Consider the following 54,113-nt stretch of genomic DNA (forward strand, 5'->3'; position numbering starts at 1 on the left):
TCGCCATCGTCACGCCCAACCATATGCATTACGGTCCGGCCAAGGCGTTCCTCGAAGCCGGCATCCACGTCATTTGTGACAAGCCAATCACCAGCACTTTGGAAGATGCTCGCAAGCTTGCTGCCATTATTCCCAAGAATGGCGCCCGGTTTCTTCTTACCCATAACTACACCGGCTTCCCGCTTATCCGGCAGGCTCGCGAACTGGTCGAGTCCGGTGCGCTGGGCAATATCCGCGTCATCCAGGTCGAATACCCGCAGGATTGGCTGACCGAACCGGCCGCCGACGACAACAAACAGGCCTCCTGGCGCACCGATCCGGCCCGTTCCGGCGCCGGCGGCGCCATCGGCGATATCGGCACCCATGCCTATAACCTCGCCCGCTTCGTCACCGGCCTGACGACCGACTCGGTGTCGGCCGATCTGACCAGCTTTGTCGAAGGCCGGCAGCTTGATGACAACGTCCACATCATGCTGCGCTTCGAAGGCGGGGCCAAGGGCATGCTTTGGGCCAGCCAGGTGGCGGTCGGCTGCGAAAACGGCTTGCAACTGCGCGTCTACGGCGACAAGGGCAGCATCGAGTGGCGGCAGGATAACCCGAACTACATGTGGTTCGCCGAATTCGGCAAGCCGCGTCAGCAGCTTACGCGTGGCGGCGCCATTTCCGGCACTGCCGCCTCCACGATGAATGTCCGCATCCCCTCCGGCCACCCCGAGGGGTATCTGGAAGCCTTCGCGACGCTCTACAGCCAGTTTGCTGCGGTCATCCGTGGCGACGGCGCAGCCTATGAAAGCCTGCTGCCCACGCTGGCCGATGGCGTCGAAGGCATGCAGTTCATCATCGCCTCGGTGCAGTCCAGCCAGAACGACGGCAAATGGACCAAGCTCAGCGACGTCTGACAGTCACAAAAAATCCCCGCGAAAGCGGGGATTTTTACTGCACCCGCTGCACCTGATACCCAGCGTGCTCCAGCAGGTCGAGCACGCTGCCATCGCCGATCAGATGCGCCGCGCCGACAATGACCAGGTTTTCCCGATTCTCCGCCAGCATGGCCTCGATCGGCCCGAGCCAGTTCTGGTTGCGCGCATAGAGCAAGCGATCGAGAAACGCCGTCTCAAAGCCCCCCAGCTCCATCAGGAACAGGTCGGCCAACTGCTCGGGTGTGCCGGCCACCCAGCGCGTCTTCATCTTGTCCATCAGCTTGGGTAGCGCGTCGAGCTGGTCGAGCGTCGCCTGCAGCATGGCCAGTTGCTCATCGTCCGGCGCTCCCGCCAGCACCTCCAGCTGCTCTGCGCCGGTTTCGAGAGACCCAAGCCGCTCTTCACTGATTTCTGGCTGCAGGATGAATTCGACGCCTTGGTCCTGATAGCCATGCGCGGCCAGCATCTGCACCGTGATGGTATTGGTCGCCATCCAGGGGCGCATAGCCAGCACCATCCCCATCGGCATATCCATCGCCGCCGCCTGCTGGCGCAATTGCGCTTCCAGCGCCTCGTCCATCACATCGGTCAGTAGTGTGCCATCGACATAGATGCCGCGCGCAAAAGCGTTAGCGCCCATCTGGGCAATGGCCGCCGGGCGCACATCGGTTTCGAACACCACACTGTCGGCTTCAGCCAGCACCCCGTCAAACAGCTCGGTCCGCCATTCCGTGCCCTCGGGCAGGATGTGGAACGAGCCAAACAGCCAGATGGAACTGTCGTCGTCCCGCACTTCCCACAGGGCCGGGTCGGCCAATGCGGGACTGACCAGAGCAAAAACCATGAGGACCGGGAGCAGGCAGCGAGCGGACAGCGTCATCGGATACCTCTTAAACCCAGAGTACGACACTACCCCAGACCAGCGTCAAACCCGACACCAAGAGCAACATCAGAATCAGGCGGCGGAATGTCTGCGTCGCCAGCCGGCGGAACAGCAGCACGCCCAGCACCGCCGGAACCGACAAGACCGGGGTGATCCAGACAAACATCACCAGCGCCTCATTGGTAATGCCGCCGGACAGCGCATAGGCGGTGAGGGTGGTGATGTGCATGGCGATATTGAACGCCTGCAGCACGCCACGCTGGGTATCCTTGTCCCAGCCGCGCAGCGTGGTCCACAGCGCCGGCACCGGTCCAGAGATCCCGGCCAGCCCGCCCAGCACGCCACCGGCAAAGCCGGCCGCGCCATCGGCAATTTTGCCGCCATGATGCCAGGCATAGTCAGCCGGCATCAGCAGCATCACCGGGCAATACAGCAGCAGGAACACGCCCAGCGCGAATTTGAACAGTGTCGGGTCGACCCATTGCAGCAGCACCACGCCGAGCGGCACGCCGATCAACCCGCCAAGCACCAGTGGCACCAGCTTGCGGATATCAAAGCCGCGCCACACCCAGGGCAGGGCGACCAATTGTCCGATGAGCGAACCAAACACCGCCATCGGGGCCGCCAACTGCGGATCGATGGCCCAGGCCCAGATCGACAGCGCCACCATGGAAAAGGCAAAGCCGGAGACACCTTGGGCAAACCCGGCGGCGGCGGCCCCGAGCAGCACGATCACCATGACGCTATCCATGCGATCTCCCAAAAAACAAAAGCGCCACAATCACTTGCGGCGCGTTGCAGATTCTATGTCTGAGAAAACCCTAATGGGTCCAGGGCGTCTTGCGGTCGGAACGGAAATTGTCCGGGTAGCTCTGGCGCTTGGGGATGTCGTCATGCGCCGACAGCACCGAATAGGCGAGGCCATTCTTCTGTGCGTAGGCCTCGGCTTCGTCCTGGGTGTCGAAGCTCAGCTTGACCTGCTGGCGCGTATCGCCGGAGCTCGTATAGCCCATCAGCGGATCAATTTCCCGTGGTGAGGCTGGTTCGAAGACCAGTACCCATTGCTTGGAATTGCCGCGTCCCGACTGCATGGCATTGCGGGCCGGGCGGTAGATACGGGCGATCATGCAAAGTCCTCAACACGATGCAAATATGATGGTCGGAGTACAAAGATTCGAACTTTGGACCCCCGGTTCCCAAAACCGGTGCTCTACCAGGCTGAGCTACACTCCGAAATCGATCGACTGGTTAGCCTGTTCGTTTCCAAAGGGCAAGCGTGTGTTGGCATTGAGCTGCACTATTGACGGGAAAGATCGCTCCCCGCAAAACCATGGCATGACCGATCTTACCAAACGCTGGCCGCTGGGCCTCGATAGTCGCCGCTGGCCGTGGTTCTGCTTTGCCGTTGTCATCGGCGTCGCCCTGCTGTCGCAGATCGATATCTGGGCTTCGCGCGGCACCATCGCCTGGCCCGAGCAATGGCGCGCGCCATTCTTCTTCATCACCGATTATGGCCTGTCCGACTGGGTGCTGATTCCCACGCTGGTGCTGGTGCTTCTCGCCCTGCCGGCCGCGCCGCTGCTCAGGCATTTGTCGCGTCTGGTCGCCGTCGAAATTGCCATGCTGTCCGGCTTCATCTTTTTGGGCGTCGGCATCCCCGGGCTCATTGTCACCATTCTCAAGCGGATCATCGGTCGCAGCCGCCCGGTCGAATTCGACAATGTCGGCGCCTTTGCCTTCCATCCCGTCGCCAATGCCTGGGATTTCCAAAGCTTTCCCTCGGGCCACACCACCACGGCCATCGCCACGGCCTTTGTCATCGGTTTCCTGTGGCCCCGGCTGTTCCCGCTGTTCTTCGCCATTGGCATCGCGGTCGGCTTCTCGCGGGTGCCGGTGGGCATGCATTATCCCACCGACGTGTTTGCCGGGCTGATCGTCGGCATGCTGGGTGCCTATCTGGTGCGCAATCTATTTGCCCGCCGCCGCTGGCTGTTCACGATCCGGCCCGATGGCCGGATCGTGCGGCGTCGCTTCATCGCCCTGCGGCGCGCGGCCCAACGCGTTGGTCAGCGCGCCCGGGCATAGCGGGTGATAGCGGCCTTGAGGTCAGCCTTGAGGTCGTCGACGCCTTCCAGCCCGATATGCAGGCGGAACAGATTGCCCTCTTCGGTCCATGGCCGGGCCGTGCGGTTCTTGCCGAGCCTGACCGGCAGGCACAGGCTTTCATAGCCGCCCCAGGAATAGCCCATGGTGAACAGCTCCATCTCGTCCACAAAGGCGGCGACCGAGGCGCGCGGGGCAGGGGCCAGCACCACCCCGAACAGGCTCCCCGAGCCGGTGAAGTCGCGCTTCCACAATTCATGGTCAGGATGGCTGGGCAAAGCCGGGTGCAGCACTCGCACCACCTCGTCTTGCTGCTCCAGCCAGCGGGCAATCTCCAGCGCCCGCTCCTGATGCTCCTTCATGCGGATGGCCAGTGTGCGCAACCCGCGCGCCACGAGGAAGGCGTCGTCGCCCGAGGTAAAGAACCCCAGCTCCCGCCGCGTCCGCTCGACATTGGCCCAGGCTGCCTCGGTGGTCGAAATCGTGCCGGCAAACGTATCGGAGTGGCCGACGAACATTTTGGTGCCGGCATGCACCACGATATCGGCGCCCAGCGCCAGCGGCTTCATATAAAGCGGGCTGGCCCAGCTATTGTCGACGATCAGGCTGGCATTGCCCGCATGGGCCACCTTGGCCAGTGCCGGAATATCCTGCACTTCAAAGGTCAGCGACCCCGGGCTTTCGGCCAGCACCGCTTTGGTGTTGGGCTGCATCAGTTCCGCCAGCCCGGCGCCGATTCGCGGGTCGTAATAGCGGGTTGTCACCCCCATGCGCGCCAGAAAACCATCACTGAAGATGCGGCCGGGCTCATAGGCGCTGTCGCTGATCAGCAGGTCGTCGCCCGCCTTGACGCAGCTCAGCAGGGCAACGGTGATTGCCGCCAATCCGGAGGGCACCAGCTGGGTCCGGTGAGCGCCCTCTAGCGCGGTGATGATCGCTTCGACCCCTTCAGTGGTGGGGTTGCCTGCTCGCCCATAAAGAAAGCGCTGCTGTTGAGATTCCAGTTCTGCCAGTGATTTAAACAGTACCGTCGAGCCGCGATACACCGGCGTATTGACGAAACCGAACTGGTCATCTGGGTATCGACCGTGATGGGTCAATACCGTCTCAACCGACTGATCTAGTATAGTATTATTTTTATGGACGCTCATGCTTTGGCTCTGTGCTCAAAATCAGATCAATGTGAGAATAATGGCTATAAAAGAGACAGCTTTACTGTCTTAACTCCCCATCAGCTCTTGACGCAACGGTCAATAGACGCTTGCATGCTTAGCAGCATCAGACCGCCATACAAAGGCGGCGGTGCCACTGGAGACGCTGGTGCAAGCTGCTGCGCTCCGGGACACAGGGTCAGGAAACAAAAGGCAAAATCAATGCAAAAAACGCTCGTAACGTTCGCGGTCGCGGCCTCGCTCGGCCTCGTCGCGACGGCAGCGCAAGCGGCCATTCTCGATGACGTAAAGGCAAAGGGCTATATTCAGTGCGGCGTGACCGGCGGCGTGGCTGGCTTCTCGGCACCCGATTCGAACAACGTCTGGACCGGTATCGAAGTCGACTATTGCCGTGCGCTTGCCGCTGCGGTCTTCAACGACGCCGACGCAGTCCGCTTCACCTCGCTGACCAGCCAGGAACGCTTTACCGCGCTGTCCGCCGGTGAAATCGACGTGCTGTCGCGTACCACCACCTGGACCATGAGCCGCGATACCCAGCTGGGCATCAGCTTCATTGGCACAATGTTCTATGACGGTCAGGGCTTCATGGTCCGCAAGGACGATGGCATTGCCTCCGCTCTGGACCTCAGCGGCGCCGCCATCTGCATCGAATCCGGCACCACCACCGAGCTGAACGCGGCCGACTATTTCGCCGCCAACAACCTCGAATTCAACACCGTTGTGTTCGTTGACCAGGACGAAGTGGTGAAGGCCTACGAAGACGGCCGCTGCGACGTTTACACCACCGACTCCTCGGCTCTGGCCGCTGAGCGCTCCAAGTTCGCCGTGCCGGATGATCACATCATCCTGCCGGAAATCATCTCCAAGGAGCCGCTGGGTCCCGTGGTCCGCACCGGCGACTCGGGCTGGTTCAACATCGCTCGCTGGACCTATTTCGCGCTGCTCGAAGCTGAAGAACTGGGCGTGTCGCAGACCAATGTCGACGAAATGCTCGGCTCCGATAACCCGGCCATCAAGCGCCTGCTTGGCGTTGAAGGCGACTTCGGCACCCCGATCGGCCTGACCAAGGACTGGGCCTACCAGATCATCAAGCTGGTCGGTAACTACGCCGAAACCTACGACCGCAACGTTGGCCCAGCGACCCCGATCGGGCTGGAGCGTGGTCTGAACGCGCTGTGGCGCGATGGCGGCATCCAATACGCCCCGCCGATCCGCTAAGCTGAACAACGCCCGGCGCTCCCAATTGAGCGCCGGGTTTTTTGTTCCATCGCCCGTCGCCCCAGGGGCGACGCATGGAGCGGCCGTTACGGCCAGGGGACGTCTATCCTATGACCACTCTTGATACGGGGCCGGCCGCGGCCCCCCGGGTATCGTTCTACAACGACCCCGTGATCCGCGGCATTATATACCAGGTCGTCGTTGCTGCGCTGCTGCTTGCCTTTATCCTCTGGATCGTCGGCAACACCGCTGCCAACCTCGCTGCGCAAAACAAGACCACCGGCTTCGACTTCCTGTGGAAGACCGCCGGCTTCGACATCAGTTTTTCCCTGTTTCGCTGGACCCGTGAGTCCTACTACTGGGAAGCCTTCCTGGTCGGCATCACCAATACGCTGCTGGTGGCCTTTATCGGCATCTTCTTCGCCACGATTCTGGGTTTCACCATCGGCATTGCCCGACTGAGCAGCAACTTCATCGTTTCCAGTCTCGCCACCATCTATATTGAGACCATCCGCAATATCCCGCTGCTGCTGCAGCTGTTCTTCTGGTATTTCGCGGTGCTCAAATCGATGCCGGCGGTGGCTAAATCCTACACCCTGCCATTCGATTCCTTCATCAACCAGCGCGGCATCTTCGTTCCGCGCCCGATGCCCGACGAACAGTTCGGCTTTGTCTGGATCGGCGTGGCGCTGGCCATTACGGCCATCATTTTCCTGCGCATCTGGGCCAAAAAGCGCCTTGAAACCACTGGCCACCGCTTCCCGGTGTTTCTCAGCTCGGTTGCCCTGTTGATCGTCTTGCCGGGCCTGGTCTGGTTCGTCAGCGGCGCCAGCGTCGCCTTCGATCCGCCGGTGCTGCAGCGCTTCAACTTCAAGGGCGGCGTGCAACTGCCCCCCGAATTCCTGGCGCTGCTGTTCGGCCTCACCATCTATACGGCAGCCTTCATCGCCGAAACGGTGCGCGCCGGCATTCTCGCCGTTAATCGCGGCCAGACCGAAGCGGCCCAGTCGCTCGGGCTCAAGGAAGGGGACCGGCTGCGGCTGGTCGTCGTACCCCAGGCCATGCGCATCATCGTGCCGCCGCTGACCAGTCAATATCTCAACCTGACCAAGAACTCCTCGCTCGGCGCCGCCATTGGCTATCCCGAATTGTTCAACGTCTTTGCCGGCACCGCGCTCAACCAGACCGGCCGCGCCATCGAATGTATCGCGCTGACCATGCTGGTCTATCTGACGTTCTCGCTGGCCACCTCGATGATCATGAACTGGTATAATGCCCGCGTCACTCTGGTGGAGAGGTGACAGCCATGACCGATATTGGATTCGTTCGCGGCGATTTGGTTGCTGCCAAAGCCCCGCCCCATCGCACCACCGGCGCCATCGCCTGGGCGCAGAAGAATCTCTTCGCCACCCCCAGCGACACCGTGCTGACGATTTTGGGCATGCTGTTCCTGCTCTGGATCGTGCCGCCGCTCTACAACTTTATCTTCGGCCACGCCGTTGGCCCTAATGGCACGGTGGAAGAGTGCCGCATGATCGATGCCGGCGCCTGTTGGGCCTATATCAACAGCGAGATGGAGTTCTTCATCTACGGCTTCTACGACATCCCCGAGCATTGGCGTCCCAACATCGTCTTTGCCATGGGCGCGCTGCTGTTCATCCCGCTGCTGATCCCCAGGGCTCCGTTCAAGCGCGTCAATGCGGTGCTCTTCCTCTTCGTCTTCCCTATCGTCAGCTATGTCCTGCTGATGGGCGGCATGTTCGGCCTCAAGCCGATGCCTACCGAAAAATGGGGCGGCTTGCTGGTCACGCTGATCATCTCGGTGGTCGGCATCACGGTGTCCTTCCCGCTCGGCGTCATCCTGGCGCTGGGCCGGCAATCCAAGCTCCCGGTGATCCGCACGCTGTGTATCGCCTTCATCGAGCTGGTGCGTGCGGTGCCGCTGATCACCGTGCTGTTCATGGCGTCGATCATGCTGCCGCTGTTCATGCCCCAGGGCATGACCGTCGATAAGCTGCTGCGGGCGCTGGTGGGCGTGACGCTGTTCACCTCGGCCTATATGGCCGAAGTGGTGCGCGGGGGGCTGCAGGCCATTCCGCGCGGACAATATGAGGCCGGCGCGTCGCTCGGCCTCGGCTACTGGCAACGGATGTATTTCATCATCCTGCCCCAGGCGCTCAAGCACGTGATCCCGGGCATCGTGAATAACTTCATCTCGCTCTTTAAGGATACGTCGCTGGTTTACATCGTGGGCATGAAAGACCTGCTCGAAGCCGTCAAAACCAAGAATGACTCGGCGCTGGAATGGCAATCCGCCAATACGGCGACCACCGGCTATCTGTTCGCCGCCATGGTCTTCTGGGTGTTCTGCTTCGGCATGTCGCGCTATTCCATGTATATGGAGCGCCGCCTCAATACTGGTCATAAAAGGTAGTTCAAATGTCCCATGCTTCCGAAACGACAGTTGATCGCCGCATCGACACGACACAGATGCAGGTCTCCGATACGCATGTGGCCATCGAGGTCATCGGCATGCACAAATGGTATGCCGACTTCCACGTGCTGCGTGACATCAACCTCAAGGTGATGGAAGGCGAACGCATCGTCATCGCCGGGCCTTCGGGCTCGGGCAAGTCGACCCTGATCCGCTGCATCAACCGCCTGGAAGAACACCAGGAAGGGCAGATCATCGTCAATGGCACCGAACTGACCGCCGACCTCAAGCGCATTGATGAAGTGCGCCGCGAGGTGGGCATGGTGTTCCAGCACTTCAATCTGTTCCCGCATTTGACCATTTTGCAGAACCTGACGCTGGCGCCGATCTGGGTGCGCGGGATTCCCAAGGCCGAGGCCGAAGATACCGCCATGCATTATCTGGAACGCGTCAAGATCCCGGAGCAGGCCAAGAAGTTCCCCGGCCAGCTTTCGGGTGGCCAGCAGCAGCGCGTGGCCATCGCCCGCTCGCTCTGCATGCAGCCGCGCATCATGCTGTTTGACGAGCCGACTTCGGCGCTGGACCCGGAAATGGTCAAGGAAGTGCTCGAAGTGATGATCAGCCTGGCCGAAGAAGGCATGACCATGATCTGCGTCACCCACGAAATGGGTTTTGCCCGTCAGGTGGCCAATCGCGTCATCTTCATGGATCAGGGCCAGATCATCGAGGAGAACGAGCCCGAGGCCTTCTTCTCCAATCCGCAGCATGAACGCACCAAGCTGTTCCTCAGCCAGATCCTGCACTGACGGCTTGCACCCGCCGCGCAAACAGAGGCCCTCCTGTCGGGAGGGCCTTTTTTGTTGGCGCGCAGAAATCTTCCGTCGTGAAATGCACAGGGCAATCCGCCATCCGCCTTGACCCCGAGTTGCCGACTGCCAATATGGTGGAACAAGGCAAGGGAAGCCCGCGGATTTTGACCATTTTTATCAAGCGATTGCTGTCGCTGGCAGTGGGTTGTGCCTGCATGCTGACGCTTGCCCTTGCCCCGGCCAGCGCCCAGACGCTGCAGACGGTGCGCGATCGAGGCTTTCTCATCTGCGGCGCCACCAATGCGCTCCCCGGCTTTGCCCAGCAGGACGCGCAGGGCCGTTGGGCCGGCTTTGATGTCGATCTGTGCCGTGGCATTGCCGCTGCCGTGTTTGGCGACCCCGACAAGATCGAATTCCGCGCCTTGCGCGGCGAGAGCCGCTTCGCCTCGCTGCAAACCGGCATGGTCGATGTGCTGACCCGCAACGGCCCCTGGACCGAGCGGCGCGACACGCTCTATGGCGCCAGTTTCGTCGGCACCGCCTTCTTTGATGGCCAGGCCTTTCTCGTGCCGCAGACCATGGGCGTGGTGTCGGCATTTGAGCTGGACGGCATCAGCGTCTGCGTCATCGATGGTGGCGAGGAACTGGAGCGCCTGCAGGAATTCTTCTTCGCCAATCAGGCGAGCTATTCCGAAGTGCCCTATGAGGACGTCTCCGATCTGGCGCTCGCCTATCAGGCCGGTCTCTGCCAGGCCGTCTCGGCCTCAGGCCGCCAGTTGCAGGCCATTCGGCGGGCGCTGCCCGATCCCTCCGCCCACCGCATCCTGCCCGAGCGCATCTCCAAGGAATTGCTCGGCCCGGTGGTGCGCGAAGGCGACCAGCAATGGTTTAATATCGTGCGTTGGACGCTATTCACGCTGATCAATGCCGAAGAAGTGGGGATCACGGCGCTCAATGTGGATTCGCTGCTCGCCGCCCGCACCCCGTCCGTCCGCCGCATTCTCGGCGTCGAGGGCGATTTCGGCACCCCACTGGGGCTGATGCCTGGCTTCATGGCCAATGTCATTCGCGCGGTGGGCAATTACGGCGAGCTCTACGACCGCCATTTCGGCCCCCAGACCGGCGCCGCCCTGCTGCGCGGCCAGAATGGCCTGTGGAGCAATGGCGGCCTGCTCTACGCCCCGCCGGTGCGCTAGCGGCTGGGGCTCCACGCGAGTTCTGTCTTTAGCGCCAACCAGCCCCCACCCACGATGTCACCCCGGCCTTGAGCCGGGGCCCATCCCCAGATCTCGCCGATGCATACATATCAGGATGGATCCCGGCTCAAGGCCGGGATGACATCGAGTGGGCTGGACGCCCCAACCGGAATCTATTCCGCAAACAACAGGCTTACGCGCCTGTTCTGCTTGCCCTTTTTCTCGATCTTGCCCAGCTTGAGCGCACCGATTTCACTCGTGTTGCGCACATGTGTGCCGCCGCAGGGCTGCAAGTCGACATCGCCGATGCGGATCAGCCGCACGCGGCCCTGGCCCATCGGCGGCTTGACGTTCATGGTCTTGATCAGGTCCGGATTGGCCGCCATCTCGTCATCGCTGATCCATTCATGGCTCACCGCGTGCTGACCCGCCGCCATGGCATTGAGTGCAGCCTCCAGCTCGGCAAGGTCGTCAGGCACCGCTGGCATGTCGAAATCCAGCCGCCCCTTGTCGTCGCCCACCGAGCCGCCGGTCACCGGAAACGGAAACACCACACTCAGCAGATGCAGCGCCGTATGCATCCGCATCAGCCGGTAGCGGCGCTCCCAGTCGATAACCGCCTCCACCGTCTCGCCCACCGCAACCGGGGCTTGCCCCTCGGCCGGCACATGCACGATGCGCGTCTTGTCGCCCTCTGGATGCACTGCCGTGGCGATGCTGATCGTCGAACCATCCGCCCGCCTTATATCCCCGCTGTCCCCCGGTTGCCCGCCCGAAGCGGCATAAAACACCGTCCGGTCCAGCACGATGCCGCCCTCCTCGGTCAGTGCCGTCACAATGGCGGATACCGCTTGCAGATAGCTGTCGTCGCGGAACAGAAATTCGGTCATGGCAAAAATCTCAGAGGACGGGGGAGAACAGGCGTGCGGCCTGGGTCAGGAAGCGCATCGGGACGGTGCGGTTGCGGACCTCGTCCATGTCGACCTGGCGACACTGTTCGAAGTCCTCGATCAGCATGGCTTCCACATTGTCGATGGTCTGCTTGTCGGCAAACCACAGCGTGATCTCGAAATTGATGGCAAAGGAGCGGTTGTCGAAATTGACGCTGCCGATGGAGGCGATCTGGTCGTCCATCAGCACCACTTTCTGGTGCAGGAAGCCGTTCTGGTAGCGATAGATCGACACGCCATGCTCGATCATGGCGTCGGCATGGGCGATGCTCGCCAGCCACACCAGCTTATGGTCCGGCGCGTTGGGCAGCATCACCCGCACATCGACACCGCGCAGCTTGGCCGCGAACAAGGCCGTTCGGATATCGGTATCAGGCACGAAATAGGGGCTGACGATCCATAGTCGCTCGCGCGCCCGGCCGATGATGTCGGTAAAGGCGATGGCGCATTCTTCAAGCTTGTCCGCCGGCCCACTGCCCATCACCAGCACCGACTGGTCGCCCGGCGTTTCCACCGTTTCAGGCGGCACCGCAGGCAGGGTTTCGCCGGTGGCCCATTCCCAATCTTCGCGGAACAGCAGGGCGCAGCCCAGTGCCGCCGGACCGGAAACCCGCACATGGGTGTCGCGCCAATGCCCGAATTTGGGGTTCTCGCCGAGATATTCCACACCCACATTATGCCCGCCGACCCACGCATGTTCGCCGTCCGCCACGACGATCTTGCGATGGTTGCGATAATTGATCCGGGTCGGACCATAAAAGCGCAGGAATTTGTGTCGCTGGTTGAAGCCGGCGACGCGAATGCCGGCCTCACGCAATTGCGCCCGATAGCGCTTGGGCATGCCGCTGCTGCCGATATCGTCATATAGCAGGAATACCTGCACCCCGGCATTGGCCCGCTCGATCAGCCGCTCGGCCAGTTCCTTGCCCAGCGCATCGTCGCGGACGATATAGAACTGCACCAGCAGATAGGTCTTGGCCTTGGCGATGCCCTCGAAGATCGAATCGAAGGTCGCCTTGCCATCCACCAGCAACTCGACCTCATTGCCGTTGAGAAACGGCACTTCGGAAACCTTGGTCTGCACCGGCCATTTATGGCTGGTTTCGCGGTCGATCAGTGCCAGATCCTTGGCGCGCAGCGGCCGTGCCGCGCGGCCATTGCGAATGCGGTCGGTGGCGTAGTCGTCAAACGCCTTCCAGCCGAAGATGAGATAGAAAAATGCCGTGGGCACCGGCAATAGCGCCAGCGCCAGGATCCAGGCGATGGAACCCTGCGAGGTGCGCGACACCATGATTTCGCGCACGGCGCAGGTAAAGGCGAGCAGGTAAACGGCAGCCGTAATGGCCGCGACCAGATGCAGGTCGGCGATGATTGCTTTTAAGATGTCGCCGATACCGATCAAGGCGCCTCGCCAGAGTTGTGAGGCGCCACTCTATCAGCCCGCAGCCATTGAACAATCCCGCGCGTGGTGGCGGCTCAGTCCGCCGCGATCACACTGGAAATATCCAGCGGCGTGCGCCCTTCCAGCCAGCTTGGCACCGGCAGGCCCTTGTCGTGGAGGAAGACCGGGTTGAACAGCTTGCTGGCATAGCGATTGCCATAGTCGCACAGCACGGTGACGATGGTCTTGCCCGGCCCCAAATCCTCGGCCATGCGCACGGCGCCGGCGATATTGATGGCGCTGGAGCCGCCCAGGCACAGGCCCTCATGTTCGAGCAGGTCGAAAATATAGGGCAGGGCCTCGGCATCGGAAATCTGGTAGGGATTGTCGATCGTCAGCCCTTCCAGATTGGCCGTGATGCGGCCTTGGCCGATGCCCTCGGTGATCGAATTGCCCGAGGATTTCAACTCGCCATGGGCATAATAGTTGTACAGGCCCGCGCCTTCAGGGTCGGCGAGGCCGATTTTGACGTCCTCGCTACGCGCCCGTAGCGCCTGCGCCACACCGGCCAGCGTGCCGCCCGAGCCGACGGCGCAGATGAAGCCGTCGATCCGTCCCGCCGTCTGCTGCCAGATTTCGGGCCCGGTGGTTTCGGCATGCGCCCGGCGATTGGCAACATTGTCGAACTGATTGGCCCAGATCGCGCCGCCCGGCAGCTCGCGATTGAGCTTCTCGGCCAGCCGGCCAGAAATCTTGATGTAATTATTGGGGTCTTTATACGGCTTGGCCGGAACCTCGATGACCTCGGCGCCATAGAGGCGCAGCGCGTCCTTCTTTTCCTGGCTCTGCGTCTCGGGGATGACGATCACCGATTTGAAGCCCAGCGCATTGGCCACCAGCGTCAACCCGATGCCGGTATTGCCCGCGGTGCCCTCGACAATAGTGCCGCCGGGCTTCAGCGCGCCCGATTTCACCGCATCGTGGATGATGAACAGCGCCGCGCGATCCTTCACCGACTGGCCGGGATTGAGAAATTCCGCCTTGCCCCAGATATCGCAGCCGGTGCGTTCGGATACTCGGTTGAGGCGGATCAGCGGCGTGTTGCCGATGGCGGAAATAAGGTCTTGATGCTTGGCCATGGATCGATCTGGAAAATCTTACAAAGATCGGATGCTAGGGGGCGCTCCCTTGGGCCGCAAGCCACAACCACCTCTGGCGGCACGGCTTTCCACCCCGACGTGCTGGCGCGCAACCGCAATGCGCCAACCGCCAGGAAGCAGAAAATCATTCCGCGTCAGGAATGCTCTATTCCATCACCTCGGCCAGATGCTCCAATGCGGAGCTCCATGCTTCGATGGAAAAGATGCGCGATTCCGGATCGCTATGCGCCAGCCCGCGTTCAGTGATGGTGACGCTGGTCTGCTCGTCGCCAATGGCCTTGAAGCTCACTTCCAGCACGAAGATCAGCTCTTCCCCGTCCTCGTCGTCATCCTTGTGGACCCACGACATCACCAGCTTCTCGTTTTCGACGAATTGCAGGATTTCCCCGCTGACCGTGTGGTCCTCGGGGTCTTCGTCGTCGCCAAAGGTGGTGAACTTGTATTCTCCGCCCTCGAAGGCATCGAGTTCGGCTTCGTCGGCCTGCCATTGCTCGATCAGCGCCGGGTCGGTCCAGGCGGCGAACACGTCGTCGATATGGGCGTCGATGGTGCGGGTCAGCGTGATCTGGCTGGCTTCGTCGGTATGGCTACCATTGCTCATGGGGTGTCTCGATGCAGTTCTGCCGAGCGCGGCAGGAAGATGGTGAGGATGCCGAGGAACGGCAGGAAGGCGCAGATGCCGAAGACGGTGATGATGCCGATATGGTCAGCCAGCAGCCCCAGCACCGCCGCGCCGATGGCGCCGATACCAAAGGCAAAGCCGAACACGAAACCCGAGATCATGCCCACCTTGCCCGGCACCAGTTCCTGCGCATAGACCACGATGGCCGAAAACGCCGAGGACAGGATCAGCCCGACCGCGACACTGACGATTGCCGTGCCCGTCAAATTCATATGGGGCAGCAGCAGCGTGAAGGGTAGGGCGCCCAGAATGGAATACCAGATGACGGTGAGCCGGCCGAACCGGTCGCCGACCGGGCCGCCGATAAAGGTGCCGGCCGCAATCGCCCCAAGGAACAGGAACAGATAAAGCTGCGCCTCCTCGGCGCTCAGCCCGAATTTCTCGATGATGAAGAAGCTGTAATAGCTGGTGATCGAGGAAATATAGACATATTTGCTCAGCAGCAGCGCCCCGATGACCAGGAACGCCACCGTCAGCCGGCGCGGCGACAGCACCTGCCGCGCGACCTTGGCCACCGGCTTGCCGATGTTCGCCCGCTGATGCGCCGCATACCAGCGGCCCACCGCGCTCAGAATCACCAGTCCGGTAATCGCCACGAGCGCAAACCAGATCGTGCTGGATTGCCCGCGCGGCAGCAGGAAATAGGCTGCGGCCAGCGGTCCGAGTGAAGTGCCCAGATTGCCACCGACCTGGAACAGCGATTGGGCAAAGCCCAGCCGCCCGCCCGATGCCAGCCGCGCCACACGCGATGCTTCGGGATGGAAAATGGCCGAGCCGACGCCGCCGATCATGGCCGCGAGAATCAACAGGCCGAAATTATTGGCCGTGGCGATGAGCACCACGCCCGCCAGCGCGAACAGCATGGAGACGGCCAGCGCAAACGGCTTGGGATTGCGGTCGGTGTAATAGCCGACCAGCGGCTGCAGCAGCGAGGCGGTCATCTGCTGGGCCAGGGTAATCAGCCCGATCTGCAGATAGTCCAGCCCATAGGCGTCCTTGAGCAGCGGATAGAGCGCCGGCAACAGGAACTGCATGAGGTCGTTGAGCAGGTGGGAGGCGCTGACCGCCAGAATGATGATGAGCGATGCCCGCTGCACCGCTGCGGGTGCGGTCTTGCTCGAAACGGCGTCCATGGGGGAAAAATCCAATGCCTGAATGACACGCAGCCCTACCGCGCCGAAGTGGCGCTGGCAATGGCGGGGCAAGGTGGAATTGGGGGTAGGAAGAAATGGCTCCGCGAGCTGGACTCGAACCAGCGACCATTCGATTAACAGTCGAACGCTCTACCAACTGAGCTATCGCGGAACACACATTTCAGATGCCTTCTGGGTGAAGGCGAGGTCCGTTTAGCGAACTTGATTTGGTTTGCCAAGCCCCATTTGCAGGCTAATCATTTTAGTTGTGGTTAGAGCGGCTTATCGCGGGCCAATCTTTCCAGCGAGAGCAGATCGGCCAGCGTGTTGAGATTGGCAAATGGGTTGTCGTTGTGGCGAGGCGCCCAATCCACCCGCCGCGCGCCCAGTGCTTCATGCAGCGCCTTGAGGCTTTTCGGGCCTTCGCCCCGCAATACCTGCTGTGGCAGGCCAGTCAGCGCCGCAAGCTGCCAGATGGCATTGGGCGGATAGAACTCCGCGCCCCAGGCCGCGTAGGCAGCCGGCGCATCGCCCAAGCGCGCCTGCATCACCGTGACAAAGTCACCCGGCAGGAATGGCGTATCCACCGTCACCGAAATCAGCAGCCCCGCGTGAATGCCGCGCCGCTGCAAGTTATCCACAGCAGCGGCCAATCCGGCCAGCGGTCCACCCACCGGTCCCGGCAGATCACCCACCGCAAGGGAATCGCCTGACAACACCGCGCGGCCAGAATCAGGCCCGGTCGAAACCATCAGCGGCGTGGCCACTCCGCCCAGCGCCACTGTCACCCGCTCCAGCAGCCGTTTCCCGCCGACACGCAGATCCGCTTTGCGCACCCCGCCCAGTCGTGCGCCCTGGCCGCCGGCAATGATCACGCCATGCGGCAGGTTCACTTGCCGGTGGTCCCGAGCGCCGGTTTGAGCCCGAACCGCAACAGCAGCAGCATGCCGATGCCGGCCACCAGCCCCCAGAACGGTGCACCGACTCCCATTATGGTGATTTCCGAGGCGGTGGTGACAAAGGTCAGAATCGCCGGCAGCCGCGTTTCTTCCTGCACCAGCGCGCCCGAGAGCGCCGCCGCCAGGCTCGATAGCAGCGCCAGCCCCGCCACGGCCTGAATCAGCAAGGGTGGCGATGCGGCGATGAAAGCCGCCGCCAGCGCCGCGCCCGGTGCCAGCAGCAGATACACCACGCCGGCCGAGATCGGCGCCGGCCAGCGGTGATTCTTGTCGGGATGCGCCTCCGGCCCGGCGCAGATCGCCGCCGTGATCGCCGCCAGATTGCTGCTATGGCCGCCAAAAAACGCGGTAATCGCGCTGGCGATTCCCGTCAGCACGAACAGAGGCGCCGGCCGCACCGAATAGCCATTGGCCTGCATCACCGCCAGACCCGGCAGATTCTGCGATGCCATGGTGACGATATAGAGCGGCAGCCCGATGCGCAGAATCGCATCCATGGTGAACACCGGCATCACCGGCACCAGGCTGGGCCAACTGCCATCCAGCGCTCCCGGCGGCAGATTCGTCGTGCTCGCCAGCACAATGCCGGTCACCACCACGGCAATCGGCACCGCATAGCGCTTGGCAAAGCGCAGCCCGAGCATCCATGCCAACAGAATCGGCAGCGCCAGCGCCGGCATTTCCGCCACCGCCTGGATCGGTGCGAGACACAATGTCAGCAGCATGCCGGCCAGCATGGCATTGGCCAGCGGGGCAGGGAGCGCCGCAATCAGCCGAGCCAGCGGCTTGATCAGCCCGGTCAGTATAATCAGCACTGCCGCCACCAGGAACGCGCCCGCCACGGCCGGAAATCCCCCGACTGGTTCGCCCACCGTCAGGATGAAGGCCACGCCCGGCGTCGACCAGGCAAAGCTCACCGGCAGCTTGACCCGCGCGCTGACCACGATGTTGAGAATGCCGATGGCGATACACACGCTCATCAGTCCCGAACCCGCCTGCTGCGGCGAGGCTCCGGTGGCCGTCAGCGCCGCCAGCACCAGGGTGAAGGTGCTCGCATAGCCCACAATGGCCGCCAGCGCTCCGGCCATGATGGGCTGGAAGTAATTGCGCTGTCCCGCGCCGATTGCCGCTTGTTCTGTCACCGCTGCGTCCCCATGTCCTTGGGAGCAACCTAAGCAAGCCTGCCGCAGTGGTGAAGCCATAAACCGCATCGCTGCGCGGCGACCCCGCGCCGCCCGCCAGCGCCGCTTTTTGGGCCAAATCTGGGCCTAAATCGCGCTGTTTTGGGGCGAAGGGTAGCTTTTTGTGGTCACTGCCTATATGTAGAGCGGGCTGCGTGGCAGCAAACTCTGATGAGCGACCTGTTCTCGTTCGTCCTTTTGGATGGCTTCGCCGTCCTCGTTGTCAGCAGTCAGTTGGCACCCAAACCGAGCCCCGATGTGCCGCAACTTTTTGTTGCTGGCTACGCTATTGCCGTTTGCGCATCGGATTAAACAGCAACGCCACCAAGAGGCTAAATGCAACTCCAACAATTAGGGACACCCCTAACTCTTTTCCTGCTCCTGATCTTTTTCGGCGGCACGTTTTTTATCTCCCTCTCCATTGGTAAGAAGAAAGAAAACGCCGACAATTACATGACTGCCGGCAATAATGTCGGACTTGGCGTCTCGGCCGCGTCGATGACCGCCACCTGGATCTGGGCTTCCTCCCTCTACGCCTCAGCCACCTCTGGCTACACTTATGGCGTCTCCGGCCCCATCCATTACGGCCTCTGGGGCGCTCTGATGATCCTGTTCATCTACCCCTTCGGCAAGCGCATCCGCAGCCTCGCCCCCAAAGCCCATACTCTCGCCGAAATCCTGCATGCGCGGCATGGCCAATCCAGCCAGTTGATCCTGGCGGGCTCCAATATTCTGGGGAGCCTGTTGAGCCTGACCTCCAATTTCATCGCGGGCGGCGCGCTGATCGCCATGCTCTCCCCCTTATCCTTCACCGCCGGCATTCTCATGGTTGGCAGCGGCGTGCTGCTCTACACCCTGTGGTCCGGTCTGCGTGCATCCATCCTGACTGACTTCATTCAGGTCGTGGCCATGCTTGGCGCGGTGGTGATCATTGTGCCGGCTGTGTTCTTTGCCGCCGGCGGGACGGAGATCTTCGTTGTCGGCGCAGTCAATCTGACGGCCCAGCAAAGCTCGTTCTTCTCTTCCGATGCCTTCATGAACCAGGGCGCGCCCTATATCGCCGCCGTGCTGGCCTATGCCATCGGTAACCAGACGATCGCCCAGCGGCTGTTCGCCGTGCGCGAGGACATGATCAAGCGCACCTTCGTCACCGCCACTATCGGCTATGGCGCCACGGTAATCGGGGTCGGCATTCTGGGCGTGCTCGCGCTCTATCTCGGCGTCGAGCCGCTGGATGGTGATGCCAACAACCTTATTCCGCAGCTCGCCTCGAGCTATCTGAATATCGGTTTCCTCTGCATCTTCTTCATCATGATCATCGGCTCGCTCGCCTCGACTGCCGACTCCGACCTCTCTGCACTGTCGTCCATCATGATGGCCGATATCTATGGGCGGAACCTGGCGAAAAAGGACCAGGCTAATCCCAAGCTGATGCTGCTGATCGGCCGTATCACCATGATCGTCGCCACGATCGTCGCGCTCTTCTTTGCCAGCAACAAGTTCAACATTCTGGACCTGCTGGTGCTGGTCGGTGCGATCTGGGGCGCTCTGGTGTTCCCGGTGATTGCCAGCTTCTACTGGAACAAGGTCACCAATCCGGCCTTCACCACCTCGGTGCTGGTTGCGCTCGCCGTGTTCTTCCCGGTGCGCTTCGGCTTCATCGAACTGGTCGGTCCCGTCGCCTTTGTCTCCGACATCCTGGCGGTGATCGGGGTCGGCGTGGTTGCCGGGCTGATGGCCTTCGGTTTCTTCGGCGGCAAGGTGGCCCGCATCGTCGGCGTGGTCGCCATCATCGCTGTGGCGCCGTTCGGCATCGGTGCGCTGCATGCCTATCCGGTGCTGACCGCTTCGCTGCTGGCCTACGCCATCAGCGCCATCATCTGCACCCTGATGTCATGGCGCAGCGACATGAATTTCGACTTCTCTTCCATCGCGAAAAACACCGGCAATTTCGATGAGGCGGAAATTCTCGCCGCGTCGTCCAGCCGTTAATCCTGAAAGGAAATCTCATGACCCCCATTCTTCTCACCGCCTATGTGCTGGCTTTCCCCGTGATCGTCGCATTCGTGCTGTTCTACCTCGTCCGCGCCTTCCACGCCGACTGGCTGCAGGCCAAGGCTGAAAACCGCTCGATGATCTAATAATAGCGAAGGCCCCGGCAGAAACGCCGGGGCCTTCGCTATTTGCTCGATCCGCAGCGACCTGTTCAGAAAATTCACCGTCCAATCGCCGGGGTCTTGCATAAGCCAATGCAGTCCAATAGGTACTGCGCATGTGAGGCCACGTGGCGGAGTGGTTACGCAGCGGATTGCAAATCCGCGTACTCCGGTTCAATTCCGGACGTGGCCTCCAATTATTTCCCCACATTGCTATTTTGCCCGCAGCGCCTCAGCGTCAGGCTCGCCAAAGCGCATGGCCCGGGCTTCTGGGAAGCGCCGGGCCATGGTGATGGGTCTTAGGGGCGAACTGCGGTCACTTCGATTTCCACCAGCCAGCCGGGGCTGACCAGGCCCGCAACGGTCATCACCGAGCGGGATGGCAGATTGGGCTGGGCTTCAGTGCCGAAGAACTGGCTGTAGCCCTTCATGAAGCCCTGGAAATCCACCGGCGTTCCATCGGGCGCCACCAGAAATGCCTGCATCTTGATGACGTCGCCCATGGTGAGGTCCAGGTCAGCCAGCGACTTTTCGATCGATTGCAGCACGCTGACGGTCTGGGCTTCCATGTCGCCAAAGGCGGCAGTGGTCGAACGATCAGCGGCGCTGTCGATCACCGACGGCACCGCACCGCTCAGATAGACCGTGGTCATGCCGGCCGGCACTTCTACCGCCCGGGCGATGGGGAAATTGGAGCCAGGCGTGGTGTGGCGAATCACGTCCTGCGCTTGTGCTGCACCCAACAGTGCCAGCGACAGACCGGCGGCAATCAATATCGACTTCATGAATTATGCTCTCAATATGAACAATGTTAAGACCGGGGGGACCCGGTGCCATTCCTGACCTGTCCCATAGGTGTCGCGAATTCGGCAAGAGTTTGATCAATCCACTGGTCTGCCGAATTATCCCCAGTCTGTTCAACACTTTGCACTGATTGCATCTCACCGCTTGTCAGCCCGGCGCGCGGACGATATTCACGTCCGGCATATGAACTTGCGGGCAGGGCGGTTTTGATGGTCGATTTCGAGCGCGCACGCGCCCACATGGTGGATAGCCAGCTGCACACCAGCGGCGTCATCAATGTGCGTATCCTGGGGCAGATGCGAGCCCTGCCGCGCGAGAATTTCGTCCCCGCCAGCCGCCGCGACATCGCCTATGTCGATGATATCCACTGGTTCGGCGCCCGGGGCGCCAGCCGCTTCATGGCTGCGCCGGCCACGCTGGGTAAACTCCTGCAGCTTGCCGACATCGCCGAAACCGACGCCGCACTCGATATCGGCGCCACCACCGGCTATTCCACCGCGGTGATCGCCGGCCTGGCCTCCAGCGTTATCGGCATTGAAGCCGACGCCGCTTTGGCCGCCCAGGCCGCCGCCAATCTGGCAGCCAGCGGCCTGAGCAATGCCAGCGTGGTGACCGGCGCCGTCGGCCAATTCGGCAAGGCGCGCTTCGATGTCATCATGGTGCAGGGCGCACTTGCGAGCGTGCCTCAGGACTATATCGATGCGCTCAAGGATGGTGGTCGTCTGGTCGCCATGGTGGCGTCGGGCGGCGTCGCGGTGGCCAATGTGTTCGTCAAATCCGGCGGCAAGGTCACGGCCCGCGCCGAGTTCAATGCGTTTTTGCCGCCGCTGGTTACGGCGCCAGCGGATCAAGTCTTCGTTTTTTGAGAAAATACCGCCGCCGGTGTGACCTGTGGAGCACGACGGTGGACTAATCGTACACGAATGTTCGGTAATGATTGCTATGGCTGATTGTGAACCCTATCTGCCGCGCATAAAGTTCTGGGGTTATTGGAGTCGGGCAATGGGTCTACGCGGAAAATTGGTGGTCAGCGGTCTGGCCCTGGCGTTGGCAGCCGCTTCGGTCGGCGCTGCGCAGGCTCAGTCGATCACCCAGGCGCTGACGATCGCCTATGATCATGCTCCCGATTTGCAGGCGGCGCTGCTCAGTGCCAAGGCCTCGGCAGAAAATGTGGCGCTGGCAAATGCCGGCAAACGCCCGACCATCGGCGCCTCGCTCGGCGGCAGCTATGACTGGACCACCGCTGGCGGCAGCTTTGCCGCCTCCCAGTCGGTGACCGCGGGCCTCTCCTACAACCAGACTATTTTCGACAATTACAAAACCGACGCCCAGATCGAGGCCGCCCGCGCCGGCGCCGAGGCGGCTGAATACCAGATCCGCAATACCGAGCAGAACGTGCTGCTCGCCGTCGTCCAGGCCTATATGTCGGTGCTGCGCGATCGCCAGCTGGTTGCCCTGCGCCAGGAAAACACCAATTTCTTCCAGGCCCAGCTCCAGTCCGCCCGCGATCGTCTCGAAGTAGGCGAGGGTACTCGGATCGATGTGGCGCAGGCCGAAGCCCGGCTGGCCCAGGGTGACGCGACCTATCGCGCCGCACAGAGCAGCCTCGAAATGAGCCAGGCGACCTTCCAGCGCTATGTTGGCGTGGCGCCGAAAAACCTCGAGCCGGCGCATAATTACGGCCGTCTCATTCCCAATTCGCTGCAGGCGGCCATGTCCGAGGCCGAAGTCGGCCATCCGGCAATCCTGCTGTCCAAGGCCGCCATCCGCGCCGCGCAGGCCGGCAGCGATGCGGCCCAGGCCAGCTTCGGTCCTTCGGCCAGCGTTTCGGGCACGATTGGCACCGGTTTCAGCAGTGTCGGTGGCGCTCAGGGCGTTGGCGGCAAGCTGGGTTTCCAGATCACCGTGCCGATCTATGCCGGCGGCGCCATCGGCGCCAATGTGCGCAAGGCTAATATCGAGCAGATCAAATCCGAGGTCGACGCCATGTCGGCCTATGACCAGATTCGCGAAGCGGTGATTTCCGCCTGGGCCGGCATCCAGAGCGCCGACGCACAGATTTCCGCCGCCAACGCCGCTGTTTCGGCCGGCCGCACCGTGCTGGATGGCGTGATTCAGGAACGCGATCTGGGCACCCGCACCACGCTGGACGTACTCAACGCCCAGGCCGAGCTGACCACGGCGCGCGAGGGGCTGATCAACGCCTCCACCAATAAGGTGATCGCCACCTTCTCGCTGCTCTCCGCCATGGGCCGCCTCACCGCCACCGATCTGGCGCTCAATGTCGAGGTCAAGTCGGCCGTGCATTACAATCAGGTCGTCGAAGACGTCTGGCAGGAATTGCGCACCGTCGCCGATTAGAGCTGCCTCGGCGCAAGTCGTCACGCTCCAACATCCAGAATTGGTGGCCGGGTCATTCCCGGCCACAAGTTTTAGTGGAAGACCTGCTTGTGGACAGCCTCAGCGATTCCTAATTGTGGCAACCGGGTTTAAGGTGTTGGTGACGAATCAGCTCAGTCGCCTCCGGCGGAGGGCGCTGACTGGTACGGGCGCGCACGAGTAAGAGGCACTGATGAACAAGCCGGCACCCAAAGAACCCTCTATGGACGAAATCCTGTCGTCCATCCGGCAGATCATTGCTGATGACGATGCCGCCGGGGTGCCGCGTCGACCCTCCATCCAGGCGGCGCCACCGCCGATGCAGGCCGCACCCGCCCGCCCCATGGCCGATTCGATCGACCGCGACCTCAGCGACATGCTTGACGATATCGAGCCGCTGGCCCTGTCGCCGGCGCAGATCGTCGATGCGGGCGATGACGATGTCGGTGGTTTCAGCTTTGACTCCATCCTGGCCGATACCGCTGTCGACGAGGAGCCCGTTGCTGCCGCGCCGCAGCTGGTCGATCCCGATGATATTGCCTTCGACCTGACCTCCATCGAAGACGAGGAAGAAGAAGAGCTTCCCGCTTTCGATCCGCCGGCTCCCGCTTTCGTGGCCCCCGAGCCGCCGCCGCGCCCGCTGGCCAGCGTCGCCCAGGCCGCGCCGCTCCCCGATCCGACCCTGTCCAGCGACATGGCCGATCAATTGCTCGAGCCCGCCACCCAGGCTGCGGTTCGCAGTTCGATCACCCGGCTGCATGGCCTTGGCCTCGGCAATTCCGGCGCCACCATCGAGTCGCTGATGCGCGACATGCTGCGCCCCATGCTCAAGGAATGGCTGGACGAAAACCTGCCCTCCGTCGTTGAGCGCATGGTCGAAAAAGAAATTTCGCGTATCTCCCGCGGCGAACTCTAGCCGTCCACCCACCGGGTTCACCCTCCCCCTTGCGGGGAGGGAGAGCGAGATAGGACTTAGCTCTTCGCTAAGTCCGTCATCGAGCCGGGAGGGGGTACGAGAGCCCCGGTATCCCGACCAAACCACCCCCACCCTTGATCCCTCCCCGCAAGGGGGAGGGTGTCGACTGCAGCTGCAGTGACCACAATTGCCTCCGCACGTCACCCTCGGGCTTGACCCGAGGGCTCTACACTTCCCGTACCGCAGCAATTGCAACCCCCTCGGGTCAAGCCCGAGGGTGACGATCCGGGTTAAACTTGCGAACGCACCCACCACCGTCATCACCGGGCCTGTCCCGGTGATCCATCTTCCTGCCCCCACTTATCCATCTTATCCCCGCCCCCAATTCCTCCCGCATACTCCCCCTCATCTTCCGGGATACAGGCGGCGCTGCAGCGACCGGTGTCCGGATTGACGGTCGGGAGGGTGGAGGTCGCGCTCCGCCCTGGGCTGCGCGGATGGGGCTTTCTGGCATGGGGCTACGGGTCCATGCTGGGGCTTGCGGTCTGCCTTCCGAGAAAAACCCGACGCCCCGAGGCGATTGCCGTCTCACTATTTTACATTACATCGAGGCGGTCGCCGCCTCGGGGCTCCGCCTGTTTCCAAGCCGACCGGCTGTTGCCGGGCGGGGCATAGCCATGCGTGTGTTCCTGTTGACCGCACCCCGCGCATTTGATTGAAGTCAGCCAACCTATTTGTTCGGCCCGCCAATCCCTTCTCACTTGAGAAGGCTCCCTTGGCTTGTCGCTGCTGTTGCGAGTGATCCATGCTTGAAAAGTCCTATGAGCCCGGCGCCGTCGAGACCCGTATCTATGCCGATTGGCTCAAGGCGAATGCCTTTGCCGCCGGGGCCGGAGCCGCGCCCGGCGCCGAGACTTTCACCATTGTCATCCCGCCGCCCAACGTCACCGGCTCGCTGCATATCGGCCACGCCCTGAACAACACCATTCAGGACATTCTGGTGCGCTTTAACCGGATGCTGAAAAAGGACGTGCTGTGGCAGCCGGGCATGGATCATGCCGGCATCGCCACCCAGATGATCGTCGAGCGCCAGTTGATGGAGCGCCAGCTTCCCGGCCGCCGCGAGATGGGCCGCGAGAAATTCCTTGAGCGCGTCTGGGAATGGAAGGGCGAAAGCGGCGGCACTATTTTCAATCAGTTGCAGCGCCTGGGCGCCTCGGCGGACTTTTCCCGCGAACGCTTCACCATGGGCGAAAACGGCGCGCCGGACGATCAGATGGTCCGTGCCGTCACCAAGGTGTTTGTCGAACTGCACCAGCGCGGCCTGATCTATCGCGCCAAGCGCCTGGTCAATTGGCACCCGGGTCTCGAAACCGCCATCTCCGATCTCGAAGTCGAAAACATCGAGATCAAGGGCCACATGTGGCACCTGCGCTATCCCCTGGCCGATGGCGTCACTTACCAGTTCCCGATCGCGCATGACGAAGAGGGCCAGCCCACCGAGTGGGAAACCCGCGACTACATCATCGTCGCCACCACGCGCCCGGAAACCATGCTCGGCGATAGTGGCATTGCCGTGCATCCCGAAGACGAGCGTTACGCGTCGCTGGTCGGCAAGTTTGTCGACCTGCCGCTGGTCGGTCGCCGCATTCCCATCGTTGCCGACGACTATGCCGATCCGGCGCTCGGCACCGGCGCGGTCAAGATAACCCCGGCCCATGATTTCAACGACTTCGAAGTCGGCGTTCGCAACAATCTCGAGCAGATCAACGTCTTCACCACGCGCGGCGAGATCATCGCCGACGAGTTCATCCCCGCCGCCTATCGCGGCATGGATCGCTTTGCCGCCCGCAAGGCCATCGTCGCCGACCTGACCGCGCTGGCTGAAGAAAACCCGACCCGTGGCCTCGATCACATCGAGGACAAGAAAATCATGGTGCCGCATGACGAGAAGTCCAAACTCGTTGTCATCGAGCCCTTCCTGACCGACCAATGGTGGGTCAAGGCCGACGTGCTGGCCCAGCCCGCCATGGCTGCCGTCCGCGAAGGCCGCACCAAATTCGTGCCCCAGCAATACGAAAACACCTATTTCGCCTGGCTGGAAAACATCAAGCCGTGGTGCATTTCGCGCCAGCTGTGGTGGGGCCATCAAATTCCAGCCTGGTACGGCCCGGATAACCACGCCTTTGTCGCCGCCAGCGAAGCCGAAGCCCAGGCTCAGGCCGACGCGCATTACGGCGCGCCGACGACCATCACCCGCGACGAAGACGTGCTAGACACCTGGTTCTCCTCGGCACTCTGGCCCTTCTCCACTCTGGGCTGGCCTGACGAGACCGCCGAGCTGCGCCGCTACTACCCGACTGACGTGTTGGTCACCGGCTTCGACATCATTTTCTTCTGGGTTGCCAGAATGATGATGATGGGTCTTGAGTTTTTGGATGAAGAGCCGTTCCACACGGTTTACATGCATGCGCTGGTCCGCGACGAAAAGGGCCAGAAGATGAGCAAGACCAAGGGCAACGTCATCGACCCGCTGGAGCTCATCGGCCAGTACGGCGCCGACGCCACCCGCTTCACCCTGGCCGCCATGGCTGCACAGGGCCGCGACCTCAAGCTGTCGCTGCAGCGCGTCGAGGGCTATCGCAACTTCGTCACCAAGATCTGGAACGCCGCACGCTTCCTCGAAATGAACGAGTGCCGCCGCGTCGACGGCTACGATCCCAAGGCCAATACGCTCCCGCTCAACCGCTGGATCGTTGGCGCCACCGCCCGCGCCGCTGCCGCCGTCACCCAGGGCATTGTCGACTACAAGTTCAACGAAGCCTCCAACGCCGCCTATGACTTCGTCTGGGGCACCTTCTGCGACTGGTATGTCGAATTCGCCAAGCCCGTCTTCATGGGCGAAAACGAAGCCGCCAAGGCCGAAACCCGCGCCACCGCTGCCTGGGCGCTGGATCAGATCCTGGCCATCCTGCATCCCTTCATGCCCTTCGTCACCGAAGAGCTGTGGGCGGAAACCGGCAAATTCGGGCCGGCTCGTGAAGCGATGCTGATTCTGAGCCAATGGCCCGATCTGGCCGGCCTCGAAGACCCGGCCGCCGATGCCGAACTGACATGGCTGATCGACGTCATCACCAATGTCCGCTCGGTCCGCAGCGAAATGAACGTGCCCGCCAGCGCCAAGCTGCAAATGGTCGTGGTCGGGGCAGGGGACGAAACCCTGCGCCGTCTCGTCGCCGGCACCTCGCTGATCACCCGGCTGGCTCGCCTTGAGGAAATCTCGCCACAATCGACCGTTCCGGGCGAATCCGCCCAGTTCGTCGTCGGCGAAGCCACCTGGGCCCTGCCGCTGGCCGGCGTCATCGACATCGCCGTCGAAAAGGCCCGCCTCGAAAAGGAAGTCGGCAAGCTCGACGCCGAGATCGCCCAGATCGACAAGAAGCTCGGCAACGAGCAGTTCGTCGCCAAGGCGCCCGAGGAAGTCATCGAAGAGCAAAAAGCCCGCCGCGACGCCGCCATCGAACGCCGCCACCACATCACCGAAGCCCTCAAGCGCCTGAGCTGACGGGCACCATCTAGCCCGGCCCACCAAACGATACCTCCCCCTTGATGGGGGAGGCTACGAGGGGGTGACGGAGAGCCCCGATAGCAGGGGCCTCCCCTCCCACCACCCATATGTGACGATTCCGCAACAGCCCGTATGAATCGATTTCACTGCCCCCTGCGGCAACCATTTGGCGATGTTTGTCGCCACAATCTCCCCATACACGAGACGGTGTAGGCATCTGGGGGCGGATGACTGCAAGCGATGCGGAGGAATCCGTGTTCTTGCGCGTTTTTCTCCCTTTGAGGCCGCAACCCGGCCGCGACGATCCAGCCCGATTCTGCTTTGTGGCAGGCAAGGGCTCGGTTTTGCGCCGGTTTGACGGTGAAACGACGATGAGACCGGTAGCGCCTGCCAAGGCAATACCTTCCGAGCGCCACGCGCTCGGCCGAATGCGGTCACAAACGGAGTTTACCAAATTGTTAACACTCGCTTTCCCTGCCCGATGCAGGGGCTAGATTGGGCACAAGATTTGGCAGCGTCGCCGTTTTGGCTGGCGCGCGCAGTGGAGCCGAAACACCGGCTTCGGGAACATGGCTCGCCAATCGCCCGGCGAGCAAAAGGAGTATGATGCGGACCGTTAGGGACCACTCCCTGATTTCCGTGACCACGGCAGCGTTTCTCGCCATTGCGGCGTCGATCCTGCCCGTGCACGCCCAGACCGCTGCTGATGCTGCGCTCAACATGGCCAACATGTTGGACGGGGCAGGGGGCGGTATTTCGGGTGATGATCTGCTGGCGGCGCTCGAAAATGCCGCCGACGCCGGTCAGCCGATGGCCATGTGGCAGCTGGGCACGATGTATGAGAATGGCGAAGGCGTCGACCGTGACCCGGTCAAGGCCTTTGGCTATTTCGCCCAGATTGCCAACCAGCATGCCGATGCCGCGCCCAAGGGCGTCGAGGCCGATATTGTGGCGCAATCCTTCGTCAAGGTTGGCGATTATTACCGTCAGGGCCTGCCCGGCGCCGGCATCCCCGTCGATGCCGAACGCTCGCACGCTCTGCTGCTGCATGCCGCCACCTATTTCGGCGATGCCGATGCCCAGTATCGCGTTGGCCTGCTCTACACCCGCGCCGACGAAATGGGCATCAACCCACTGCAAAGCGCCCGCTGGTTCTCGCTGGCCGCCCGTAAGGGCCATTGCCCGGCCCAGGCCCATCTCGGCGATATGCTGTTCAACGGCGTTGACGGCATTGAAGCCCAGCCGGTGGAAGGCCTGATGTGGCTGGCCATCGCCCAGCAGCGCTGTGCCGGCACCGGTGATGCGGCCTGGATCGACGAGATGTTCAACCGCGCCGTCTCCCACGCCACCCCCGAGCAGAACACCGAAGCCCTCGCCCTCGCCGACAGCATCGCCCCGCAATTCGCCGGCTTCTAAGCTTCCCGCCGATCAGCCGCGGGAAACTAAAACGCGAACTGCCCTTCCACCGGCACGTGGTCGCTCGGCTTGTCCCAGCCGCGCACATCCTTATGCACCGTCACATCCTGCAGCCGGTCGGCCGCCTGTGGCGACAGCATCAGATGGTCGATACGGATGCCGGCATTGCGCCGCCAGGCGCCCGCCTGGAAGTCCCAGAATGTATAGGACGGTTCGGCCGTGGTCGCCCGCAACGCATCGGTCAGCCCCAGATGGCTCAGGGTACGCCAGCGTTCCAGACTCTCCGGTCGGAACAGGGCGTCGCCCCACCACGCCTTGGGATCATGCGCATCAATTGGCTCGGGAATGAGGTTGAAGTCGCCCAGCAACACAAAGGGTTCTTCCAGCGCCAGCCGTTCGGCGACAAAGGCCTCCAGCCGCCGCATCCAGCCCAGCTTATAGGGGAATTTTTCGGTATCCACCGGGTTACCATTGGGCAGGTAAATCCCGCAAACCCGCACCACGCCGCTCTCCACCGAGAACACGCCCTCGATCAGCCGCGCCTGCTCGTCTGCATCGTCGCCCGGCAAGCCGCGCGTCACTTCGTCAAACGGCAGCAGCGACAGGATGGCGACGCCATTCCAGCTCTTCTGGCCATGCGTTTCCAGATTATAGCCCAGCGCCTCGATCTCGGCCCGCGGGAACGCTTCGTCGATCGATTTGATCTCCTGCAGCACCACGATGTCGGGCTTTTCTTCTTCCAGCCAGCGCAGCAGCACTTCCAACCGGGCCTTGATGCCGTTGATATTCCAGGTGGCGATGCGCATGGGAGAACTCCGAACTAGGGGCGGCGAACAAAATCGGCATAGAGCGCATCGCGAACGTCGCGGGGATAGCGCCCGGTGCAGCCTTCGAGCGCCGTATTGCTCATGGAGATCATTATAAACCCGTTGGCCGGATCAACCAGCCAGGAATGGCCATAGACCCCGCCCCAATTGACGCTTCCCACCGCTTCCGGTGTTTCCGCCGCCACAGGATCGGCCACAATGGCTCCCAGATAGCCAAAACGTCGCCCGGCATCGCGGGGCAGCTCGCCGATCTGGTTACTCATCGCCGCCGTCAGCAGTTCGCTGCCGATGATTCCCTGCCCACCGCTGCGCAATCCCTCCAGCAGCAGCAGAAAATCACTGGCCGTACTGGCCATGCCCGCGCCGCCCGATTGGAACGCCTTGGGATTGAAGATGCGGTTCGGCGCGAAAATCTTCTCGTCGCCATTTGCATCGCGAATCGAGTGTCGCGCCGTCATGCGCGCCGGCTCCGGCGCGTCGTCGCCATAGGGCACGGCCAGCCGCTCGACGTCGCCTACCGAAAAATTACTGTCACTCATGCCCAGCGGGCCGGTCACATAGTGGCGCACCGCATCGGCCAGTGTCGTGCCATGCACCTTGGCCAGCACCGCGCCCAGCACATCGGTGGCTGTGGAATAATTCCACGCCGTACCGGGGGCGAACAGCAACGGCTGGCGGGCCAGGCGGGTGAAATTGGCTTCGTGGTCAAGATCGGTATCCTGCAGGCCGGTGGTGAGCTCCGGGTCGCCCCGATAGCCATAGCCGAGCCCGGCCGTATGGGTCAGCAAGTGACGGACGCGGATATCGCCGAAGCTGCCGTCGGGCGAGCGTGGGGTGAAATAGGGCAGGTGGCTCGATACCGCATCGTCAAGCTGCAGCAGGCTCCGCTCGATCATCGCCAGCGCCGTCATCGCCACAATGGGCTTGGTCAGCGACGCCAGTCGATAGATAGCGTTCTTGGGCATAGGGATGCCGGCTTCGCGGTCAAAATGCCCCGCCGCCCGGTGATAGATCACCTTGCCGTGCTGGGTTGCCAGCACTTCCATGCCGACGATTTTCTTGTTGGCTAAAGCGGCATCGATAACGCTGTCGACCGACTGAGACATGGCAAAACTCCCTCGCGGAAACTTATGCGAAGTCTCGGTCGAACCAGCAAGAGGCTAGACGGCGAAGCTGGTGCCGCAGCCGCAAGAGGCCACCACATTGGGGTTCTTGATCTGGAAGGACTGGCCGATCAGATCATCGACATAGTCGATTTCCGCCCCGCCCATGAACTCCAGGCTCATCGAATCGATCAGCACCACGGCGTCGCCCTTGCTCAAAACGATGTCGTCGCCCGCCGGCTTTTCCTGTACGAGGTTGTATTCATACTGAAACCCGGAGCAGCCGCCCCCCGCCACCGAGATGCGCAGCACCGTCCCTTCGGGCTCTTTCGCAAGAATGCGCGAAACGCGCTTGGCGGCGCGGTCGGTCAAAACGACTTGGGGGGAGGCAAGGGCGGTGGCGGTCATTCTCAGGTCCTAGCCGTAATGTCATAACGGTCAGGCTAAAATAGTAACTCTTGCCGAAAATGAAAAGGGCCTTGTCAGCACCGATGAGCGATACCGCCCCCTACGCCAGTAAACCTGCACTGTCGCTCGGCCGTCTCTACGGCGCCGGCCCGAGCCCAACCCGCTCCGAATATCAGCGCGACCGCGACCGCATCATCCATTCCACCGCCTTCCGGCGGCTGCAGCACAAGACCCAGGTGTTCCTGCATCACGAGGGCCGCCATTTCCGCAATCGACTGACCCATACGCTCGAAGTCAGCCAGATGGCCCGCTCCATGGCCCGCGCCCTGCGCCTGGATGAGGATCTGGCCGAGGCCATCGCGCTGTCGCATGATCTGGGCCACACGCCGTTCGGCCATGCCGGCGAGCGCGCGCTGCACCGCGCCATGGCGCCCTATGGTGGCTTTGATCACAATATCCAGGCCATGCGCGTCGTCACCCGGCTGGAGAACCGCTATGCCGAGCATGACGGGCTCAATCTCACCTGGGAGACGCTGGAGGGCATTCTCAAGCACAACGGCCCGCTGATCCATGTCGACGGCACGCCCTGTGGCCGCTACGCCGCCGAGGGCCTGCCCAGCGGCCTCGACGACATTCCTGCTATCGCCGATCTGCGCCTCGCCAGCCACGCCTCGCTCGAAGCCCAGATTGCCGCCATTGCCGACGATGTGGCCTATAACGCCCACGATATCGACGATGCCCTGCGCGCCGGCCTCATCGTGCTGCCGGATCTGGCTGATGTAGCTTTGGCCGGTCCCATCGTGCGCGAGGTGCTGACTCGCTATCCCGATATTGAGCCCAACCGGCAGGCTCACGAGGTCCAGCGCCGCCTGATCACCAGCGCCATCGAAGACGTGATCGCCACCACAACAGCCAATATCGCCGCCGCCGGTGTCACCTCGGCCGAAGAAGTGCGCACGGCCGGCAAAACCCTCGTCACCTTCTCCTCCGATACTGCGGCGGCCGAACGCGGCCTTAAATCCTTCCTTTTCGAGCGCGTCTATCGCCACGAAGCCGTCATGGTCCCGGTACGCGAAAGCGAGGCGGTGATCGAACGCCTCTTCGCCCGCTACATGGAGCAGGCCGACATGCAGGGCCGCTGGGGCGACGCCGGCCAGGCGGTCACTGGCGCCGCCCGCGCCCGCATCGTGGCCGATTTTATTGCTGGCATGACCGACCCTTATGCCCTCGATGAATATGCGCGCCTGTTTGACGCTCGCCCGGAATTCCGTTAACCCCGGCCCACCCTAGCCTTCAGGTATGTCATGGACGTTTTTGCTCTATTTTCCGCGCGCGTCGCCAATGCGATGCAGGTTCTCTACCCCGAAGTCGGCGCCGACCTGCTGGCCCGCATCGTGGTCGAGCCCCCGCGCGATTCCGCCCATGGTGACCTGTCCACCAACGCCGCCATGGTCGTGGCCAAGCCGCTGGGCAAAAATCCCCGCGAAATCGCCACCACCCTGATCGAACATTTCCGTCACGATGCCGACGTGATCTCCGTCGAAATCGCCGGCCCCGGCTTTATCAATTTCCGTCTGGCCAACCCGATCTGGCACCAGGTGCTGCGCTCTGTCGGCCAGCTCGGCGCTGATTATGGTCGCTCGACGCTCGGGCAGGGCGAGCCGGTCAATATCGAATATGTCTCGGCCAATCCCACCGGCCCGATGCATGTCGGCCATACGCGCGGCGCCGTCTTTGGCGACACGCTCGCCTCCCTCATGGCCTATTCCGGCTTTGAGGTGACCCGCGAATACTACATCAATGACGCCGGCAGCCAGATCGACACGCTCGCCAATTCCACCCTGCTGCGCTACCGTCAGGCGCTGGGCGAAACCATCGAAATCCCGCCCGGCTTCTATCCCGGCGATTACCTGATCCCGGTTGGGCAGGCGCTCAAGGACGAATTCGGCGATACGCTGCTGACGAAGCCGGCCGGCGAGGCATTGGCCCTCGTCAAGGAGCGGGTGCTGGTCGCCATGCTCGAGCTGATCAAGGCCGATCTGGCGCGCCTGGGCATCCACCATGACGTGTTCTTCTCGGAGCGTCAGCTGCACGGGCAGGGGGGCGATATCGAGCTCACGCTGGCCTGGCTGCGCGAGCAGGGCATGGTCTATGAAGGCCGCCTCGAAGCCCCAAAGGGCAAGACGCCCGAAGAGTGGGAAGATCGCGAGCAGACGCTGTTCCGCGCCTCGGACTATGGCGACGATACCGATCGGGCGCTGATCAAGTCGGACGGCTCCTACACTTATTTCGCGGCTGACATCGCCTATCACCGCAACAAGTTCTTGCGCGGCTTCAAGCACATGATCAACGTGCTCGGCGCCGATCACTCGGGCTATGTGAAGCGCCTGCAGGCGGCCACCAAGGCCGTCTCGCTTAATGCCGCCGATATGGATGTGCGCATCTGTCAGCTGGTCCGCCTGCTCAAGAACGGCGAGCCGTTCAAGATGAGCAAGCGCTCCGGCGATCTGGTGACCCTGGCCGACGTGGTCGAGGAAGTCGGCGCCGACGCCACCCGTTTCATGCTGATGTATCGGCGTAATGACGCGGCGATGGATTTCGATTTTGCTGTGGTCAAGGAGCAGACCAAGGACAATCCGGTATTCTACGTTCAGTATGCCCATGCCCGGGCCTATTCCATCTTCAAGACTGCCGCGCGTGATCTGCCGGCGCTCGATTTCTCCCCGGCAGCATTGGCTGCTGCCGAAATCGATCGCCTCGTTACCCCGGCCGAACTTGACCTGGTACGCGTGCTGGCCGCCTGGCCGCGCACCGTCACTGCGGCCGCAATTGCCCATGAACCGCACCGCATTGCCTTCTATGTTCATGAGCTGGCGGCGGCTCTCCACGGCTTCTGGGCCAAGGGTAAGGATGACCCGCAGTTACGGTTTGTTAACGTTGACGACCCAAAGCTGACTTTGGCTCGACTCGCGCTAGTCGACGCTGTGCGCCAGGTAATCGTGAACGCACTTGCTATTCTGGGCGTCTCGGCGCCTGAGGAGCTTTCATAATTCGGGCGTATTACTATGATGACTCCCGGCACAATGCCCCTGTTTGGGCGCCGTAGTCGCAATCTAGAGGGCGCTGCTTGATGACAGCGAAAACGCAGCCGATGGCCGGACAACCCGACGCCGCCGACGATCTGATCGCCGAGCTGGCCAAACTCATGGCAGAGGATGCCCGCCCCGGCGAACGCCCAGCGGCAGCGCCGTCGTTTTCGGTCCGTATTCCCGGCGGCGACGATGCACCCAAGCCGACTCCGCCGCCGCGTTTTGATTTTGAACGCCCGGCAGTGACGCCGCCTGCCGCGGAGCCGCCTGCGCCGCGCGTTGCCGAAACAAGTGTCCGGCCCGATCCCGTGGTCGAGACGCCAGAGCCTTTCCATTTCGACTTTGACCTTGGTGGCTCCAAGCCGGTTGTCGCACCGACGCCGAGGCCGACGCCGCCTGCACCGGCAGCTGCGCCTGTAGCGCCGCCCGAAGCGCAGGACCACGACAGCATTGCCGATCTTATCGCGGCCGAGCTGTCGGCTGATCCGCATCCTGCCGCACCGGCACCCGTCAAGCCTGCCGAACCGGCCCCTGTACCGCAACCCGCCATGAGCCGGGCCAGCAGTACCGATTTTGGCGGGCAGGGGGCATCGCCTGCTCCAATCCCGCATCCGGTTCAGCCGCAGGCTGCCCCGAAAGCTGAAGCGGCACCCGAGCAGGACCGCTTCAAGGTGGCCCCGGTATTTGGGCTCGCCACAAGGACCGCGCCAGTGGCGCCGCCGGTCACCCCCGTCGTCGCCGAACCCGCCCCCGTGGCGCCGGTTCGCGCCGCCGCTCCGATCGAGCCCAGCGTTGCGTCGGCACCGGCCGCACCGCTGTCGCCGGATGATGATCTGGGCCGCGATCCGATCGACGAGATCGAAAATCTCATCGGCCGCGCCATGCGGGTCGAGTTCGACAAACCGGCCGCGCCGGTTGCCGAAGAGCGGCCAGCGCCGAGCCCGGCGCTACGCAGCCTGGCCACCCCTACAATTCCCGCCACACCAGCCTATAACGCAGCCAGCGCTGCGCGCTCGCTGTCTGGCGCCGATGAAGCCATCATGGCCGCCGCCCAGGCGACCGGTGCCGAAATCGGTTGGGTTGACGCCCCCGAAGTCGACGAGCCTGCGCCCATCGCTGCCAGGCGTCAGCGCGCGCCGCGCGCCCTGGGTATCAGCCGGGCTGCCGCTGGCCCGCTGGTTGCGGTAACGCTGCTTTTGGCCGCTGGATTCGGGCTCTATTGGGTGCTCGGCCTTGGCCGCGATGCCGGTCCTGCGCCGCTGCTCACTGCCGATGCCACTCCGTCCAAGGAAACCCCGGCTGCTCCGGCCGAGGCTGAAGCGTCGCAATCGATCGTGTTCAACGAGATCAATGGCGTGGTCCCTGGGGCCGAAGAACAACTCGTCTCCCGCGATCAGGCCGACGTCAACGAGGTCACCCAGACTCCGCCCACGGCTGATGTCAGCGAAGAAGGCCTCGCCAATCGCAAGGTGCGCACCGTTACCGTGCGCCCCGATGGCACCATTGTCAGTGGCGACGATAGCGTGGCCGGCAGCACGATTTTGCCGGTGGCGCGCCCCAACGTTCCCGAAGTGCCCGGCGCCGAACCCGTCAGCCCTGAGCTGCTGGCCACGCCTGCTCCAGCCCCGGCTGCGACACCCGCGCCGACGCCAGCACCAGCACCAGCCGCCACAGTGGTTCCGGTGACGCCCGGCTCCACCGTTCCGGCCGTCGATCTGGCCGGCAATCCGGTCGCGGGCAAGACTGCACCCGTGCCGCGTCTGCGCCCGTCCGGGCTGGTGGCGCAGGCCGCCGCGCCGACCTCGCCGATCAACGCCGTGGTCGATAGTCCGGTGTCCACCGGCAACACCCTGCCGCCGCCGCCCGCGGCGTCGCAGCTGTCGGCTCCACCCGCTGCGGCCATTCCGCAGGCTGTCGAAGTCAACGCCTTGCCCAATGATGCACCGGCCTATGTCCAGCTGGCCTCCCAGCGCAGCGAAGCCGAGGCCCGCGCCAGCGCCCAGGCCATGGTCAACCGCTTCGGTCCGCTCTTCGGCGGCGCCAATATGGAAGTCCAGCGCGTCGATCTCGGCGCCAAGGGGATCTATTACCGTGTCCGCGTGCCCGCCAATTCCCTGCAGGACGCCAACACGATCTGCACCAACGTCAAAGCCGCCGGCGGCGACTGCTTCACCATGTAGTCGCCGGCCTCCGGGCCGGGGCTTGCCCACCCTATCGCCGCTTGACGCGCCCGGACCGAGCGGCCAAGGATGACGCAATTGTCCTGCAGCGCGGCCCTGAATTCATGACGACTGCCCAGACCGACTGGTTTGACACGCCCGCCCCACCGGCGGACGAGGATGTCATGTATGTCGATGTCGACGGCTATGAAGGCCCGCTCGACCTGCTGCTTGATCTTGCCCGCCGTCAGAAGGTCGATCTGGCGTCCATTTCCGTGCTGGCTCTGGCCGAGCAATATCTGGCTTTCATCGAAACCGTGCGCGAGAAACGCATCGAGGTCGCCGCCGATTATCTGGTGATGGCCGCCTGGCTGGCCTATCTCAAGAGCCGCCTGATGGTGCCGCAGGCCCCGTCGGACGATGAGCCGTCCGGTGAAATGCTGGCCGCCATGCTGCAATTCCGGTTGAAGCGCCTCGAAGCCATGCGCCGCGCCGCCAGCCAGCTGATGAACCGGCCCCGGCTTGGCTTCCAGATCTATGCCCGCGGCATGCCCGAGCCGATCCAGATCCGGCGTACCAGCCTGTGGGAAGCCTCGCTCTACGATGTGCTCAAAGCCTATTCCACCCAGCGCGAACGCGGCGTCTCCACCGACTATTCCCCCATTCAGCGCACCGTCTGGTCGCTGCAGGAGGCACGGGACATCCTCCAGCGCCTGATCGGCGATAGTTTTGAGTGGGTGTCGATGGATTCCTATCTGGCCGAATATCTCGCCATGCCGGCCGAGCGCGCCACCATCCGCGCCTCGAGCTTTGCCTCGAGCCTCGAACTGGTTCGCCTCGGCCAGATCGATTTGCGCCAGACCGAGACCTTTGGCCCGCTCTTCATGCGCCGCCGCAAGGCCGACCAGCAATGACCGACCCGATTGATGAGCCCAACCAGGTGCTTGAGCGCCATCTCCGCGTGCTTGAAGCGCTGCTTTTTGCCGCGAGTGAGCCGCTCGATGCCAACAGCCTGCGAGCCTATGTAGGGCCCGAAGCGAACATTGCGGCCCTGCTGCTGACGCTGCAGCAGCGCTATGCCGGGCGGGGAGTGAACCTGGTGCGACGCGCCGATAAATGGGCCTTTCGCACCGCCGAAGACCTCGGCTTTCTGCTGCGCCGCGACGAGCAGGAGACGCGTCCGCTCTCCCGTGCGGCGCTCGAAACCCTCTCCATCATCGCCTACCACCAGCCCACCACCCGCGCCGAGATCGAGGAAGTCCGCGGCGTTGCCACCGGCAAGGGCACCATTGACCTGCTTCTGGAAGCCGGCTGGATTCGCCTGCGCGGTCGTCGTCGCACGCCCGGTCGCCCGGTAACCTACGGCACCACCGACGCTTTTCTCGATCACTTCGGTTTGGAAAGCCTTGGCGATCTGCCCGGTCTCGACGAATTGAAGGGTTCTGGCCTGCTTTCCGGCCGCCTGCCGCCCAATATGCAGATCCCGCTTCCCTTCGACGGTGCGCTGCGCGATGACGAAGACCCGCTCGACCCCGACGATGCCGGCGGCGACGAGGAGCAGGACTGATGGCTGAAAAATCCAGTTCGGACTGGGGCTTGCGCGGCACCACCGGCGTCAGCTTCGCCGCCACCTTGGAGTTCGACGCCGTCGATGTCCGGCTCGGGGGCAGGGTGGTGCTCGACCGCTTCAGCCTGACCCTGAAACCCGGCGAAATCGTCTGCCTGCTCGGCGAATCGGGCTCCGGCAAATCCACCGCCTTGCGCGTTGCTGCCGGCATCCAGCCCATTCATGGCGGCGCCGTCCGCATCAATGGTAGCACCGTCTCGGCCCCCGGCGTCACCACGCCGCCGGATCGCCGCGGTATCGGGTTGATGTTTCAAGACTTTGCGCTATTCCCGCATTTGAGCGTCCTGCACAATGTCCTGTTCGGCCTGCGCAAGCTCGGGCGCGTCGCTGCGCTGGCCCAGGCCCGCGCTGCCCTGCGCCGGGTGGGGCTGGCCGACCGCGAGGCCGACTTCCCCCATATGCTCTCCGGCGGCCAGCAACAGCGCCTGGCGCTGGCCCGCAGCGTCGCTCCGCGCCCCGGCGTGCTGCTGCTCGACGAACCCTTCTCCAGCCTCGACGCCCGCCTGCGCGAGACCGTCCGCGAGGAAACCCTTGCCGTGCTGCGGGAAACCCACGTCACCAGCCTGATCGTCACCCATGACCCCGAAGAGGCCATGGTGCTGGGCGACCGGGTTGCGCTGCTGCGCCATGGCCGCATCGCCCAGATCGGCACCGCCACCGAAATCTACCGCCATCCCATCGACCTCAGCGCCGCCCGCTTCTTCTCGCCGCTCAGCGAGATCGACAGCGTGGTGTCCGGCGGCCGCGTTTCGACCCCGCTGGGCTCCGTGCCGGCGCCGGGTCTGACCGATGGGGCTGCGGTCACGGTTGCCATTCGGCCCGCCGGCGGCGTGTCCATGGCGGCGCGTGGCACGGGCACGCTGGGCCGCATCGTCGGCAAGCGCGATGCCATTGGCATTGATATCTGCGAGCTGATGGTCGATGGCCTGGACACCCCGTTGGGCCTGCGCCAGCCATCAGATGCCGAACTAGTTGTGGGCCAGGACGTCTTCGTGACGCTTAATCCCGAGCACGTTCTTGTGTTTGCCCGCGATTGAACCTATTTCTGACCCATCTATCGCGTGTAACGCGCATAAACGAATTCTAGGGAGACTAAAATGCACGCGCCAGGAATTTGGGGCATTCTCGTTGTCGCCGTTGTTGTGATCCTGCTGTTTGGTCGCGGGAAGATTTCCGGCATGATGGGTGAAGTTGCTTCGGGCATCAAAGCCTTCCAGAAGGGCATGAAGGACGACGACAAGCCGGTGGAGCAGGTTACCACCACCGCTGACGCCACCCTTCGCGAGACCGAGAAGAAGGACGTCTAAGGACGCTTCTGCCGGCCGCGCCGTTGCTGTGTAAGGATTAGAACTATGCTCGGCTTGGGCTGGACAGAGATGCTGGTGATCGGCGTTGTTGCGCTGATTGTCATCGGGCCTAAGGACTTGCCGGTGGTGATGAACCGCGTCGGCAAGATCGTCGGGCAGATCAGGCGCATGGGCAACGACTTCCAGCGTGAGATCAACAAGACGACCGGAATGGACGAGGTGCGCAATCTGCGCAACTCGATCACCGCGCCGCTCAAGAAGACCTCCGACGAAATTCGCAAGGAGTTCAACGCCATGACGCCGACGGGGCCAAAGCCCAGCGGCGTCATCAAGCCGACTGATCCCAAGGCGGAAAGCGTCGTCGATGAGATCAAGGCCGCCGCTGGCATGACGCCGCCCAAGACGGCGGATCAGGTCGCCGCCGAATCCGGCTTCAAGTCCGCCGCCACGACGCCCAAGGCGCCCGTGGCCGCTCCGGCCAAGAAAGTCGTGGCCAAGAAGGCTCCGGTGAAGGCCAAGGCCGCCCCGACCCGCCCGGTGATCACCACTGAACTCGCTCCGCTGGAAAGCCCGGCACCGGCTGATAAGCCGGTGAAGAAGCCTGCCGCCAAGAAGACCGCGACGGCCAAGCCTGCGGCAGCGGCAAAGCCGGCCAAGGCCGTGGAGGCTGAACCAGCCGTTGCCAAGCCCGCGCCCAAGAAACGCGCCGCCGCCAAGCCGAAGGCAGCTCCTGTCGAAGCCGCCAAGGCTGGGGACGTATAAATTATGGCCGACACCAAGCAGATCGAAGACAAGAGCAAGACTGCCGAAGACGAACTCGCCGGCAGCGAGGCTCCGCTGCTCGAGCACCTGGTCGAGCTGCGCAAGCGGCTGATCTATTCGGCGGTGACCATCGTCGCGCTGATGGCCTTCTGTTTCATTTTCGCCAGCACCATCTATGACTGGCTGCTGATCCCCTACAAGCACTCCGTGCCAGGCGCGAACCTGATCTTCACCGCGCCGCAGGAGCTGTTTTTTACCTATCTGAACGTCGCATTGTTCGGGGCGGTCTTCCTTGGCTTTCCCATGGTGGCCAGCCAGATTTACATGTTCGTGGCACCCGGGCTCTACAAGCATGAGCGTAAAGCGTTCATCCCCTACCTCATTGCCACACCGATCTTTTTCGTAGCCGGCGCGGCCCTGGTCTATTTCGTCGTGCTGCCGATGGCGCTGAGCTTCTTTGCCGGCATGCAGACCGCCGATATCGAGATGCTGACCAGCGTCAGCGAATATCTCGGCCTCGCCATGCTGCTGATCCTGGCCTTCGGCGTCTGCTTCCAGCTGCCGGTGGTGTTGACGCTGCTGGCCCAGATCGATCTCGTGCATGTCGACATGCTCCAGAAGGGCCGTCGCTACGCCATCGTCGGCATTCTGATTTTCGCGGCTTTCATCACCCCGCCTGATCCGATCTCCCAGATCGGCTTGGCCGTGCCGATGTATCTGCTCTACGAACTTTCGATCCTGTCGGTTCGCATGGTCGAAAAGCGCCGTGCTGCCAAGCTGGCGGCACAGGAAGCCGAGCTGTCCAAATCATCATCTGAATAGTCGCCAAGGGCCTCATGGTTGGCGCGGCCAGCCGTGGGGTCTTGCTGCGCCGTTCGGTGGCATTGGCGCTTTGGGGATTGCCGGGCGTCCCTGACGACCTTAGACAAACTCACAAATCAGTGCATTTATAGCAGTTTACCAACCAAGAGGCGGGCGACGACCCGTAGCAATCGATGTTCGATATCAAGTGGATCAGAGCCAACGCCGAAGCCTTCGATGCTGCCGTTTCGCGGCGCAAGGGCGTCTCCGTGCGTTCCGCCGATCTGCTGGCCATCGATGACAAGCGTCGCGACATCATCGCCCGCCTGAACGAAGCGCAGGAGAAGCGCAATGCGCTCTCCAAGCAGATCGGCCAGGCCAAAGCGCAGAAGGATGAGGCCAAGGCCGCCGAACTGATGGCCGAAGTTGCTGGCCTCAAGGACTTCATTCCCCAGGGCGAAGCCGACGAGCGCGCCATCGAACTCGAACTGCGCAATGCCCTCTCGGTCATTCCCAACCTCGTCTTCGAAGACGTGCCGGACGGCACCGACGAATCCGGCAATGTCGAATATTTCGGCCGCAACGGCACGCCCGAGACCGCCGCCCAAGCCCGTGCCCCCCGGCCCAGCTTCTCGTTCGCTCCCAAGGAGCATTACGAGATCGGCGAAGCCATGGGGCAGATGGACTTTGAGGTCGCCGCCAAGCTTTCCGGCAGCCGCTTTGTCGTGCTGAAGGGGCAGGTGGCTCGCCTCGAACGCGCTCTCGGCCAGTTCATGCTCGATCTGCATACGACCGAGCATGGCTACACCGAAGTGCAGCCGCCACTGCTGGTGAAGGACGACGCGCTGTTCGGGACTAATCAGTTGCCGAAATTCGAGGACGACCTGTTCTTCACCCCGCACGGCGAATCGCGGTTGGCGCTGATCCCGACGGCCGAAGTGCCGCTGACAAATTTCGTCCGCGAATCCATTCTTGCCGAGGAAGAACTGCCGCTGCGCCTCACCGCACTCACCCCCTGTTTCCGCTCGGAAGCCGGTTCGGCCGGTCGCGATACGCGCGGCATGCTGCGCCAGCACCAGTTCAACAAGGTGGAAATGGTGTCGATCACCACGCCGGAAACTTCGGTGGACGAGCATGAGCGCATGCTGGCTTGCGCTGAGACGGTGCTGCAGCGTCTGGGCCTGCATTATCGGGTGATGGATCTGTGCACCGGCGATATCGGCTTCGGCGCCAAGCGGACCTATGATCTGGAAGTCTGGCTCCCGGGTCAGGACACCTATCGCGAAATCTCCTCGGTCTCGGTCTGCGGCGATTTCCAGGCGCGGCGCATGGATGCGCGCTATCGCCCCGCCGGCGAGAAGCAGGCACCGCGCTTTGTCCATACGCTCAATGGTTCGGGCACGGCTGTCGGGCGCTGCCTCATCGCTGTGTTGGAGAACTACCAGCAGGAAGACGGCTCGGTCCGCGTGCCTGACGTGCTGCAGCCCTATATGGGCGGCCTCACCTCCATCGGCGGCCGGGCATGAGCCTGCGCATCCTCATCACCAATGATGATGGTGTGGATGCGCCTGGCATCGCCATCATGGCCGATATCGCCCGGACGCTGAGCGATGATATCTGGATCGTGGCGCCCGATGGCAACCAGTCAGGGGCAGGGCACCGCTTCACCCTTGGCCGCGAGTTGCATTTCGACCAGCGCGATGAGCGGACATTTGCCGTGGTCGGCGGCTCGCCGGCTGACTGTGTCGTTGCCGGCATGACCCATCTGCTGGGCGATCGCCCGGCTGATGTGGTGCTGTCCGGGGTCAATGCCGGGCAGAATCTGGGCGATATCATCAACTGCTCAGGCACGGCGGCCGGCGCGCGGGAAGGGGCCCTGCAGGGCGCCATTGGCATCGCTATGAGCCAGGGCATGAATTACGAGGTCAGCCGCGAGGTGGATTGGTCCAACTCCATCCGCCACGGGGCTGCCGCTGCCCGCTCGATCATTGCCGCCGCCCAAGGGCGCGAGCACTATTACAACGTCAATTTCCCGTTCTGCGATCCCGATGAGACCAAGGGCATCGCCGTGGCCCCGCATCAGCGCTTTTCGCGCTCGCCGTTCCGCTATTATCCCAGCGACAATGACGGCAAATTCTTCATCGCCATCCCCGAAACCCCGATGCCGCTCGACCGCTCGGCCGACTTCGAAATCATGCGCCGCGACGGCTATGTAACGGTAACGCCGATGCTGCTGCAGCAAACCGATGCGGCGCTGGTGGAACGAATGCGGGGCATGTTGACGCTTTAGGGCGTCGGCGCGCGGCAACCACAATAATTTGCATGAATAAGAGGGCATGACTCATCATGGCTGACCACATTCGGATCGCCATCGCCGGCCACGGCAACCTCGGACGCGGCGTCGAAGCCGCCATGCCAAAAAATCCCGATATGCGACTGGTGGGCATCTATACCCGCCGGGCGCCCGAGACGATCAGCCCGCTACAGGCCGACACACCAGTGTTTGCCATGGCCGATCTCGCCGGTCATGCCGACCAGATCGACGTGTTGATTCTGTGCGGCGGCTCCAAGGACGACTTGCCAAAGCAGGGGCCTGAACTGGCGGCGTTGTTCAACACCGTCGACAGCTTCGACACCCACGCCCGCATTCCCGACTATTTTGCTGCGGTCGATGCCCCGGCGCTGGCCAATCACAAGACGGCGCTGATCTCGGTGGGCTGGGACCCCGGCCTGTTCTCCATCAATCGGGTGATCGGCGAAGCACTGCTGCCCGATGGTGCGACCTATACCTTCTGGGGGGACGGGTTGAGCCAGGGGCATTCCGATGCGGTGCGCCGCGTGCCCGGTGTGGCCAATGGCGTGCAATATACCCGTCCGGTGCAACAGGCCGTCGATCTGGTGCGCAGCGCGTCACGTCCGACGCTAACCACCCGCGAGAAGCATCGGCGCGAATGCTTCGTGGTGCTGGAGGCGGGGGCTGATGCCGAGGCGGTGCGAACCGCCATCACCACCATGCCGCATTATTTCGATGAATATGACACCACGGTCAATTTCATCACCGCCGAGGAATTGCGCCGCGACCACCAGGCGATGCCGCATGGCGGCTTCGTCATTCGCAGCGGCAACACCTCCGAGGCCAATGCCCAGGTGGTGGAATATAGCCTCAAGCTCGACAGCAATCCCGAATTTACCGCCAGCGTGCTGGTGGCCTATGCCAGGGCGACGCATCGTTTGCAGCAGATGGGCCAGTATGGCGCCAAGACGGTGTTCGACGTAGCGCCGGGGCTGTTGTCGGCCAAGAGCGCGGCGCAGTTGCGGGCCGAACAGCTCTAGGCAGTCCGGACGTTCAAAAGTTGGCACTATAAGGGCCATTCGACCCGCCGGGGATATCCGGCGGGTTTTTGCGTTTCAGCAGGTGCCGGTGGGGCTAGCGCGGCCCCTTCGTTCTTAACCTTACCCAATCCAGAATCCGGCCGTCACGAATTTGCTCAAATCGCATCGGCCTTAAACTCGTCTTTACCTTACCGGCTTAGTTTCAAACTTGTGTTGAGTACCTGCGTACGAGTGTAGCTGATGAGTATCCGCGTATCCCGCCGGGCGCCCAAAGGTGCCGTTGCAATGGTTGGCCTAATCGCGGCCGCCGTTGCGCTTTCCGGGTGTTCCAGTCTCGGTAGTCGGGCCTTTAGCGATCCCGTGACCACTGGCTCCGTGCAGCAAAGTGCTCCCGCCAGCTTTGGCCAGCCGATGCCCTCGAGCCTGGGTGCCCCCCAGAATATGATGGCCGAAAGCCCGTTTCTGCCCCCGGCCAATGTCGGTGGTGGCGGTTTCAACAGTCAGCCGACGGCCGTCCAGCCTGCCTGGAACCAGCCGCAGACTGCCTTTAACCAGCCGATGCCGTCCGTCCAGTCCCAAGACCTTCCTGTACTGAGTAACCCGTCTTCTCAGGGATCCCTGCCCATCATGCAACCACAGCCCGCCTTCGCTTCGGCCACTCCGATGCCGTCTCCTGCTGCCCTTGGCAGTTTGCCCACCAATAACTCGGTGCCGGCGCTTGCCGCGGCGACGCCGCAGCCTGGCGCGACGAACAGCTTTACCCACACCATTGCTAGCGGCGAGTCGCTTTACACCATCGCCCGCCGCTACGAAGTGACCACCCAGTCGCTGGTTCAGGCCAACAATCTGTCGTCGCCCGACAAGATTGTGGTCGGGCAGAAGGTGATCATCCCGGGTCGCGCTGATCTGTTGGCAACCAAGGCGCCGACCCAGGTCGCCAGCGCCACGCCAATGGCACCCGCACCGGCGCAGCAGACGCTGCCGCAGGCCGCGCCCAATGCGCTGCAAGCCGCAACGCCAACGCCCGCTGCCCCCGCACAGGCCGCTCCGGCACAGGTGGCGCCGACGCAGACTGCCGCAATTCCCGCCGCGGAACCGGCAATGTCGGGCAATGACAAGTTCCGTTGGCCCGCCAGCGGTCGCGTGCTGGTCGATTTCGCCTCGTCCAAGGGCACCGGCATCAACATCGAAGTGCCGGAAGGTTCTTCGGTCAAGGCCGCCGAGAACGGCACCGTGATCTATGTCGGCTCCGGGGTCGAAGGCTATGGCAATCTGATCCTGATCCGCCACCCCAATGGCTATGTCTCGGCCTATGCCCATCTGCAGTCGATGAGCGTGGCCAAGGGCGCCGTCGTCGGTCGCGGTGACAATATCGGCGCCGCCGGCATGACCGGCTCGGTGACCAAGCCGCAGCTGCACTTCGAAATCCGCAAGGGCGCTACGCCGGTCGATCCGGTGCCGCTGCTGGCTGGTTAGTCGAAGCATCTGAAACAAGAAGACCCCCGCGCGAGCGGGGGTTTTTGTTTGTGTAAGTCAGATCGGCTTGCCCAATTCGCCGGCGAGCGTCCGCACCAGCTGGATGGCGACTCGGCCCGAGCGGGCGCCGCGGGTGGCGGACCATTCGATGGCGCGGGCGCGCAGGGTTTCGGCGTCGAGATCGAGCCCATAGTGGTCGGCATAGGCCTGCACCATGGTGAGGAAGGTCGGCTGGTCGCAATTGTGGAAGCCCAGCCACAGCCCGAAGCGGTCCGAGAGCGACACTTTTTCTTCGACGGCTTCGCCCGGATTGATGGCGGTCGAGCGCTCATTCTCGATCATGTCGCGCGGCATCAGATGGCGGCGGTTGGAGGTGGCGTAGAACAGCACGTTTTCCGGCCGCCCTTCGAGACCGCCATCGAGGATGGTTTTGAGCGATTTGTAGCTGACTTCGCCATTGTCGAAGCTGAGGTCGTCGCAGAAGACGATGAAGCGGGCCTCGATACCGCCGATCTGGCGCATCAGGGCAGGGAGGGTTTCAAGGTCTTCCCGGGCAATCTCGATCAACACCAGACGCTGGAAGCCCTCGTTGGCGCGTTCGCCGATATGGCCGTGGATGGCTTTGACCAGCGAACTTTTACCCATGCCGCGAGCGCCCCAGAGCAGCGCATTGTTGGCGCCGTGGCCACGGGCGAACTGTTCGGTATTGCGCAGCAGAATGTCCTGCACGGAATCGATGCCCTTGAGCATGTCCAGCGATACGCGGCTGACTTTGGGCACAGCCATCAACATCCCGGCATCGCCATCCCAATAATAGGCATCGGCTGCGCCCAACGCGCTCGATGCAATCTTGGTTGGCGGCACCATGCCTTTGAGAACACTCGAAATTTCAGTGAGTGCAGCGGAGATTTCGGCTAGGCGGTCTTCGGTCTTCAAGGTATGTCGTCCTTATGATCGGCGCGGCAATTTGCAGTCCCCGGAATGGCTTTGCAATCGCTGGGGGGCAAATGTATAGTCCGCGCGATTTTGACCGGGGCGCAAGTGCAGTTTGCCCCATATGCGTCCAGTGGTTCCGCAACCATTTTGCTGGTTCCTGGTGTCGCCTTCCAATAAGCCAAGAAGAATCGATAGGAGCCTCGCCTAATGTTCGTAACGCCCGCTTTTGCCCAGGCAACCGGCGCCGCCCCATCGGGTGGAATCACCGATATCGTCGTCCAGCTGATGCCCATTCTGCTGCTCGTCGTGATTTTCTGGTTCCTGATTTTCCGTCCGCAGCAGAAGCGTCTGAAGGCCCAGCAGGCCATGCTGTCGGCCATCCGTCGTGGCGACACCGTTGTCACCACCGGCGGCATCGTCGGCAAGGTGACCAAGGCCGTTGATGGCGAAGACCTCGAAGTCGAGATCGCTTCGGGCGTCAAGGTGAAGCTGGTGCGCGGCATGGTTGCCGACGTCCGCTCCAAGGCCGAGCCGGTCAACGACAACAAGCCAGCCTAACGGCGTCACATGAACAACGCCGGAGCCCATGGGCTCCGGTTTTTTCCTTTCAGGACGACCTAGATGCAGTTTTCGCCCATCCGCACCGCCATCATCGCCATCGTAGCCCTGCTGGGCGTGTTGTTTGCGGTCCCCAGTTTCCTGCCCGACAACGTGCGTGACAACTGGCCGGGCTTCCTGCCCAGGCAGACTGTGGTTCTGGGTCTGGACTTGCAGGGTGGTTCGCACCTGCTGTTGCAGGTCAATCAGGACGGCATCGTCACCGAGCGGCTGCAGACCCTGCGCCGCGACGTCCGCAATACGCTTGCCAATCAGAATGGCATCGGCAATCTCATCACTACCGATCCGGCTACACGCACGCTGACGATCGAGCTGACCGACCCGAGCCAGAAGGCCGCAGCGCGTACCGCTGTCGAGGCGCTGCAGAATTCGATCAGCAACTCGCTGATCGCCGTGGGCGGCGTCAACGAACTCGCTTTTGGCGAAACGCCGGATGGCAAGCTCACCGTGACGCTCACTCCTGAGGGTGTCGAGCAGCGCATGTCGGCACTGGTGGCGCAGTCCATCGAAGTGATCCGCAAGCGCGTCGACGAGCTTGGCACCACCGAACCGCAAATTCAGCGCCAGGGCACCAATCGCGTGCTGGTGCAGGTTCCCGGTTTTGGCGACAGCGAGCGCCTCAAGGACATTATTTCGCGCACCGCGCGACTGACTTTCCACATGGTCTATCCCGGCATGAGCGCCGCCCAGGCCAAGGCCCAGGGCCTGCCCGCCGGCACCATGATCCTGCCCAGCCAGGACGGCACCGAAGAGCTGCTTTATGAAGACGTCGCCCTTGGCGGCGAGTCGCTGGTCGATGCGCAGCCGAGCTATGACCAGCAGCGCTCCATGCCCGTGGTCAGCTTCAAGTTCGACACCCGTGGCGCCATCACCTTTGGCCAGATCACCGGCGCCAATGTCGGTCAGCGCTTTGCCATCGTGCTCGACAACACGGTCATCACCGCTCCGGTCATCCAGCAGCCAATCACCGGCGGCTCGGGCCAGATCAGCGGCAGCTTCACCACCTCCACGGCCAACGATCTCGCTGTGCTGCTGCGCGCCGGCGCCTTGCCGGCCTCGCTCGACGTGGTCGAGGAGCGCACGGTGGACGCCAGCCTCGGCGCCGACTCGATCCGTTCGGGTCTGACCGCCGGTGTTGTCGCCAGCGCGCTCGTCGTCGTGTTCATGGTGCTGGCCTATGGCGTGTGGGGCGTGTTCGCCAACGTCTCGCTGATCCTCAACGTCATCCTGATCTTCGGTGCGCTGTCGATGCTGGGGGCCACGCTGACCTTGCCCGGCATAGCCGGCATCGTGCTGACCATCGGCATGGCCGTGGACGCCAACGTGCTGATCTATGAACGCATGCGCGAGGAGCAGCGCGCCGGCAAAACGCCGATCCAGGCCATAAATGCCGGTTTCGAGCGGGCCTGGGGCACCATTATCGACTCGCACTTGACCCAGCTTATCTCAGCCATCGTGCTGTATTTTCTGGGCTCCGGCCCGGTGCAGGGCTTTGCCGTTACCCTGGCGCTCGGCATCCTGACCTCGCTGTTCACCTCCTATACCCTGACCTCCTATCAGGTGCAGATGTGGTTCCGGGCGGTGCGCCCGAAGGTGCTGAAGATCCAGCATTTCCGCTTCATCCCGGACGGCACCAAAATCCCGTTCATGAAGATCTCGCGCTATGTGATCCTGTTCTCGATCGTCGCCAGCGTGGCATCCATCGGCTCGGCCTACTTCAAGGGCTTCAATCTCGGCATCGACTTTGTCGGCGGCACCGCCATTGTCATCCAGCATGAGGACGGCCCGGCCGATGTCGGCAAGGTGCGCGAACTGCTCGACGGGTTGGAACTGGGCGAAGTGCAGGTGCAGGGCTTTGGCACGCCGGAAGACGTGCTGGTTCGCGTGCAGGCACAGGAGGGCGGCCAGGACGCCGACCAGGTCGCTGTGTCCAAGGTCCGTGATGCGCTGGCCACCGAGAACTATACCGTGCGCAGCACGGAGGCGGTCAGCGGCACGGTTTCGGGCGAACTCGCCTGGAAGGGCGCGATCGCCGTCATCATCGCGCTCGGGGCGATCCTGATCTACATCTGGTTCCGCTTCGAGTGGCAGTTCGCCATGGCGGCAGTGACCACCACCACTCATGACGTGATCATGACCATCGGGCTGTTCTCGATAACCGGGTTGGAATTCAACCTCACCTCGATTGCGGCCGTGCTGACTCTGGTGGGTCTGTCGCTGAACGAAACCGTGGTGATTTCCGACCGTGTGCGTGAAAACCTGCGAAAACATCGCAAGATGCCACTGCCGGAGCTGATCGATCTGTCGATCAACCAGACCATCGTGCGCACCTCGCTGACGCAGTTCACCGTGTTCCTGGCGCTGATTCCGCTGGTGCTGTTCGGCGGCGAAGTGATCCGGAGCTTCACCATCGCCATGACCTTCGGCTGTATCGTCGGCATGTATTCGTCGATCATCGTCAACGGCCCGATCCTGATCAATTTCGGCCTCAAGTCGAAGGTTGATGAGGACAAGCCAGCGGCAAAGGCGATCGACGGCTCCTCTGTCTGAAGCTGGAAGTAACTTGAGCGAGACGCGATACTACCCCGAGCAGGTCGGCATTGATGCCTATGGCAATAGCGGGTTCCGCTTTGCCGGCCTGTCGCATCGCGGCTCGCTGCTGTGCCTACCGCAGGGCATGTTCGCCTGGGACGTGCAGACACCGGAGGCGATCACCATCGAATCGCTGGCCCCGGTCTTCGCCGCAGCCGACGATATCGATGTGCTGCTGATCGGCATCGGCCCCGACATTGCCGCCGTACCGCGCGAACTGCGTGAGGCGCTGCGGGAGCGGCGTGTGATCGTCGAGGCGATCAATACCGGCAGCGCCGTCCGTACCTATAATGTGCTGCTCGCCGAAAAGCGGGCAGTGGCGGCGGCATTGATCGCCGTCGACAAGGTCCGCTGAATGGCCGCTGAGAGTTTTGTCCATGCCGCCGAAGCCCTGCGTCAGGGTGATCACGAGCGCTATCTTGCCACGCTGGTGCTGCGCGGGGATTACCGCGATGCCATCACCGCGCTCTATGCTTTCAACGCCGACGTCGCTGCCGTCCGCGAACGGGTGAGCAATCCGGCCCCCGGCGAAATCCGCCTGCAGTGGTGGAGCGATACGCTATCCGGGCAGGAGCATGGCGCGGTGCATCAAAACCCGGTGGCCGATGCGCTGCTGGCGACCACCACCCGCTACAATATTCCGGCCGGCACGCTGCTGCGGCTGATTGGGGCGCGGCGCTTCGATCTCTATGACGATCCGATGCCGGACCTCGAGAGCTTTGAAGGCTATGCCGGCGAGACGGTGTCGACGCTGTATCAGCTGGCGGCGATGATCCTCAATGATGGCGAGAGCATCGAGACCGGCGACGCCGCCGGCCATCTGGGCGTGGCCCATGCCATGATCGGCCATCTGCGGGCTTTTGGCTATGTGTCGTCGCAGGGGCGCATCGTGTTGCCCTGGTCGATCTTTGCCGCCAATGGGGTGCGCGAGGGGGAGATTTTCTCGGGCACCGAGAGCGAGGGGCTGGCGGCAGCTTTGGGGCAGACCGCCGAATTGGCGGGCGAACATCTGACCAAGGCCGAGTCGGCGATTGCCGCTTTGCCCGGCAAGCTCAAGCCGGCCTTTGCCAGTGTCTCCCTGCTGCGGGCAGAACTGGCAGCGCTGAATCAGCGCAGCAGTGGTTTGTTCGCGCCGGTGCCTGATGAAGCCGACTGGCGCAAGATCGCCCGGCTGGCATGGTGGAGCTGGCGTAACCGCTAGCCAGCTCCGTTTTCGTTCAGGCCCAGGCCTTCAGATCTTCCAGCGCTCGGCTAGTGATCGCCTTGCGCTTGGCGATGGTCTTGTCCGGCCCACGCCAGCGCGCCACGCCTTCCGGCTTGACGATGGTCACTTCCGGGAACAGCCCGAAATTGATGTTCATCGGCTGGAAGCTGCGAGCGCCACTATAGCTTTCGGCCTCGACGTGGCCGCCGGTGATATGGGCGATCAGGGCGCCGAGCGCCGTGGTCAGCGGCGGCGCGGCCAAGGTTTCGCCGCGCAATTCGGCAGCGGCCATGCGGCCGGCGATCAGCCCGCAGGCGGCGCTTTCGACATAGCCTTCAACCCCGGTGACCTGACCGGCGAAGCGGATGCGCGGATCGGCCTTCAGCTTAAGGTCTGGCCCCAACACCTTCGGCGAATTGAGGAAGGTGTTGCGATGCAGGCCGCCGAGGCGGGCGAACTGGGCGTTTTCCAGCCCCGGGATCATGCGGAAGATATCGGCCTGGATGCCGTAGCGCATCTTGGTCTGGAACCCGACCATGTTCCACAGCGTGCCCAGCGCATTGTCCTGCCGCAGCTGGACGATGGCGTAGGATTTGACGGTGGGGTCGCGCGGATTGGTCAGGCCGACTGGCTTCATAGGCCCGTGGCGCAGGGTTTCGACGCCGCGCTCGGCCATCACTTCGATGGGCAGGCAGCCGTCGAAATAGGGGACCTTTTCCCAATCCTTGAATTCGTGCAGCGGTGCCACCTTGAGCGCCTCGACGAAGGCAAAATACTGGTCCTTGTCCATCGGGCAGTTGAGATAGTCGGCGCCGGTGCCGCCCGGTCCAACCTTGTCATAGCGCGACTGGGCCCAGACGATGTCCATATTGATGCTGTCATGATGGACGATCGGCGCGATGGCGTCGAAGAAGGCCAGCGCATCTTCGCCGGTCTTGGCGAGAATGGCTTCGGCCATGGCCGGCGAGGTCAGTGGGCCGGTGGCGATGATGACATTGCGCCAGTCTTCGGGCGGCATGCCCGGCACTTCAGTGCGGTCGAGGGTGATATTGGGATGGTTCTCGATGGCGCGGGTGACCTCGGCCGAGAAGGCGTGGCGGTCAACGGCCAGCGCACCGCCGGCGGGCAGCTTGTGCTGGTCGGCGGCCTGCATGATCAGCGAGCCGCAGCGCCGCATTTCCTCATGCAGCAGCCCCACGGCATTATGCTCGTGATCGTCGGAGCGGAAGCTGTTGGAGCAGACCAGCTCGGCCAGACTGTCGGTCTGGTGGGCGTCGGTGATACGGACGGGGCGCATTTCGTGCAACACGACCTGGGCGCCGGCTTGCGCCGCCTGCCACGCGGCCTCGGAGCCGGCGAGACCGCCGCCAATGATATGAATAGGTTCTGATGTGGACATGCTGCGCAGATAGCAAGCGGCGTCGTCGAGTGCAACAAATCTGACGACTAGGCTACTGCATCAGGGCAGGGCGTGGATAGATTCAGGCGTTAGCGGCGTGCCGCCGAAAAGCAAAACAGCCGCATCTCAGAGAGAAGCGGCTGTTCGATTTGCTTGGGCTGAGAGTTCAGTTGGGCAAATATTAGAGACCGGCAGCATGGTCGCGGGCGATGCGAGTGATGTCGGTGCGCGCAATGCCCAGATCGTTGAGCTGACGGTTGTCGAGAGCGGCGAGCTCACGGACGGTCTGCTGGTAGGCGGCCCACTTCTTGAAAGTCTTGCGAATGTCCATTTGGTATCTCCTTGCGTTTACAAGGCTATATCTAGGGCAAGGCCGACCGAATGAGCAGTGGGTCATTGATCAAGCAAGCTATGCGAGCGGTGCAGGGCTTTAACTGAGTGTATTCATATTCGGTTAACGCTTGCGTCCGGGCGATGGCCGCCAGGTGACCATCCGGCGGCCAGAACGACAAATTGGACGGTGCAAAGGCTCAGCGGTCGAACAAGGACTGCGTCATTTTGGAGAAATCAGGGCCGGAAAGCCCCAACAGGTCTGCATCACGCGTTGAGGGAACGTCCATTTCCCGCAACGTCTGCTTGATGTCGACCAGGCGCTTGAGACGCCAGACGGCACGCACAAACATTGGCGTATCCCCTTCAGATGATTGGCAACCTGCCGAGGATGCGATGATTTGTGCGGCAATGCCATGCCGTATGCGTCACCTGCATTATGCGTCCCACGCATGGCGGAATTCATCGCTTTGTCGCATTGGGACAAAATCACTGACGCGTGCCAAAGCGCCGCCTGTGTGCGGTTTTCGAGCGATGATGGCGAGGCGCTGCCTCGATATTAGTTTTTTGATAGTGAGCCAGTCGCCTCGCCATCACGCCGGGATTTTCGCAGGTTGGTTCAGGTACGCCAATGTTGCAGACGCAGCTGCCGGTTTCCTCTGCCCAATGGGAGCGACCTCCCATCCCCGACCGTCCCCACGCTCATCACTCGTCATGATCGC

General features: G+C 62.7%; 51 protein-coding genes and 3 tRNA genes (1 of these 54 only partly in view). 33 read left to right on the forward strand and 21 right to left on the reverse strand.

Annotated features, from left to right (window positions below):
* Positions 1 to 899, forward strand: the 3' portion of a protein-coding gene (locus ACX3OW_RS20715) for a Gfo/Idh/MocA family protein (protein WP_459097687.1). It extends 253 nt beyond the left edge of the window; 899 of the gene's 1,152 nt are visible here — the last part of the coding sequence; its start codon lies beyond the left edge, outside the window; it ends in the stop codon at positions 897 to 899.
* 34 nt (positions 900 to 933) lie between these two features.
* Here ACX3OW_RS20715 and ACX3OW_RS20720 read toward each other — a convergent pair whose 3' ends face one another.
* The 4 genes from ACX3OW_RS20720 to ACX3OW_RS20735 all read right to left on the reverse strand — a co-directional run bounded on the left by ACX3OW_RS20720 (position 934) and on the right by ACX3OW_RS20735 (position 3,036).
* A complete protein-coding gene (locus ACX3OW_RS20720; protein ID WP_459097688.1) occupies positions 934 to 1,800 on the reverse strand; it encodes a TraB/GumN family protein in 867 nt (288 codons plus the stop codon).
* A 10-nt stretch (positions 1,801 to 1,810) separates the two neighbouring features.
* The gene (locus tag ACX3OW_RS20725) at positions 1,811 to 2,554 is read right to left on the reverse strand and encodes a sulfite exporter TauE/SafE family protein (RefSeq protein WP_459097689.1); all 744 of its coding nucleotides are present in this window, start codon (positions 2,552 to 2,554) and stop codon (positions 1,811 to 1,813) included.
* Between the two features lie 70 nt (positions 2,555 to 2,624).
* On the reverse strand, positions 2,625 to 2,930 hold the full coding sequence (locus ACX3OW_RS20730) for an ETC complex I subunit (RefSeq protein ID WP_459097690.1): 306 nt from the start codon (positions 2,928 to 2,930) through the stop codon (positions 2,625 to 2,627).
* Positions 2,931 to 2,959: 29 nt separating this feature from the next.
* Positions 2,960 to 3,036: transfer RNA gene (locus tag ACX3OW_RS20735), tRNA-Pro, on the reverse strand.
* Positions 3,037 to 3,138: 102 nt separating this feature from the next.
* On the opposite strand from ACX3OW_RS20735, the gene ACX3OW_RS20740 reads away from it, so the two are divergent.
* Positions 3,139 to 3,888 carry a phosphatase PAP2 family protein gene (locus tag ACX3OW_RS20740; protein WP_459097691.1) on the forward strand — a complete coding sequence of 250 codons (750 nt, stop codon included), beginning with the start codon at positions 3,139 to 3,141 and terminating at the stop codon, positions 3,886 to 3,888.
* On the opposite strand, the gene metC is transcribed toward ACX3OW_RS20740, so the two are convergent.
* On the reverse strand, positions 3,870 to 5,057 hold the full coding sequence (gene metC, locus ACX3OW_RS20745; RefSeq protein WP_459097692.1) for a cystathionine beta-lyase: 1,188 nt from the start codon (positions 5,055 to 5,057) through the stop codon (positions 3,870 to 3,872). The two genes, ACX3OW_RS20740 and metC, sit on opposite strands and share 19 nt — an antisense overlap.
* 222 nt (positions 5,058 to 5,279) lie before the next feature.
* Between metC and ACX3OW_RS20750 the strand changes: the two genes are divergently transcribed.
* The 5 genes from ACX3OW_RS20750 to ACX3OW_RS20770 all read left to right on the forward strand — a co-directional run bounded on the left by ACX3OW_RS20750 (position 5,280) and on the right by ACX3OW_RS20770 (position 10,735).
* Positions 5,280 to 6,296, forward strand: a complete 1,017-nt coding sequence (locus ACX3OW_RS20750) for an amino acid ABC transporter substrate-binding protein (RefSeq protein WP_459097693.1) — start codon at positions 5,280 to 5,282, stop codon at positions 6,294 to 6,296.
* 110 nt (positions 6,297 to 6,406) lie between these two features.
* Positions 6,407 to 7,597, forward strand: a complete 1,191-nt coding sequence (locus tag ACX3OW_RS20755) for an amino acid ABC transporter permease (protein ID WP_459097694.1) — start codon at positions 6,407 to 6,409, stop codon at positions 7,595 to 7,597.
* A 5-nt stretch (positions 7,598 to 7,602) separates the two neighbouring features.
* A complete protein-coding gene (locus ACX3OW_RS20760; RefSeq protein WP_459097695.1) occupies positions 7,603 to 8,730 on the forward strand; it encodes an amino acid ABC transporter permease in 1,128 nt (375 codons plus the stop codon).
* 5 nt (positions 8,731 to 8,735) lie between these two features.
* Positions 8,736 to 9,536, forward strand: coding sequence for an amino acid ABC transporter ATP-binding protein (locus ACX3OW_RS20765; protein ID WP_459097696.1), 801 nt, complete (start codon positions 8,736 to 8,738; stop codon positions 9,534 to 9,536).
* Between the two features lie 167 nt (positions 9,537 to 9,703).
* Positions 9,704 to 10,735, forward strand: coding sequence for an amino acid ABC transporter substrate-binding protein (locus ACX3OW_RS20770; protein ID WP_459097697.1), 1,032 nt, complete (start codon positions 9,704 to 9,706; stop codon positions 10,733 to 10,735).
* A gap of 173 nt (positions 10,736 to 10,908) precedes the next feature.
* Here the strand turns inward: ACX3OW_RS20770 and ACX3OW_RS20775 are convergent, their stop codons facing one another.
* The 8 genes from ACX3OW_RS20775 to ACX3OW_RS20810 all read right to left on the reverse strand — a co-directional run bounded on the left by ACX3OW_RS20775 (position 10,909) and on the right by ACX3OW_RS20810 (position 18,142).
* The gene (locus ACX3OW_RS20775) at positions 10,909 to 11,625 is read right to left on the reverse strand and encodes an alanyl-tRNA editing protein (RefSeq protein ID WP_459097698.1); all 717 of its coding nucleotides are present in this window, start codon (positions 11,623 to 11,625) and stop codon (positions 10,909 to 10,911) included.
* Positions 11,626 to 11,635: 10 nt separating this feature from the next.
* Positions 11,636 to 13,087 (reverse strand): cardiolipin synthase, encoded by a 1,452-nt coding sequence (gene cls, locus ACX3OW_RS20780; RefSeq protein WP_459097699.1) that lies wholly within the window; start codon positions 13,085 to 13,087, stop codon positions 11,636 to 11,638.
* 74 nt (positions 13,088 to 13,161) lie between these two features.
* A complete protein-coding gene (locus ACX3OW_RS20785; protein WP_459097700.1) occupies positions 13,162 to 14,205 on the reverse strand; it encodes a cysteine synthase A in 1,044 nt (347 codons plus the stop codon).
* 166 nt (positions 14,206 to 14,371) lie between these two features.
* Positions 14,372 to 14,827 (reverse strand): SRPBCC family protein, encoded by a 456-nt coding sequence (locus ACX3OW_RS20790; RefSeq protein WP_459097701.1) that lies wholly within the window; start codon positions 14,825 to 14,827, stop codon positions 14,372 to 14,374.
* Positions 14,824 to 16,041 carry an MFS transporter gene (locus ACX3OW_RS20795; protein ID WP_459097702.1) on the reverse strand — a complete coding sequence of 406 codons (1,218 nt, stop codon included), beginning with the start codon at positions 16,039 to 16,041 and terminating at the stop codon, positions 14,824 to 14,826. Before ACX3OW_RS20795 ends, ACX3OW_RS20790 begins: the two co-directional genes overlap by 4 nt.
* 96 nt (positions 16,042 to 16,137) lie before the next feature.
* Positions 16,138 to 16,213: transfer RNA gene (locus ACX3OW_RS20800), tRNA-Asn, on the reverse strand.
* A 100-nt stretch (positions 16,214 to 16,313) separates the two neighbouring features.
* A complete protein-coding gene (mobA, locus tag ACX3OW_RS20805) occupies positions 16,314 to 16,934 on the reverse strand; it encodes a molybdenum cofactor guanylyltransferase (RefSeq protein WP_459097703.1) in 621 nt (206 codons plus the stop codon).
* Positions 16,931 to 18,142 carry a benzoate/H(+) symporter BenE family transporter gene (locus ACX3OW_RS20810; RefSeq protein WP_459097704.1) on the reverse strand — a complete coding sequence of 404 codons (1,212 nt, stop codon included), beginning with the start codon at positions 18,140 to 18,142 and terminating at the stop codon, positions 16,931 to 16,933. Before ACX3OW_RS20810 ends, mobA begins: the two co-directional genes overlap by 4 nt.
* Positions 18,143 to 18,352: 210 nt before the next feature.
* Here ACX3OW_RS20810 and ACX3OW_RS20815 point away from each other — a divergent pair, with 210 nt between their 5' ends.
* From ACX3OW_RS20815 to ACX3OW_RS20830, 4 genes are all read left to right on the forward strand, one after another.
* A complete protein-coding gene (locus ACX3OW_RS20815; RefSeq protein WP_459097705.1) occupies positions 18,353 to 18,493 on the forward strand; it encodes a hypothetical protein in 141 nt (46 codons plus the stop codon).
* Positions 18,494 to 18,517: 24 nt separating this feature from the next.
* Positions 18,518 to 20,173 carry a sodium:solute symporter family protein gene (locus ACX3OW_RS20820; RefSeq protein ID WP_459097706.1) on the forward strand — a complete coding sequence of 552 codons (1,656 nt, stop codon included), beginning with the start codon at positions 18,518 to 18,520 and terminating at the stop codon, positions 20,171 to 20,173.
* Positions 20,174 to 20,190: 17 nt separating this feature from the next.
* Positions 20,191 to 20,322: a putative transporter small subunit gene (locus ACX3OW_RS20825; RefSeq protein WP_459097707.1), complete on the forward strand. Its 132-nt coding sequence runs from the start codon at positions 20,191 to 20,193 to the stop codon at positions 20,320 to 20,322.
* Positions 20,323 to 20,459: 137 nt separating this feature from the next.
* Positions 20,460 to 20,533 (forward strand) — tRNA-Cys (locus ACX3OW_RS20830).
* Positions 20,534 to 20,636: 103 nt separating this feature from the next.
* On the opposite strand, the gene ACX3OW_RS20835 is transcribed toward ACX3OW_RS20830, so the two are convergent.
* Complete coding sequence (locus ACX3OW_RS20835; protein WP_459097708.1) at positions 20,637 to 21,122, reverse strand: RidA family protein; 486 nt, start codon at positions 21,120 to 21,122, stop codon at positions 20,637 to 20,639.
* Positions 21,123 to 21,350: 228 nt separating this feature from the next.
* Between ACX3OW_RS20835 and ACX3OW_RS20840 the strand changes: the two genes are divergently transcribed.
* From ACX3OW_RS20840 to ACX3OW_RS20860, 5 genes are all read left to right on the forward strand, one after another.
* Positions 21,351 to 22,007 carry a protein-L-isoaspartate O-methyltransferase family protein gene (locus ACX3OW_RS20840; RefSeq protein ID WP_459097709.1) on the forward strand — a complete coding sequence of 219 codons (657 nt, stop codon included), beginning with the start codon at positions 21,351 to 21,353 and terminating at the stop codon, positions 22,005 to 22,007.
* 136 nt (positions 22,008 to 22,143) lie between these two features.
* Entirely contained in the window at positions 22,144 to 23,502 is a 1,359-nt protein-coding gene (locus ACX3OW_RS20845; RefSeq protein ID WP_459097710.1) for a TolC family outer membrane protein, read from the forward strand.
* Positions 23,503 to 23,713: 211 nt separating this feature from the next.
* Positions 23,714 to 24,436 (forward strand): PopZ family protein, encoded by a 723-nt coding sequence (locus tag ACX3OW_RS20850; RefSeq protein WP_459097711.1) that lies wholly within the window; start codon positions 23,714 to 23,716, stop codon positions 24,434 to 24,436.
* An 805-nt stretch (positions 24,437 to 25,241) separates the two neighbouring features.
* A complete protein-coding gene (locus ACX3OW_RS20855) occupies positions 25,242 to 28,001 on the forward strand; it encodes a valine--tRNA ligase (RefSeq protein WP_459097712.1) in 2,760 nt (919 codons plus the stop codon).
* A 606-nt stretch (positions 28,002 to 28,607) separates the two neighbouring features.
* Entirely contained in the window at positions 28,608 to 29,420 is an 813-nt protein-coding gene (locus ACX3OW_RS20860) for a tetratricopeptide repeat protein (RefSeq protein WP_459097713.1), read from the forward strand.
* 26 nt (positions 29,421 to 29,446) lie between these two features.
* Here ACX3OW_RS20860 and xth read toward each other — a convergent pair whose 3' ends face one another.
* The 3 genes from xth to ACX3OW_RS20875 are packed head-to-tail and all read right to left on the reverse strand — an operon-like array spanning position 29,447 to position 31,758.
* Entirely contained in the window at positions 29,447 to 30,226 is a 780-nt protein-coding gene (gene xth / locus ACX3OW_RS20865; RefSeq protein ID WP_459097714.1) for an exodeoxyribonuclease III, read from the reverse strand.
* Positions 30,227 to 30,240: 14 nt separating this feature from the next.
* Complete coding sequence (locus ACX3OW_RS20870) at positions 30,241 to 31,353, reverse strand: serine hydrolase domain-containing protein (RefSeq protein ID WP_459097715.1); 1,113 nt, start codon at positions 31,351 to 31,353, stop codon at positions 30,241 to 30,243.
* A gap of 54 nt (positions 31,354 to 31,407) precedes the next feature.
* Positions 31,408 to 31,758 (reverse strand): HesB/IscA family protein, encoded by a 351-nt coding sequence (locus ACX3OW_RS20875; RefSeq protein ID WP_459097716.1) that lies wholly within the window; start codon positions 31,756 to 31,758, stop codon positions 31,408 to 31,410.
* A 59-nt stretch (positions 31,759 to 31,817) separates the two neighbouring features.
* On the opposite strand from ACX3OW_RS20875, the gene ACX3OW_RS20880 reads away from it, so the two are divergent.
* The 13 genes from ACX3OW_RS20880 to ACX3OW_RS20940 all read left to right on the forward strand — a co-directional run bounded on the left by ACX3OW_RS20880 (position 31,818) and on the right by ACX3OW_RS20940 (position 46,312).
* The gene (locus tag ACX3OW_RS20880; protein WP_459097740.1) at positions 31,818 to 33,032 is read left to right on the forward strand and encodes a deoxyguanosinetriphosphate triphosphohydrolase; all 1,215 of its coding nucleotides are present in this window, start codon (positions 31,818 to 31,820) and stop codon (positions 33,030 to 33,032) included.
* A 30-nt stretch (positions 33,033 to 33,062) separates the two neighbouring features.
* Entirely contained in the window at positions 33,063 to 34,808 is a 1,746-nt protein-coding gene (gene argS / locus ACX3OW_RS20885) for an arginine--tRNA ligase (protein WP_459097717.1), read from the forward strand.
* Positions 34,809 to 34,888: 80 nt separating this feature from the next.
* A complete protein-coding gene (locus ACX3OW_RS20890; protein WP_459097718.1) occupies positions 34,889 to 37,027 on the forward strand; it encodes an SPOR domain-containing protein in 2,139 nt (712 codons plus the stop codon).
* 104 nt (positions 37,028 to 37,131) lie between these two features.
* Positions 37,132 to 37,920: a segregation and condensation protein A gene (locus tag ACX3OW_RS20895; RefSeq protein ID WP_459097719.1), complete on the forward strand. Its 789-nt coding sequence runs from the start codon at positions 37,132 to 37,134 to the stop codon at positions 37,918 to 37,920.
* Complete coding sequence (scpB, locus tag ACX3OW_RS20900) at positions 37,917 to 38,573, forward strand: SMC-Scp complex subunit ScpB (protein ID WP_459097720.1); 657 nt, start codon at positions 37,917 to 37,919, stop codon at positions 38,571 to 38,573. The genes ACX3OW_RS20895 and scpB overlap by 4 nt, the downstream gene beginning before the upstream one ends.
* Complete coding sequence (locus tag ACX3OW_RS20905; protein WP_459097721.1) at positions 38,573 to 39,670, forward strand: ABC transporter ATP-binding protein; 1,098 nt, start codon at positions 38,573 to 38,575, stop codon at positions 39,668 to 39,670. The genes scpB and ACX3OW_RS20905 overlap by 1 nt, the downstream gene beginning before the upstream one ends.
* A 60-nt stretch (positions 39,671 to 39,730) precedes the next feature.
* Complete coding sequence (gene tatA / locus ACX3OW_RS20910; RefSeq protein WP_459097722.1) at positions 39,731 to 39,940, forward strand: twin-arginine translocase TatA/TatE family subunit; 210 nt, start codon at positions 39,731 to 39,733, stop codon at positions 39,938 to 39,940.
* Between the two features lie 45 nt (positions 39,941 to 39,985).
* Positions 39,986 to 40,702 (forward strand): Sec-independent protein translocase protein TatB, encoded by a 717-nt coding sequence (gene tatB / locus ACX3OW_RS20915; RefSeq protein ID WP_459097723.1) that lies wholly within the window; start codon positions 39,986 to 39,988, stop codon positions 40,700 to 40,702.
* Between the two features lie 3 nt (positions 40,703 to 40,705).
* Positions 40,706 to 41,524, forward strand: a complete 819-nt coding sequence (gene tatC / locus ACX3OW_RS20920) for a twin-arginine translocase subunit TatC (RefSeq protein ID WP_459097724.1) — start codon at positions 40,706 to 40,708, stop codon at positions 41,522 to 41,524.
* A gap of 173 nt (positions 41,525 to 41,697) precedes the next feature.
* Positions 41,698 to 43,029, forward strand: coding sequence for a serine--tRNA ligase (gene serS / locus ACX3OW_RS20925; RefSeq protein WP_459097725.1), 1,332 nt, complete (start codon positions 41,698 to 41,700; stop codon positions 43,027 to 43,029).
* The gene (surE, locus tag ACX3OW_RS20930) at positions 43,026 to 43,793 is read left to right on the forward strand and encodes a 5'/3'-nucleotidase SurE (RefSeq protein ID WP_459097726.1); all 768 of its coding nucleotides are present in this window, start codon (positions 43,026 to 43,028) and stop codon (positions 43,791 to 43,793) included. The genes serS and surE overlap by 4 nt, the downstream gene beginning before the upstream one ends.
* 56 nt (positions 43,794 to 43,849) lie before the next feature.
* Positions 43,850 to 44,836 (forward strand): diaminopimelate dehydrogenase, encoded by a 987-nt coding sequence (locus tag ACX3OW_RS20935; RefSeq protein WP_459097727.1) that lies wholly within the window; start codon positions 43,850 to 43,852, stop codon positions 44,834 to 44,836.
* A gap of 627 nt (positions 44,837 to 45,463) precedes the next feature.
* Positions 45,464 to 46,312 (forward strand): peptidoglycan DD-metalloendopeptidase family protein, encoded by an 849-nt coding sequence (locus ACX3OW_RS20940; RefSeq protein ID WP_459097728.1) that lies wholly within the window; start codon positions 45,464 to 45,466, stop codon positions 46,310 to 46,312.
* Positions 46,313 to 46,369: 57 nt separating this feature from the next.
* Here ACX3OW_RS20940 and ACX3OW_RS20945 read toward each other — a convergent pair whose 3' ends face one another.
* The gene (locus ACX3OW_RS20945; protein ID WP_459097729.1) at positions 46,370 to 47,248 is read right to left on the reverse strand and encodes an ATP-binding protein; all 879 of its coding nucleotides are present in this window, start codon (positions 47,246 to 47,248) and stop codon (positions 46,370 to 46,372) included.
* Between the two features lie 207 nt (positions 47,249 to 47,455).
* On the opposite strand from ACX3OW_RS20945, the gene yajC reads away from it, so the two are divergent.
* The 4 genes from yajC (at position 47,456) to ACX3OW_RS20965 (ending at position 51,659) form a co-directional block, all read left to right on the forward strand.
* A complete protein-coding gene (gene yajC / locus ACX3OW_RS20950) occupies positions 47,456 to 47,806 on the forward strand; it encodes a preprotein translocase subunit YajC (protein ID WP_459097730.1) in 351 nt (116 codons plus the stop codon).
* Between the two features lie 63 nt (positions 47,807 to 47,869).
* Positions 47,870 to 50,416 carry a protein translocase subunit SecD gene (gene secD, locus ACX3OW_RS20955; RefSeq protein WP_459097731.1) on the forward strand — a complete coding sequence of 849 codons (2,547 nt, stop codon included), beginning with the start codon at positions 47,870 to 47,872 and terminating at the stop codon, positions 50,414 to 50,416.
* A gap of 13 nt (positions 50,417 to 50,429) precedes the next feature.
* Complete coding sequence (locus ACX3OW_RS20960) at positions 50,430 to 50,813, forward strand: Mth938-like domain-containing protein (protein WP_459097732.1); 384 nt, start codon at positions 50,430 to 50,432, stop codon at positions 50,811 to 50,813.
* The gene (locus tag ACX3OW_RS20965; protein WP_459097733.1) at positions 50,814 to 51,659 is read left to right on the forward strand and encodes a phytoene/squalene synthase family protein; all 846 of its coding nucleotides are present in this window, start codon (positions 50,814 to 50,816) and stop codon (positions 51,657 to 51,659) included.
* Positions 51,660 to 51,675: 16 nt separating this feature from the next.
* Here ACX3OW_RS20965 and trmFO read toward each other — a convergent pair whose 3' ends face one another.
* From trmFO to ACX3OW_RS20980, 3 genes are all read right to left on the reverse strand, one after another.
* Positions 51,676 to 53,061, reverse strand: coding sequence for a methylenetetrahydrofolate--tRNA-(uracil(54)-C(5))-methyltransferase (FADH(2)-oxidizing) TrmFO (gene trmFO / locus ACX3OW_RS20970; protein WP_459097734.1), 1,386 nt, complete (start codon positions 53,059 to 53,061; stop codon positions 51,676 to 51,678).
* Positions 53,062 to 53,242: 181 nt separating this feature from the next.
* Positions 53,243 to 53,392 carry a DUF1127 domain-containing protein gene (locus ACX3OW_RS20975; RefSeq protein WP_459097735.1) on the reverse strand — a complete coding sequence of 50 codons (150 nt, stop codon included), beginning with the start codon at positions 53,390 to 53,392 and terminating at the stop codon, positions 53,243 to 53,245.
* 199 nt (positions 53,393 to 53,591) lie between these two features.
* Complete coding sequence (locus ACX3OW_RS20980) at positions 53,592 to 53,744, reverse strand: hypothetical protein (RefSeq protein WP_459097736.1); 153 nt, start codon at positions 53,742 to 53,744, stop codon at positions 53,592 to 53,594.
* Between the last annotated feature and the right edge of the window lie 369 nt (positions 53,745 to 54,113).

Source organism: Devosia sp. A449, from assembly GCF_054489375.1.

Bases quoted from the DNA above. Each gene is read 5' to 3' on its own strand.
- ACX3OW_RS20720 (WP_459097688.1), bottom strand. From the start codon at position 1,800: ATGACGCTGTCCGCTCGCTGCCTGCTCCCGGTCCTCATGGTTTTTGCT.
- ACX3OW_RS20725 (WP_459097689.1), bottom strand. From the start codon at position 2,554: ATGGATAGCGTCATGGTGATCGTGCTGCTCGGGGCCGCCGCCGCCGGG.
- ACX3OW_RS20730 (WP_459097690.1), bottom strand. From the start codon at position 2,930: ATGATCGCCCGTATCTACCGCCCGGCCCGCAATGCCATGCAGTCGGGA.
- ACX3OW_RS20740 (WP_459097691.1), top strand. From the start codon at position 3,139: ATGACCGATCTTACCAAACGCTGGCCGCTGGGCCTCGATAGTCGCCGC.
- metC (WP_459097692.1), bottom strand. From the start codon at position 5,057: ATGAGCGTCCATAAAAATAATACTATACTAGATCAGTCGGTTGAGACG.
- ACX3OW_RS20750 (WP_459097693.1), top strand. From the start codon at position 5,280: ATGCAAAAAACGCTCGTAACGTTCGCGGTCGCGGCCTCGCTCGGCCTC.
- ACX3OW_RS20755 (WP_459097694.1), top strand. From the start codon at position 6,407: ATGACCACTCTTGATACGGGGCCGGCCGCGGCCCCCCGGGTATCGTTC.
- ACX3OW_RS20760 (WP_459097695.1), top strand. From the start codon at position 7,603: ATGACCGATATTGGATTCGTTCGCGGCGATTTGGTTGCTGCCAAAGCC.
- ACX3OW_RS20765 (WP_459097696.1), top strand. From the start codon at position 8,736: ATGTCCCATGCTTCCGAAACGACAGTTGATCGCCGCATCGACACGACA.
- ACX3OW_RS20775 (WP_459097698.1), bottom strand. From the start codon at position 11,625: ATGACCGAATTTCTGTTCCGCGACGACAGCTATCTGCAAGCGGTATCC.
- ACX3OW_RS20785 (WP_459097700.1), bottom strand. From the start codon at position 14,205: ATGGCCAAGCATCAAGACCTTATTTCCGCCATCGGCAACACGCCGCTG.
- ACX3OW_RS20790 (WP_459097701.1), bottom strand. From the start codon at position 14,827: ATGAGCAATGGTAGCCATACCGACGAAGCCAGCCAGATCACGCTGACC.
- ACX3OW_RS20795 (WP_459097702.1), bottom strand. From the start codon at position 16,041: ATGGACGCCGTTTCGAGCAAGACCGCACCCGCAGCGGTGCAGCGGGCA.
- ACX3OW_RS20815 (WP_459097705.1), top strand. From the start codon at position 18,353: ATGAGCGACCTGTTCTCGTTCGTCCTTTTGGATGGCTTCGCCGTCCTC.
- ACX3OW_RS20820 (WP_459097706.1), top strand. From the start codon at position 18,518: ATGCAACTCCAACAATTAGGGACACCCCTAACTCTTTTCCTGCTCCTG.
- ACX3OW_RS20825 (WP_459097707.1), top strand. From the start codon at position 20,191: ATGACCCCCATTCTTCTCACCGCCTATGTGCTGGCTTTCCCCGTGATC.
- ACX3OW_RS20835 (WP_459097708.1), bottom strand. From the start codon at position 21,122: ATGAAGTCGATATTGATTGCCGCCGGTCTGTCGCTGGCACTGTTGGGT.
- ACX3OW_RS20840 (WP_459097709.1), top strand. From the start codon at position 21,351: ATGGTCGATTTCGAGCGCGCACGCGCCCACATGGTGGATAGCCAGCTG.
- ACX3OW_RS20845 (WP_459097710.1), top strand. From the start codon at position 22,144: ATGGGTCTACGCGGAAAATTGGTGGTCAGCGGTCTGGCCCTGGCGTTG.
- ACX3OW_RS20850 (WP_459097711.1), top strand. From the start codon at position 23,714: ATGAACAAGCCGGCACCCAAAGAACCCTCTATGGACGAAATCCTGTCG.
- ACX3OW_RS20855 (WP_459097712.1), top strand. From the start codon at position 25,242: ATGCTTGAAAAGTCCTATGAGCCCGGCGCCGTCGAGACCCGTATCTAT.
- ACX3OW_RS20860 (WP_459097713.1), top strand. From the start codon at position 28,608: ATGATGCGGACCGTTAGGGACCACTCCCTGATTTCCGTGACCACGGCA.
- xth (WP_459097714.1), bottom strand. From the start codon at position 30,226: ATGCGCATCGCCACCTGGAATATCAACGGCATCAAGGCCCGGTTGGAA.
- ACX3OW_RS20870 (WP_459097715.1), bottom strand. From the start codon at position 31,353: ATGTCTCAGTCGGTCGACAGCGTTATCGATGCCGCTTTAGCCAACAAG.
- ACX3OW_RS20875 (WP_459097716.1), bottom strand. From the start codon at position 31,758: ATGACCGCCACCGCCCTTGCCTCCCCCCAAGTCGTTTTGACCGACCGC.
- ACX3OW_RS20880 (WP_459097740.1), top strand. From the start codon at position 31,818: ATGAAAAGGGCCTTGTCAGCACCGATGAGCGATACCGCCCCCTACGCC.
- argS (WP_459097717.1), top strand. From the start codon at position 33,063: ATGGACGTTTTTGCTCTATTTTCCGCGCGCGTCGCCAATGCGATGCAG.
- ACX3OW_RS20890 (WP_459097718.1), top strand. From the start codon at position 34,889: ATGACAGCGAAAACGCAGCCGATGGCCGGACAACCCGACGCCGCCGAC.
- ACX3OW_RS20895 (WP_459097719.1), top strand. From the start codon at position 37,132: ATGACGACTGCCCAGACCGACTGGTTTGACACGCCCGCCCCACCGGCG.
- scpB (WP_459097720.1), top strand. From the start codon at position 37,917: ATGACCGACCCGATTGATGAGCCCAACCAGGTGCTTGAGCGCCATCTC.
- ACX3OW_RS20905 (WP_459097721.1), top strand. From the start codon at position 38,573: ATGGCTGAAAAATCCAGTTCGGACTGGGGCTTGCGCGGCACCACCGGC.
- tatA (WP_459097722.1), top strand. From the start codon at position 39,731: ATGCACGCGCCAGGAATTTGGGGCATTCTCGTTGTCGCCGTTGTTGTG.
- tatB (WP_459097723.1), top strand. From the start codon at position 39,986: ATGCTCGGCTTGGGCTGGACAGAGATGCTGGTGATCGGCGTTGTTGCG.
- tatC (WP_459097724.1), top strand. From the start codon at position 40,706: ATGGCCGACACCAAGCAGATCGAAGACAAGAGCAAGACTGCCGAAGAC.
- serS (WP_459097725.1), top strand. From the start codon at position 41,698: ATGTTCGATATCAAGTGGATCAGAGCCAACGCCGAAGCCTTCGATGCT.
- surE (WP_459097726.1), top strand. From the start codon at position 43,026: ATGAGCCTGCGCATCCTCATCACCAATGATGATGGTGTGGATGCGCCT.
- ACX3OW_RS20935 (WP_459097727.1), top strand. From the start codon at position 43,850: ATGGCTGACCACATTCGGATCGCCATCGCCGGCCACGGCAACCTCGGA.
- ACX3OW_RS20940 (WP_459097728.1), top strand. From the start codon at position 45,464: ATGCAACCACAGCCCGCCTTCGCTTCGGCCACTCCGATGCCGTCTCCT.
- yajC (WP_459097730.1), top strand. From the start codon at position 47,456: ATGTTCGTAACGCCCGCTTTTGCCCAGGCAACCGGCGCCGCCCCATCG.
- secD (WP_459097731.1), top strand. From the start codon at position 47,870: ATGCAGTTTTCGCCCATCCGCACCGCCATCATCGCCATCGTAGCCCTG.
- ACX3OW_RS20965 (WP_459097733.1), top strand. From the start codon at position 50,814: ATGGCCGCTGAGAGTTTTGTCCATGCCGCCGAAGCCCTGCGTCAGGGT.
- trmFO (WP_459097734.1), bottom strand. From the start codon at position 53,061: ATGTCCACATCAGAACCTATTCATATCATTGGCGGCGGTCTCGCCGGC.
- ACX3OW_RS20975 (WP_459097735.1), bottom strand. From the start codon at position 53,392: ATGGACATTCGCAAGACTTTCAAGAAGTGGGCCGCCTACCAGCAGACC.
- ACX3OW_RS20980 (WP_459097736.1), bottom strand. From the start codon at position 53,744: ATGTTTGTGCGTGCCGTCTGGCGTCTCAAGCGCCTGGTCGACATCAAG.